Raw genomic sequence first — 56325 nt, 5'->3', positions numbered from 1 at the left:
GGTCCGGGCGAAGTTGCCCGAGGCGGAGGAGGAGCGCGCGGCCGAGGTGCGGGAGCTGCACCTGCGGGCCGTCGCGCTCGCCCGGTGGCCGGAGTCCCTGCGGCCCGAGCCCTGTGACGTCGTCGACCATGTACGGGCCTTCGGGCTCGAAGACGTACCGGCCGCTTTCGGCGAGGTGGCCGAGCTCGTCCCCGGTGGTGCCGTGAGCGGGGAACTGGTCGCGGCCGCCGGGCCTGATCTCCATCTGGCGGTGCCGGGGCGCGGGGTCGTCGTGCTCGACACCCGGCTGATGCGGGGGTGGGGGATCGTGCCCTCGGCGGGGGAGGGCGGCGGACTCGCCCTGCCAGTGCGGGAGTTCCCCCGGGAGCAGGAGGGCCTGTTCTGAGGGGCCGCCCAGGCGTTGCCTGAGTGGGAGCTGTGCGTTTCTCAGGAAAAACCAAGACTGGTGAAACACTCTTCTCAGAGGGCCCCGACAGTGTGGCCGCCATGACCACGACCTCGCCCCAGGGGCGCACCGAACTGCTGAGGCCGGACGGGAGCCCCGTTCGCGTGCTGGTGGTCGACGACGAGACGTCGATCACCGAACTGCTGAGCATGGCCCTGCGCTACGAGGGCTGGCAGATCAGAAGCGCGACGGACGGGCAGGGGGCCCTCCAGGCGGCCCGCGAGTTCCGGCCCGACGCCGTCGTCCTCGACATGATGCTGCCGGACATGGACGGGCTGGCCGTCCTCGGGCGGCTGCGCCGCGAACTGCCGGACGTGCCCGTCCTGTTCCTGACCGCCAAGGACGCGGTGGAGGACCGGATCGCCGGACTCACCGCCGGTGGCGACGACTACGTGACCAAGCCGTTCAGCCTGGAGGAGGTCGTCGCCCGGCTGCGCGGGCTGATCCGCAGGTCCGGGGCGACCGACCGGCGGTCCGAGTCCGTGCTGGTCGTGGGCGACCTCACCCTGGACGAGGACAGCCACGAGGTGACGCGGGGCGGCGACTCCATCCACCTCACCGCCACCGAGTTCGAGCTGCTGCGCTTCCTCATGCGCAACCCGCGGCGCGTGCTCAGCAAGGCGCAGATCCTGGACCGCGTCTGGTCGTACGACTTCGGCGGGCAGGCCAACGTGGTCGAGCTGTACATCTCCTACCTGCGCCGGAAGATCGACGCCGGGCGCGACCCCATGATCCACACGCGCCGCGGCGCCGGGTACCTGATCAAGCCCGCCGTGTGATGAACGGACCCCTCCGGCCTCGACCGGCCCCCCGGTCGAGCCCGGTACGCGGGCCCCTCCTCTCCCTCCGGTCCCTCCTCTCCCCCCGCTCTCCCCGCACCCTGCGCACCCGCCTCGTGGTCGTCTCCGTCGTGCTGATCGCCGTCGTCTGCGCGGTGATCGGCACCGTGACCACCCTGGCCCTGCGCTCGCACCTGTACGCGCAGCTCGACGGCCGGCTGGACGAGGTCGGCAAGCGCGCCTCCGGCGCCTTCGCCCCGCCGGGGCCGGGCAAGGGGCCCGGCATGCCCGGCGGCGGACAGGCGCCCCCGGGCATCGAACTGGACCAGTTCGTCGCCCTGGGTCCGCAGCCGCAGTACACGGTCGTGGCCGAGGCGAGCGACGGCACCGCCACCGAGGGCAAGGTGGGCCGCAAGGCGAAGTCCACGCCGTACACCAGCGCCCAGGACCTCGACGGGGCCCAGCTCGCGGCCCTCGGCACCGTGCCCGAGGACGGCCGCGCGCACACCCTCGGCCTCCCCGGCCTCGGCAGCTACCGGGCCCAGTACGTCACCGGGCCCAACGGCTCCTTCTACGTGGGCATTCCGACCGAGGACACCGACGGCATCATCAACACCCTGATCCTGGTCGAGGTCTGCGTCACCGCCGCCGGGCTGCTCGCCGCCTGCCTCGCCGGAACCGTCATCGTCGGCGTCGCCACCCGGCCGCTGCGCCGGGTCGCCGCCACCGCCACCCGCGTCTCCGAGCTGCCGCTGCACACCGGCGAGGTGAACCTCAGCGAGCGTGTCCCGGACGCCGAGTGCGATCCGCACACCGAGGTCGGGCAGGTCGGCGCCGCGCTGAACCGGATGCTCGACCACGTGCACGGCGCCCTGGAGGCCCGGCAGCAGAGCGAGACGCGGGTACGGCAGTTCGTCGCCGACGCCAGCCATGAACTGCGCACCCCCCTCGCCTCCATCCGCGGCTACGCCGAACTGACCCGGCGCGGCCGCGAACAGGTCGGGCCCGACACCCGGCACGCCCTCGGACGGATCGAGTCCGAGGCCGGGCGGATGACCCTGCTGGTGGAGGACCTGCTGCTGCTCGCCCGCCTGGACGCGGGCCGGCCGCTGGAGTTCGGGCGGACCGACCTGGTGCCGCTCGTCGTGGACACCGTCAGCGATGTCCGCGCGGCCGGCCGGGACCACGACTGGCGGCTCGCCCTGCCCGAGGAACCCGCGCTGGTCCGCGCGGACTCCGCCCGGCTCCAGCAGGTCCTGGTCAACCTGCTGGCCAACGCCCAGCGTCACACCCCGCCCGGTACGACCGTCACCGCGCGGGTGCGTCGGGAGGGGCCGTGGCTGTGCGCGGACGTCGAGGACGACGGGCCCGGCATCCCGGCCGAGTTGCTGCCGCATGTCTTCGAGCGGTTCGCCCGGGGGGACTCGGCCCGGTCGCGGGCCACCGGATCCACCGGGCTCGGACTCGCCATCGTGCAGGCCGTCGTCGCGGCGCACGGCGGCGAGGTGAGCGTGGAAAGCGCCCCCGGCCGGACGGTGTTCACCGTGCGCCTGCCCGCACTCGGCATCAGCCTCGTCAGCCCCACCGGGCCCGACACCCCCACCGGTTCCGGCATCCCCACCGGTTCCGGCATCCCCACCGGTTCCAACGCCCCTGCGCGCGCCGCCGATCCGCACTCACAGCCGCACCACAGCACCACCACATCGGTGCGACAGGCCCCTTGACAAGAGTCGGTTCCATGCGAACCGACTCTTCTCCCGACTGGCCCACCGGCGCCCTGCCGGCCCGGGAGCACCTGCCGGTCCCGGTCGCCGGTACGGCGGCCGTCCTGGACGTGGTGATCCCCGTGTACAACGAGGAGCAGGACCTCCAGCCGTGTGTCCGCCGGCTGCACGAGCATCTGACGCGCACCTTCCCGTACGCCTTCCGCGTCACGATCGCGGACAACGCCTCCACGGACACCACCCCGCTGGTCGCCGCCCGGCTGGCGGCCGAGCTGCCCGGGGTGAGCGTCGTACGACTGGAGCAGAAGGGCCGCGGCCGCGCGCTGAAGGCCGTGTGGTCCGCGTCCGGCGCACCGGTCCTCGCCTACATGGACGTCGATCTGTCCACCGACCTCAACGCCCTGCTGCCGCTGGTCGCGCCGCTGATCTCCGGACACTCGGACCTCGCGATCGGCTCCCGGCTGGCCCGCTCCTCGCGGGTCGTGCGCGGCCCCAAGCGCGAGCTGATCAGCCGGGCGTACAACCTGATCCTGCGCGGCTCGCTCAAGGCCCGCTTCTCCGACGCGCAGTGCGGGTTCAAGGCCATCAGGGGGGATGTGGCGCGGGTGCTGCTGCCGCTGGTGGAGGACACCGGCTGGTTCTTCGACACCGAGATGCTGGTGCTCGCCGAGCGGGCCGGGCTCCGGATCCACGAGGTGCCGGTCGACTGGGTGGACGACCCCGACTCCACCGTGCACATCGTGCGCACCGCGACCGACGACCTCAAGGGCGTGTGGCGGATCGGCCGGGCGCTCGCCACCGGTTCGCTGCCGCTGGACCGGCTCGCCCGGCCCTTCGGCGACGACCCGCGCGACCGCGAACTGACCGGCGTGCCCAGGGGACTGGCCCGCCAACTGGTCGGCTTCTGCGTGGTCGGCGTCCTGTCGACCCTCTTCTACCTGCTGCTCTACAGCGGCTTCCGGCAGTTCTGCGGGCCACAGGTCGCCAACGGCCTCGCGCTGCTGGTCTCGGCCGTCGCCAACACGGCCGCCAACCGGCGGCTCACCTTCAAGGTGCGCGGCCGCGGCGGCGCGGTCCGCCACCAGGCGCAGGGCCTGGTGGTCTTCGCCATCGGACTCGCCCTGACCAGCGGTTCCCTGGCCGCCCTGGACGCGGCCGGCGGCCACCCCGCGCACTCCACCGAACTGGCGGTCCTCGTCACCGCCAACCTCGCCGCGACCGTACTGCGGTTCCTGCTCTTCCGCGCCTGGGTGTTCCCGGACCAGCGGCAGCCGTACGACACCGACACCCCGGAAGGGTCCCGATGAGCACCTCCCACGACCGCCCGCTCGACGCGTCCGAGAGGCCGCGCGGCACGACCGGCTGGGAGCCGCCCCCGGCCCCCGCGACCCGGCCGCCCCTTACGCGCCGGCTGTGGCGCGGCCGTCCCGAGGACCCCCGCTGGGTGCGCCCGGCCTTCCTCGGGCTGCTCGCCGCCACGCTGCTGCTCTACCTCTACGACCTCAGCGCCTCCGGCTACGCCAACTCCTTCTACTCGGCGGCCGTCCAGGCGGGCAGCACGTCCTGGAAGGCGTTCTTCTTCGGGTCCCTGGACGCGGGCAACGCCATCACCGTCGACAAGCCCCCGGCCGCGCTGTGGCCGATGGAGCTGTCGGTCAGGATCTTCGGCCTGGGCTCCTGGGCGATCCTGACGCCCGAGGTGCTGATGGGCGTGGCCACCGTGGCCGTCGTGTATGCCGCCGTACGCCGCCGGTCCGGCCCCGCGGCCGGTCTGATCGCGGGGGCGGTGCTCGCGCTCACCCCGGTCGCGGCGCTGATGTTCCGGTTCGACAACCCCGACGCGCTGCTCGCCCTGCTGATGGCCGTGGCCTGCTACCTCGTCGTACGGGCGCTGGAGGACGGCCGGACCAGGTGGCTGGTGTGGGCCGGGGCCGCGATCGGCCTCGCGTTCCTCGCCAAGACGCTCCAGGCGTTCCTGATCCTGCCGGTGCTCGCGCCGGTGTACGCGGTGTGCGCACCCGTGTCCCTGAAGAAGCGTCTCGGTCAACTGGCCGCCGCAACCGTCGCGTTGGTGGTCTCCGGCGGCTGGTGGGTCGCGATCGTCGAGCTGTGGCCGGCCTCGTCCCGCCCGTACATCGGCGGTTCGCAGCACAACAGCTTTCTGGAACTGACCTTCGGCTACAACGGGTTCGGTCGGCTCAACGGCGACGAGACCGGCAGCGTCGGCGGGGGCGGGGGTCCCGGCGGCGGCGCCGGCGGCGGGATGTGGGGGGCGACCGGCTGGAACCGGATGTTCGACTCCGAGATCGGCGGCCAGATCTCCTGGCTGCTGCCCACCGCGCTGATCCTGCTGGTCGCCGGCCTGGTGGCGACCCGGCGGCGCGGCCGTACGTCGGTCACCCGCTCCTCGTTCCTGGTCTGGGGCGGGTCCCTGGTGATGACCACGGCGGTGTTCAGCTACATGGCTGGCATCTTCCACCAGTACTACACCGTGGCCCTCGCTCCCTATCTGGCCGCGGTCGTCGGCATGGGTGCCGAACTACTGTGGGAGCGGCGCCGGCAGGTGTGGGCCTCGCTCACCCTCGCCGCCTCCGTGGTGGCGGCCGCGGCCTGGGGGTATGTGCTGCTCGACCGCACGCCGACCTATCTGCCCTGGCTGAGGTGGCTGGTGCTGGTGGGCGGGCTGGTGGCGGCCCTCGGCCTGATCTTCGCCGGGCGGGTCACGCGGCCCCTCGCCCTCGGGGCGGCGGCGCTGGCGCTGGTCGCCGCGCTGGCCGGCCCGACCGCGTACACCCTGAGCACGGTGAACTCCGCGCACCAGGGCTCCATCCCGACGGCGGGCCCGGCGGGCGCGGGCATGATGGGCTTCGGCGGCGGCCGGCCCGGCGGAGCGCCGGGCGGGTTCGGCGGCGGTGGCATGCCGGGGCAGCCGAACCAGCAGGGGCAGCAGCCGGGACAGCAGCAAGGACAGCAAGGTGTACCGGGCGGCGGGCAGGGCATGCCGGGCGGGCGGAACGGGAACGGGTTCCCGGGCGCCGGCGGCGAATTCGGCGGTGGTTTCCCGGGCGGCGCCCCGACCGGCGAGGGCGGCGGCGGTCCCACCGGCGGCCTCGGCGGTCTGCTGGACGGCGCGGACGTCGGCTCGGCGGCCAAGGCGCTGCTGGAGAAGGACGCGTCCCGGTACACCTGGGTCGCCGCGTCCATCGGCTCGCAGAACGCGGCGAGCTACCAACTCGCCACCGGTGACCCGGTGATGGCGATCGGCGGCTTCAACGGCACCGACCCGTCGCCGACGCCGGCCCAGTTCGAGAAGTACGTGGCCGAGGGCCGGATCCACTACTTCATCGCCGGCGGCGGCATGGGCGGCGGCATGGGCCGGGGCACGGAGGGCGCCGGGGGCGGGACCGGGACCGGGACGCAGATCAGCTCCTGGGTCCAGAGCACCTTCAAGAAGGTGACCGTCGGCTCCGCCACCTTCTACGACCTCACCCAGCGCACGGACGGCTGAGGAGGACACCGACGCCCGAGCAGAAACGGAGGTCCAGGCCCGCGTCCCCCGCCCCCGCTCCCCCCTAGCATTGGGCAGCGGCCCGAGCGGCCGGAAACGGAGGAGGTGCGCCGGTGGTGAAGACGGCGGGGCGGGCGGCGCGGGACAGCGTGTGGCTCCGGGAGGAGCACCGGCGCCGCGGGCGCGGCGGGCAGCCCTCCGGTCTCGACCGGGAGCGGATCACCGCCGCGTCCGTGCGCCTCCTGGACGCCGAGGGGCTCGCGAACTTCTCCATGCGACGCCTCGCCGCCGAGCTGAACGTCACCGCGATGTCCCTGTACTGGTACGTCGACACCAAGGACGACCTGCTCGAACTCGCCCTGGACGCGGCCTACGGCGAACTGCGCCTGCCCGGCGAGGACGACGCCACCGACTGGCGGGAGCGGCTGCGGGCCCTGGCCGCCGAGTACCGGGGCCTGCTGGTGCGCCACCCCTGGCTGTCCCGGCTGGCCGGCCAGTACCTGAACATCGGCCCCCGCTCGCTGGAGTTCTCCCGCAGCGTGCAGCGCACCCTCGGCCGCTCCGGGCTGCCCGCGCACCGGGTGGTGGGCGCGATCGCCGCCGTCTTCCAGTTCGTGTACGGCTTCGGCACGACAGAGGCCCGGTTCATGAGCCGGATCGCGGCCTCCGGGCTGACCCCGGAGGACTACTACCAGCAGGCCGTGGACCTGGTCCGCGAGGACCCCGGCACCGCGGCCTTCGTCCAGGAGTCCCAGCCGATCATGGACGCCCGCGGCCGGGGCACCGTCGCCGAGCTGATGGACAGTGACTTCACCTTCGCCCTGGACCTGCTGATCGCGGGCATCGAGGCGATGGTCGAACGGGGATGAACCCCCCGCTCTACTCCCCGGCGACCAGCCGCGCCGGGAAGCCCCCGGTCGCCACCGGCCCCCATCGCTCGGGCGTCACCCGGATGATCGACTTGCCCTGCTTGAGCATGGCCGCCCGGTACTCGTCCCAGTCGGGGTGCTCACCGGCGATGTTGCGGTAGTACTCGACCAGTGGTTCCACCGAGTCGGGCGTGTCGACGACCTCGGCGGTGCCGTCGACCTGCACCCAGGGGCCGTTCCAGTCGTCGCTGAGCACGAGCAGGCTCACCCGCGGATCCCGCTTGGCGTTCCGGGTCTTGGCCCGCTCCGGGTAGGTCGAGACCACGATCCGGCCCGAGTCGTCCACCCCGCAGGTCAGCGGGGAGGCCTGCGGGGAGCCGTCGGCGCGGCGGGTGATCAGCAGCGCGCGGTGGCGGGGCCGTACGAAGTCCAGCAGTTCGTCCAGGGAGACGCGGGTGTTCGTCGCGATGTTCGGTGCCATGTCCGCAGCCTAGGGCGCGGACCCCCGATCCAGCCTGACCCTGCTGGAGACAGGCACGGCGCGCCGGGGACGGGGGGCTCCGGTGGGGGCCGGTGGGAGGTCACTTCACCGCAATGGAGCAGCTAGAGTTCTGATGTCCTGTGCTCGCAGTCGGGAATGTGCTGCGGAGCTCTCCAGCGCATGGCCGTACGGTCATGTCATCCGAGAGGTTCGTGGTGGCCGCGTCCGACTTTTCCGTGCCCGACTCTTCCGCGTACGACTTTTCCGCGTACGACGTCTCCGAGGTGACCCGTTCCCCCGGCGGTCTCGACCTGGCCGAGGCCATGACGGTGGCGGCCCGTGAGCTGCACGGGAGCACCACCCCCGGCGCCACCCTCGACACGGCGGTCCGGCTCGCGGTGCGGCTGCTGCCCGGTGCCGAGCACGCGGGAGTCTGCGAGCTCGAGCGCGGGGAGGAGCTGCGCACGGTCGCCTGGAGCGACGACCTCGTGCGCGAGGCCGGCACCCCCGACCTGCCGCACTGGGAGCGGCTGTGGACCTCGCCGGTGGTGCGGGTGGCGGACAGCGTCGGCGCGGAGGGCGAACGGCAGGAGCTGCGCTCGGTGTTGTCGATGCGGCTGCGCGCCGACAAGCGCCGGCTGACGGTGCTCACCGCCTACTCCCGCAAGCCCGGCGCCTTCGACGAGACGGCCGCGCGGCTCGGCCGGCTGTTCACCGCGCACGTGAGCCTCGCCCTGAACTCCGTGACCGTGCGCGAGCAGTTGACCGAGGCCATGCACACCCGGGATCTGATCGGACAGGCCACCGGCGTCCTGATGGAGCGCCTGGACATCGACGCCCAGGCCGCCTTCGAGAGCCTCGTGCGCGCCTCCCAGCGGGAGAACATCAAGCTCCGCGACCTGGCCCGCCGCATCGTGGGCGCCACGGACGACTGAGAACCGAAAGGAGCCCGCCGACCGGCATCCGGTCGGCGGGCTCCTCTCGGCGCGGGATCAGGCGGCCGGCAGGCTGTCCCCCTGCACTGCCTGGATGTCCAGCTGCACCTTCAGCGTGGTGCCGATGGCGGCGATGCCGGCCTGGAGCACCTGGTTGTAGTTCATCGCGAAGTCCTCGCGGTGCAGTTCCGCCGTGGCGCGGAAGGCGGCGCGGGTGCCGCCCCACGGGTCGGCGCCGGTGCCGAGGTAGGCGAGGTCGAGGTCGACCTGGCGGACCACGCCGTGCAGGGACAGCTCGCCGTGCACGGTCCAGCGGTCCGAGCCCGCCTGGGTCAGCCCGGTGGAGCGGTAGGTGATCTCCGGGTGGTTCTCGATGTCGAGGAAGTCACCGGAGCGCAGGTGCGTGTCGCGCATGCCGTTGCCGGTGTCGATGGACCCGGCCTTGATCACCGCCTCCACCCGGGACTTGGCGACGTCGTCCGGCGCGATCTCGATGGTGCCGCCGAACTCCGTGAACCGGCCGTGCACGCTGGAGATCCCCAGGTGCTGGGCGACCGCCGCGACCGAGGAATGCGCCGGGTCGATCGTCCAGGGGCCGGGCGGCGGCAGCTCGGTGCCGCCCTGCCGGGCCAGGGTCACGGTGCCGATCTCGGCCCGGCCGCTCGCGGTGACGATCGCGCTGGACGCGGCCGGCGCGTACCCCACGGCCGTCACGATCACGGTGTACGCCCCCGGCGCCAGCTCGGTGGTGTCCCGTACGGCCCCCTCGGGGTCCGCCTCGGCCCGCAGCACCTGCGTGCCGGTCATGTCGGTCACCGTCACGACCGCGTGCGACACGGCCCACCCGTCCCGCGTACGGATCTTCGCGGTCAGTCCCATCCCGTTTTCTCCCTGCAAGGCCTTACAAATCGGTCGTAAGAAACCGGCCCGTGGCACCGGGCAGCTCCGCTCGGAGCGTGCCCTGCCACGGGCCGGGTCGAACTACTCGCCGGGGTGGGCGAGTTCGATGTCGTGACCGTCGGCACCGGTGCCGGTGACGGTCAGCGCGGTCGCCACCGGCGGGTAGCCGGTCGCGATGACGGTGTACTCACCGCTGTCCAGGTCGGTGAAGGCGTACGCGCCGTCCTCACCGGTGGTGGCGCTGCCGACCACGTTGCCCGCCTGGTCGACCAGGGTCACCCGGGCGTCGGCCAGCGGGCCGTGCGGGGCCTTGACGACACCCTGGAGGCGGGCGCCGGCGTCCAGGTCGACGGCGACCCGGGTGATGCCGGCGGCGGCGACCTCGACGGGCAGGGCGCGCGGCCGGAAACCGCCCGCGTTGACGGCGACGGTCACCGGGCCGGGCACCAGGTCGGTGAAGGCGAACTCGCCCTGCTCCCCGGTGGCGGCGGTGGCCAGCAGGTCACCGCGCACATCGGTGACGATCACCATGGCGTCCTTGACCGGCAGCGCGCTCCCGGCGGCCCGCACCACACCGGTCAGCCCGCTGGTGCCGCTGAGCAGGATGTCGTACGACAGCGGCTCCTCGCCCACCACGATGGTGGAGGCCTGCGGCTGGTAGCCGTCGGCGGAGGCGATCAGGACGTACGAGCCGGTGCCGGGGGCGGCCAGCCGGTAGGAGCCGTCGGCCTGGGCGACCGAGCGGCCGAGCTGGCGGCCGGCCAGCGAGATCAGGGTGACCGCGGCCTGCGGGACCGGGGCGCTCTCGGCGCCGCGGACGAAGCCGTGCACCGGGGTGCCCTCGCCGCCCGAGCCGGGCTCGGCGATGGTCGCCACGGCCGTCATCGGCGCGGCGGAAGCGGTCGCGGTGGCCAGCGCCTCGGTGGCACCCACCACCGGAGCGGGCGCGGTCAGGCTGGGCACCTTCTCCTGGACGGGCTCGCCCGCCTCGTTCTGCATGATGTTCTCCAGCGTGGTCTCGACGGGCGCGGCGGCCTCGGCCGGCGTCCCGTTCTTCTCCTGCGCGGCCTGGGCCAGGGCGCCGGTCGTCCGCAGCGGGACCTCCTTGATGAACATCACCAGGATGAAGGCGACCAGGGCGCAGGGCGCCGCGTAGAGGAAGACGTCGGCGATGCCGTGACCGTAGGCGCCTTCCAGCCAACGACGGATCGCCGTGGGCAGGCTGTTCATGTCGGGCAGCTCGCCGCCGCCCATGGCCTGGGCCGCGGCCACCCGGGCCTTCGGGCTCAGCTCGCCGATGGTGCTCGTGGCGTAGTGGGTGATCCGGCCCGACATGACCGAGCCGAGCACACCGACGCCGACCGCGCCACCGAGGGAGCGGAAGAAGCTCACCGTGGAGGAGGCGGAGCCCAGGTCCTTGGGCGCGACCTGGTTCTGCGTGGAGAGCACCAGGTTCTGCATCATCATGCCGACACCGATACCCAGCAGCGCCATGTAGATGGCCAGCTGCCAGTAGGGGGTGTCGTAGCGCATCAGGCCGAGCAGGGCCAGGCCGGCCGTGAGCAGCAGACCGCCGGTGACCAGCCAGTTCTTCCAGCGTCCGGTGTTGGAGATGATCCGGCCGGAGACCATGGAGGAGACGAACAGACCACCGATCATCGGGATGGTCATCACGCCCGACATGGTCGGGGACTTGTCCCGCGCGAGCTGGAAGTACTGCGAGAAGAAGACGGTGCCCGAGTACATGCCGACGCCGACGAACAGCGAGGCCATCGAGGCCAGCGAGATCGTGGGGTTGCGGAACAGGCGCAGCGGGATGATCGGCTCGGAGGCCTTGGACTCGGTGAGGACGAACAGCAGGCCGAGCACGATGGTGCCGCCCACCATCACGTACGTCTGCCAGGACACCCACTCGTACTTGTCGTTGGCGAAGGTCACCCAGAGCAGCAGCAGCGAGGCGCCCGCGGTGATGAAGAAGGCACCGAGCCAGTCGACCTTGACCTTGCGCTTGACGACCGGCAGGTGCAGCGTCTTCTGGAGGACGACCAGCGCGATCAGCGCGAAGGGGATGCCGACGAACAGGCAGTAGCGCCAGCCGAGCCAGCTCGTGTCGGTGATGACACCGCCGAGCAGCGGGCCGCCGACGGTGGCGACGGCGAAGGTGGCGCCGGTGTAGCCGGAGTACCGGCCACGCTCACGCGGGGAGATCATCGCGGCCAGGATGACCTGCACCAGGGCGGACAGACCGCCGGCGCCGAGGCCCTGGACCGCACGGGCGGTGATCAGCATCGCCGGGTTCTGCGCGAGACCGGCGATGACCGAACCGGCCACGTAGATGATCAGGGCTATCTGGACGAGCGCCTTCTTGCTGAACAGGTCGGACAGCTTGCCCCACAGGGGCACCGAGGCGGTCATCGTCAGCAGGGCCGCGGTGACGACCCAGGTGTAGGCGGACTGGCCGCCGCCGAGGTCCTTGATGATCGTCGGCAGTGCGTTGGTGACGATCGTCGAGGACAGGATGGCGGCGAACAGGCCGATCAGGAGGCCGGAGAGCGCCTCCATGATCTGCCGGTGGGTCATCGGGGCGTCGCCCGCCGAGGAGCCTCCCCCGTGCTTGGCGTGAGCCCGCACACCGGCTGGTGTGGTCGTTGCCATGGGCTTCCTTTTCTTACGTGCTTGCGGGTGTACGGGTGGTCTCTTCGACTACGGGAGAGGGCGGCCGGGCCGAGGGGGACCGGCAGTCGCCGAAGGACGAGCGCAGCCGGGTCATCAGCCGTATGAGCTGGGCTATCTCGTCGTCGGTCCAGTCGCCGAGCCGCTCGGCGAGCAGTTGCGAGGTCCGTTCGGACAGCTCGTCGAGCTGCTCCTGTCCGGCGGGCGTCAGGCGCAGGATGCGCGAGCGCTTGTCCGCCGGGTCCGGGTGCCGCTCGATCCAGCCGCGTGCGGCGACATGCGCGACGTGCCGGCTCGTCACCGACAGATCGACAGCGAGCAGCTCCGCGAGCTTGCTCATGCGCATGTCGCCATGTCGGCCGAGCAACGTCAGCACGGCGGCCGAGCCGCCAGGACACTCGGGCGGGAGTACCCGTACGAGGTCCCGTTTCACGGCGCCGACAGCACTGAGCTGGCGCGCAAGCTCGTCAAACTGCGCATGCTCGGCCATCACACCTCCCGTATTCGTTGCTTAGGGCAACCATAAGACCCATTGGTTGCTACAGGCAAATAAGTAGGGGGGTCCACGCGTAAAACCTTGGCAAAGGCAAGCGTTGCGGATGTGAATATGCAGGTCGATGCGGGAGGGGTGTCCCCGTCTGTCCCGGTGGCCCCCCACTTGGGGGCCCGGGCCCGTCTTCGCTAAGGTCTCGGGCCATGGCTAACACCCAGGGCCCCCAGGGCAATTACGACCCTGCCGGCAACACTCAGATGTTCCGCGCGTTCGTCGACGAGGCTCCGCAGGGGCGTCAGCAGCAGGCGCCCGCCGCCTCCTCCTCCGGCCCCCGCGTCGGCGTGATCATCGGCGTCATCGTGGCCCTCGTGGTCGTGGCCGGCGTCGCCTGGCTCGCGCTGAAGTAACCCGCGCGCCAGGACCGCGCGCCAGGACCGCGCGCCAGGACCGCGCTCCGGACACACGACGGCCGCCGAGGCTCCCGCGAGGGTGCGTCGGCGGCCGGGTGAGCATGCCGTCGTACGGAGGTTGCCGTACGGGGTGTCCCGTGAGCGTCCCGTGCGGAGCCCTGGGCCGTGGTGGCCGGCCCTCCGCCGGGCGGAGACGTCAGTCCGAGATCAGGCCCTCGCGGAGCTGGGCCAGGGTCCGGGTGAGCAGGCGGGAGACGTGCATCTGCGAGATGCCGACCTCCTCGCCGATCTGCGACTGGGTCATGTTGGCGAAGAAGCGCAGCATGATGATCCGCCGCTCCCGGGGCGGGAGTTTGGCCAGCAGCGGCTTGAGGGACTCGCGGTACTCCACGCCCTCGAGCGCCGAGTCCTCGTAGCCGAGCCGGTCGGCCAGGGAGCCCTCGCCGCCGTCGTCCTCGGGGGCCGGGGAGTCCAGCGAGGAGGCGGTGTACGCGTTGCCGACCGCGAGGCCGTCGACCACGTCCTCCTCGGAGACGCCCAGCACGGCGGCCAGTTCGGTCACCGTCGGGGAGCGGTCCAGCTTCTGCGACAGCTCGTCGCTGGCCTTGGTGAGGGCGAGGCGCAGTTCCTGGAGGCGGCGCGGGACGCGCACCGACCAGGAGGTGTCGCGGAAGAAGCGCTTGATCTCGCCGACCACCGTGGGCATCGCGAACGTCGGGAACTCCACGCCCCGTTCGCAGTCGAAGCGGTCGATCGCCTTGATCAGGCCGATGGTGCCGACCTGGACGATGTCCTCCATCGGCTCGTTGCGCGAGCGGAAGCGCGCCGCCGCGTAGCGGACCAGCGGCAGGTTCAGCTCGATCAGGGTGTCCCGGACGTAGGCGCGCTCGGGGCTGTTCTCGTCCAGCGCGGCGAGGCGCAGGAACAGGGAGCGGGACAGGGTGCGGGTGTCGATGGCCTCGCCCGTGGCGGGGATGGCCGGGGCAGGCACGGCGTCGAGGGACGCGACGCCTTCGATGCCGTCGATGACGTCGAGTGCGTCGAGCTCCTTGGGCGCCGCCTCGCTCTTCGCGGGCGTCAGCACTTTCGAGCTGCCCTGTTCTGCGGACATGCCACCCCCTTCGGGTCGCGGGACGGTCGCGGCCACGCCGTCGGTCGACAACGCAGCCCTCACCTGAATACCGGTGCCAGGGCCCCGGCAAACGCGTCTCCCGCAGAATGTCACATGTCGGCAACGCGCTGTAGTGACATGTCGACACGAGAGATGCGAATCACCGCTGGAGAAAAGGGGTCTGACGGACTTTCGGCTCCTGTCCGTCGGCAACAGCCCTGGTGAGCGAATCGCCCGTGGCGGTGAGCGCTCGATCGGTTTTGCGATGCAGGGCTGTTCGGGTGTGTGCTTCGGTGCGCCCACCGTGCGACCGCAGTGCTGCCCGGTATGCGCCCGGGGCTCTGTTATACGTCGGCCTTCTTGTGAGCCGGCCGTTGTAAGGGTTACGCGTCGATACGGTTCGCCGAGCGCAGCCGCTGGAAGCTGCGCGCGAGCAGCCGCGAGACGTGCATCTGGGAGACGCCGAGTTCGGCGCTGATCTGTGACTGGGTGAGATTGCTGTAGTAGCGCAGCAGCAGGATTCGCTGTTCGCGCTCGGGGAGTTGGACGAGGAGGTGGCGGACCAGGTCGCGGTGTTCCACGCCGTCCAGGGCCGGGTCCTCGTAGCCGATGCGGTCCAGCAGCCCGGGCATCCCGTCGCCCTCCTGCGCGGCCTCCAGGGAGGTGGCGTGGTAGGAGCGGCCCGCCTCGATGCAGCTGAGCACCTCCTCCTCGCTGATCCTGAGCCGCTCGGCGATCTCGGCGGTGGAGGGGGAGCGGCCGTGCAGCGTGGTCAGGTCCTCGGTGGCGCTGTTGACCTGCACCCACAGCTCGTGCAGCCGGCGCGGCACGTGCACGGTGCGGACGTTGTCCCGGAAGTACCGCTTGATCTCGCCGACGACGGTCGGCATGGCGAAGGTCGGGAACTGCACGCCCCGGTCCGGGTCGAAGCGGTCGATGGCGTTGATCAGGCCGATGGTGCCGACCTGGATCACGTCCTCCATGGGCTCGTTGCGGGAGCGGAAACGGGCGGCGGCATAGCGCACGAGCGGGAGGTTCGCCTCGATCAGCGCGCCCCGCACCCGGTTGTGCTCCGGAGTGCCGGGGGCGAGCTGCTTCAGCTCGCCGAAGAGCACCTGGGTCAGGGCCCGGGTGTCCGCGCCACGGCGTTTCCCGGGTTCCGGAGAGGCGGGGACGGGGGCCTCCTCCTGGGGCGGCGCTGTACTGGCCGGCACGGTCAACGCCACCTCTTCGGTCAATCATCCGTCAAAAGCGGTCATAGCATCACAAGACATGTGCACTGTGTGCAAGCACCGTATAACGCCGTGTTGTGTTCAAACATTGACAAGTTGGGGCGCAAAACGCACGAAAGCCCCCCGCCTGCGTGGCGGGAGGCTTCAGCGGAGCTCGGGGGGTCCCTAGAACTCGTAGTCCGCGATCACCCACGTGGCGAACTCACGCCACAGGGCGACACCCGCCTGGTGGGCCGGGTGGTCCAGGTAGCGCTGGAGGGCGCCGGTGTCCTCGACCGCGGAGTTGATCGCGAAGTCGTAGGCGATCGGCCGGTCGGTGATGTTCCAGGCGCATTCCCAGGAGCGCAGCTCCTCGATCCGGCCGGGCAGTGCCTGGAAGGCCGCCACGCCCGCCGTGACCCGCGGATCGTCGCGCTCGACACCCTCGTTGAGCTTGAACAGGACCAGGTGGCGGATCATGCGGAGTACCTCAGTTCTTTCCTCCGTTGGCCGCCCAGGTCATGAAGTCCCCGATGGCCCCGGCCGCGTCGGATATGCCCTCGAAGCCTATCTGGACGTAGCCGGCCGCCCTGGCCGGGTCCGTGATGATCACGTACAGGACGAAGACCACGAGCGCGTACAGAACGATCTTCTTGGCGTTCACCGCCACCGCGGCCCTCCCGTGTGTCCATGACCCCCTGGGGGCCCTGCTGCCGGCGGCGAGTGTAACGGCCATGCCTTTATCGCGGACCAACGGCCCGCCGCACAAGGCGATTTGAGCGCATACGGAAAGGGCCCCGTCGTAAGACGAGGCCCTTCCGGAAGCGGTAGCGGAGGGATTTGAACCCTCGGTGACTTGCGCCACACTCGCTTTCGAGGCGAGCTCCTTCGGCCGCTCGGACACGCTACCGAGGGAGACCTTACAGCACGGTGGGGCGTGGTTCGAAATCGGTATTCAGCGATCCCGGAAAAACTCCGTGAGCAGCGCGGCGCACTCCTCACGGAGGACGCCTTCGACGACCTCCGGGCGGTGGTTGAGCCGCCGGTCGCGCACCACGTCCCACAGCGAGCCGGCGGCGCCCGCCTTGTCGTCCCGGGCGCCGTAGACCACCCGGTCCAGCCGGGACTGCACCAGCGCGCCCGCGCACATGGTGCAGGGCTCCAGGGTGACGACGAGGGTGCAGCCGGTCAGCCGCCACTCGCCGAGGCGTGCGGCGGCCCGCCGGATCGCGAGGACCTCCGCGTGGGCCGTGGGGTCGCCGGTGGCCTCGCGCTCGTTGTGCCCGGTGGCGAGCACCGTCGTACCGTCCGGGGACAGGACGACGGCGCCGACGGGGACGTCTCCGCCCCGGACGGCGGCCTCGGCCTCGTCCAGGGCGAGCCGCATCGCGTCCCGCCAGGGGTCACGCACCGGGTCGGGCACCGGTCGAGTACTGGGCACCGGGTGTCCCGCGGTCAGCGGACGGTCTCCAGCACCTCCGAGGCGCCCAGGGCCTCGGCGATCGAACCGAGCGCGTCATCGGCGTCCAGGGAGCGCAGTTCCTTCTCGCTGATGCCCAGGTCGTCGAGGATTCCGCTGTCGCCGACCGGGCTGTGCGGCACCGCGTCGCCCGTGCCGCCCTCCTCGTCCTCGTCGGGGGCGTCGGACTCGCCGTCCTCCGTGCCGTCGAGGTCGAGTTCGTCCAGGTCGGGGCCATCGGCGGCACCGGGTTCCCGGCCCAGCAGCTCGTCGGTGAGCAGCAGCTCGCCGTAGGCGCTGCGGGCGGCGGCGGCCGCGTCCGAGACATAGATCCGGGGGTCTTCCTCCCCGTCCACGCGGACGACGCCGAACCAGGCGTCCTCCTGCTCGATCAGGACGAGCACCGTGTCCTCCTCGGGAGAGGACTCACGGGCCAGGTCGGCCAGATCCGACAGGGTCTCCACATCGTCGAGCTCTGTGTCGCTCGCTTCCCACCCGTCTTCGGTGCGCGCGAGCAGTGCGGCGAAGTACACCGTGACTCTCCCACTGGTCATAGGCGTGCCGGTTGGGGGTCCCCCCGGCGGAGGTTCTTGGGCGGAGAGAGCTGGGCTCCGAGCCCCACCCACTCGGAATCGTGGCAGAAACAAGGCGTTCAGGGGACGTCTTCGGCTCCCTGTGTCTGGCGGTTTCGAGCGTGAATCGTCACAGAGTCACCAGCGCTCTCATTGCGGCCACTTGCGGATCGTACGCGGCTTTGCGACACGTACACGCACGCCCACCTCGGAAACGTCGGCGCGCCCGGCGATCTTCCTCACCCGCTTCTTGCCCAGGGGCCCCAGCTCATCGCGGCCGCCCTACCAGCGGAAGGTCCGCATCCGCATCGCGTGGCGCAGCCGGGCCGCCTTGGCGCGTCGCGGCTGGACCCGGGCGCGCAGGGCGCGGGCCTCGGCCAGCTCGCGCAGGAACCGGGCCCGGCGACGGCGCCGCTCGGCCTCGGTCTCGGGCACCGCCGGTCCGGTCCCGTGCGCGTCGTCGGGCGTCTCAGGCAGGTCAGACACGTCACACCACCCCAGTCCGTCCCTCTCACTTTCCCCCGGACGGACGGTTTGACGCCAGCGTCCGCCGCTCCGGGGCGCGGGTACCGTTATGGGCATGCGTCTCCATGTCGTCGACCACCCCCTGGTCGCTCACAAGCTCACCACGCTGCGCGACCAGCGCACCGATTCCGCGACCTTCCGCCGGCTCGCCGACGAACTGGTCACCCTGCTCGCCTACGAGGCCACGCGGGACGTGCGCACCGAGGTCGTCGACATCGACACGCCGGTCGCCCGCACCACCGGCGTCAAGCTCGCCCGCCCCCGCCCGCTCGTCGTGCCGATCCTGCGCGCCGGTCTCGGCATGCTCGACGGCATGGTCCGGCTGCTGCCGACCGCCGAGGTGGGCTTCCTGGGCATGCTCCGCAACGAGGAGACGCTCCAGGCCTCCACGTACGCCACCCGGATGCCGGAGGACCTCTCGGGCCGCCAGGTCTACGTCCTCGACCCGATGCTGGCCACGGGCGGCACCCTGGTCGCCTCCATCCGCGAGCTGATCAAGCGCGGCGCGGACGACGTCACCGCGGTGGTCCTGCTGGCCGCCCCCGAGGGCGTCGAGCTGATGGAGCGCGAACTGGCGGGCACGCCGGTGACGGTGGTGACGGCCGCGGTCGACGACCACCTCAACGAGCAGGGCTACATCGTGCCGGGCCTGGGCGACGCGGGCGACCGGCTGTACGGCGCGGCGGAGTAGCCGAACCCTTCGGCGGCCCGGCAGCGGCGACCCGAAAGGGCCGGAGAAGGGGTTTCAGCACCCCTTCTTCGCGGAGCCGACCGGAGTCGTGGGCGCGGGCGCGGTCAGGGCCGTCAGAGTCCTGTTCGCGTCCGCCGCCTTCACCAGCCCCTTGAACCCGTCCCCGAGGACGAGGTCGAGCGTGGCCTCCTTGCGCCCGTCGGGGCGTTGCTCCGCCCCCGCGACCTGCGCGCCGAGCACCGGCAGGGACGTACCGACCGCGGACACCGGTCCGAGGACCACGCCCGCGCCCTTCACCTTCTTGTCGTAGTCCTTGCCGGCGTTGCCGACGTCGCCGATCTTGAACCCGCGCTTCTTCAGCTGGTCCGCGGTGTCCTTGGCGAGCCCGGTGCGCTCGGTGGCGTTGTAGACGTTCACGGTGATCCGGCCGGGCGCGGGCAGCGCCTTCGCCGGATGTCCGTTCGTGGCCCGAGCCGCGTCGGCCTTGGTCTTGGTGCGGCATTCCTTCGCGGCTTCGGCGGTCGAGCCGCCCCCGCTGAAGACGTCGATGAGCTGTAGCGTGCCCCAGCCCAGCAGGCCGAGCGCGCACGCGGAGGCCAGCACGGCCGCGATCAGCCGGCCTCGCCGCCGGGGCCGGCGCATCCGGGGGTACTTCGTCCCCGTGATCCGGTATTTGCCGCCCATGCCGGGGGGAGTCAGCATGCTCATGAACGGCAGCGTAGTGCGCCGGGGCGGTGCTGCCTATTAGATGATCAGTCGAGGGCGCTCAGTGGAACCCGAAAGGGTCAATGGTCCGGCGCCACAGGCCCGATGGAGACACCCGACCGGCCCTGGCCGGGGAGCCTGATCGGTCCGAGCGGTCCGATCGGTGCGGCGTCAGTCGAGTTCGAGCACCCGCGCGTGCAGCACCTGGCGCTGCTGGAGCGCCGCGCGCACCGCGCGGTGCAGGCCGTCCTCCAGGTAGAGATCGCCCTGCCACTTCACGACGTGCGCGAAGAGGTCGCCGTAGAACGTCGAGTCCTCCGCAAGGAGGGTCTCCAGGTCCAGTTGCTGCTTCGTGGTCACGAGCTGATCGAGGCGGACCGGGCGCGGCGCGACGTCCGCCCACTGCCGGGTGCTTTCCCGGCCGTGATCGGGGTACGGCCGGCCGTTTCCGATGCGCTTGAAGATCACACGGAAAGCCTACCGGCCCAGACGTTCCGGGCGCAGCCATGGCGCCGGAGTGCGGCGCTCGAAAAGGCTCCGCAAAGAGAACAAATGACCGTCTATCGGCAGCAGGGGCCGAGCTTTGTGCACAGCCTGTGGACTGTTGACCGGGGGCGCGCACGAGAGGCGTCACACGGTCTGCGGCACCTGCCGTGCCCGGTGGCGGACGCGGAACGCGGTGATGATCTCGGTGACGCCCACCACGATCAGCCAGATGCCGCCGACGAGGGTCAGCACGGCCACCGACCGGAAGGGCGAGTCGATCAGCACGATCCCGGCGACGAAGGTCAGGACGCCGAGCAGGATCTGCCAGCCCCGCGCGGGCATCCGGGGGTCGGAGATCGCGGCCATGGTCTGGGTCACCCCGCGGATCAGCCAGCCGATGCCGATCCACAGGGCGAGCAGCAGGATCGACTGCATGGGCCCGCGGAAGCAGAGCAGGCCGAGCAGGATCGACAGCGTGCCGCTGATGAACGCCAGCACCCGCAGCGAGGTCGTCTGGTGGGTGCCGAACGCGGCGATCAGCTGGAAGACGCCGCTGACCAGGAGGTAGAGCCCGAAGAGGACACCGGCCACGGCCAGGGAGTGACCCGGCCACACCAGGACCAGGATGCCGAGGACCAGCGAGGCGATCCCGGTGACCAGGACCACCTGCCAGGCGGCCCGCGCCAGCGCGTGCAGCGGCCCCTCGAACGGCGGCTCGGGCTCATGGCGCTCACGGCGTCCCTGCGGCTCGTGCGGCGCGCCCGGCGGGTGGCCGGCGTGGACGTGCTGGTCGTCGTACTCACGGCCCCACTCCGGGCCGTGACGCGATGCCTCGGTCATGCTCCATGCTCGGAACGGGTGGGCGCGGCCCGCCACCCGGGTGGGCCACAGGGCGTACCCGCGGGCCTACTTCCGGGCCGCCTTCGCCGCCTTGGCCGCGGCCTTCATCTCCTGCTTGTGCGCGCGCACCCTGGCGAGCGAGTCCGGTCCGGTGATGTCGGCGACGGACCGGTAGGACCCAGGCTCGCCGTAGGCACCGGCCGCCTCGCGCCAGCCCGTCGGCGCGACCCCGAGCCGCTTGCCCAGCAGCGCGAGGAAGATCTGCGCCTTCTGCCGGCCGAACCCCGGCAGGTCCTCGAGCCGCTTCAGCAGCTCGGCCCCGCTGCCGACGTCCTTCCAGACGGCCTCGGCGTCCCCGTCGTAGTGCTCCACCAGGTACTGGCACAGCTGCTGGATGCGCTTCGCCATGGAGCCCGGGTAGCGGTGGACGGCCGGCTTCTCCGAGAGCAGCGCGGCGAAGGCCTCCGGGTCCCGCGCGGCGATCTCGTGCGCGTCCAGGTCCTCGGCGCCGAGCCGGTCGGCGATGGTCCGGGGCCCCTTGAACGCCCACTCCATCGGGACCTGCTGGTCCAGCAGCATCCCGGTCAGCGCGGCGAGGGGCGAGCGCCCGAGCAGCGCGTCGGCCGCCGGGTCCTGGGCGAGGTGGAGGGTGACGTCCATGAGCCGATGATCCCGCGTCACGCACGATTCCTCCATCACGCAGGAAGCCCGTCACGCAGGAAGCCCGTCACGCAGGAAGCCCGTCACGCAGGAAGCCCGTCACGCAGGAAGCCCGTCACGCAGGAAGCCCGTCCCGCTGGAAGTCCGTTCCTTCGCGAGCAAAGGGACATAGCCTGCCGGGCGTGACGACTCCGCACGAGCTGATCGCGCACTACGGACTCGAACCGATCCCCCGCGAGGGCGGCCTGTTCCGGCGTACCTGGGCGGGGCCCGAGCGGGCGGACGGCCGCCCCGAGGGTTCCGCCATCGTGGCGCTGCTCACGGCGGACGACTACTCCGCCCTGCACCGCCTGCCCTACGCCGAGATCTGGCACTTCTACCTCGGCGACCCGCTGCACCTGCTGCTGCTCGCCCCCGACGGCACCACCCGCGCCGCGGTCCTCGGCCCCGGCCCGCACCTCGGGCAACAACTCCAGCTGACCGTGCCGGCCCGCACCTGGATGGGGGCGCGGGTGGCCCCGGGCGGCGCGTGGACGTTCTTCGGCTGCACGACGGCCCCCGGGTTCACCTACGAGGACTACGAACACGGGGACGCGGCGGACCTCACGGCGCGTTACCCGGCCGAGGCCGCCCGGATCAGGGAGCTGTGCCGGCCATGAGCCTCCTCGACGGACAGACCGCCCTGGTGACCGGCGCGGGCGGCGGCATCGGCCGCGCCATCGCCCTGCGCTTCGCCGAACAGGGCGCGGCGGTCGCCCTCCACTGCCGTACGGCGGTGACGGCGGCCGGGGAGACCGCCGGCCGGATCCGGGAGTCGGGCGGCGAGGCGGTCGTCCTGCGCGCGGACCTGACCGACGAGGACGCCTGCCACCGCCTGGTCCAGGAGACCCTCCGGTGGTCCGGCGGGCGGCTCACCGCGCTCGTCAACAACGCGGCCGTACAGCCGGTCCAGCCCCTGCCCGGCATGACGGCCGCCGAGTGGCGCGCGGTCGTCGACGCCGACCTCACCAGCGTCTTCGCCTGCACCCAGGCCGCCGCGGCCCACCTGCGCGCCCACGGCGGCGGCACCATCACCCACATCGCCTCCATCGAGGCCGGCCGGGCCGCCCCGGGCCACGCCCACTACGGCGCGGCCAAGGCCGCGGTCGTGGCGCACGCCCGCGCGGCCGCCCTGGAGTACGGCCCCGACGGCATCCGCGTCAACACGGTCTCCCCCGGCCTGATCGACCGCGCGGGCCTGTCCGCGGACTGGCCGGACGGCGTCCGGCGCTGGCTCGCCGCCACCCCCACCGGCCGCCTGGGCCGCCCCGAGGACGTCGCCGACGCCTGCGCCTTCCTGGCCTCGCCCCTCGCCTCCTGGATCACCGGCCACGACCTGGTGGTGGACGGAGGCGTCTCGGCGCGGCCCACGTGGTGATCGCGGGATCACGCCGGACAATGTCGAAGGGCCCCCTGTTTCCAGGGGGCCCTTCGACATCGTGCCCGGTGAGGCACTGGCGGAGGATACGAGATTCGAACTCGTGAGGGGTTGCCCCCAACACGCTTTCCAAGCGTGCGCCCTAGGCCTCTAGGCGAATCCTCCGCCGGAAACATTACATGACCGAGGAGGGTGCTAGCGAACTCGTTCCCGCAGGCCCGGATCGGGTACTCTCTGCGTAGCCCCTCACGCGGCGCTATCTGACTGAACTCCCCCAGGGCCGGAAGGCAGCAAGGGTAGGTCGGCTCTGGCGGGTGCGTGGGGGGCGTCTGCGTTCCCGGGGTCCGCGGCGGGGCCGGTTGTCGGTGGGCGCCTATAACCTCGTAAGCGTGTCGTCTCTCGCGCTGTACCGCCGCTACCGTCCCGAGACCTTTGCCGAGGTCATCGGGCAGGAGCATGTCACCGACCCCTTGCAGCAGGCGCTGCGGAACAACCGGGTCAATCACGCGTACCTGTTCAGCGGGCCGCGGGGCTGCGGGAAGACCACCAGCGCGCGCATCCTCGCCCGCTGCCTCAACTGTGAGCAGGGTCCCACCCCCACCCCGTGCGGCGAGTGCCAGTCCTGCCGCGACCTCGCGCGCAACGGACCGGGTTCGATCGACGTCATCGAGATCGACGCCGCTTCCCACGGTGGCGTGGACGACGCCCGTGAACTGCGCGAGAAGGCCTTCTTCGGCCCGGCGGGCAGCCGGTACAAGATCTACATCATCGACGAGGCCCACATGGTCACGTCGGCCGGCTTCAACGCCCTGCTGAAGGTGGTCGAGGAGCCCCCCGAGCACCTCAAGTTCATCTTCGCCACGACCGAGCCCGAGAAGGTCATCGGCACCATCCGCTCGCGGACCCACCACTACCCCTTCCGGCTCGTGCCGCCCGGCACCCTGCGGGACTACCTCGGCGAGGTGTGCGGGCAGGAGGGCATCCCGGTCGAGGACGGCGTGCTTCCCCTCGTCGTGCGGGCCGGCGCCGGATCCGTCCGTGACTCCATGTCCGTCATGGACCAGCTCCTCGCCGGCGCGGGCGCGGAGGGTGTGACGTACGCCATGGCCACCGCCCTCCTCGGCTACACCGACGGCTCCCTCCTCGACTCCGTCGTCGAGGCCTTCGCCACCGGTGACGGCGCGGCCGCCTTCGAGGTCGTGGACCGCGTCATCGAGGGTGGCAACGACCCCCGCCGCTTCGTCGCCGACCTGCTCGAACGCCTCCGTGACCTGGTGATCCTCGCCGCCGTCCCGGACGCCGTCGACAAGGGGCTCATCGACGCCCCCGCCGACGTGCTGGAACGCATGCAGGCCCAGGCCGCCACCTTCGGCGCCGCCGAGCTGAGCCGCGCCGCCGACCTCGTCAACGAGGGCCTCACCGAGATGCGCGGCGCCACCTCGCCCCGCCTCCAGCTCGAACTCATCTGCGCCCGCGTCCTGCTGCCCGCCGCCTACGGGGACGAGCGCTCCGTCATGGCCCGCCTCGACCGCATCGAGCGCGGCGTCAGCTTCAGCGCGGGCGCCGGCGCACCGGCCATGGGGTACGTCCCCGGGCCGGAGGCCCACGGCGGCGCCCCGGCCGCGATGATGCCGCCCGGCGGGGGGCCCGCAGCGGCGCGGGCGGCCGTGCGCGGTGGCCCCGGTGCCGGTCCTGTCCCGGGTGCCGGTGGTGCGCCGGACGCCGGTGGTGCGGCGCCGGTCGCGCCCGCGCCCGCTCCCGCGCCTGCCGTTCCGGTGGCGCCCGCCGCCGCGTCCGCCCCCGCCCCCGCTGTTCGCGCGCCCGCCGAGCAGCCGGCCCCGGCCGCTCCGGCTCCCACTCCGTCCCCGGCCGCCGCCCCCGGCGCGTGGCCCACCGCGGCTCCGGCCGGCGGCGGGCGGCGTCCCGGTGGCTGGCCCACGGCCGCCGCGCCGGGCGGCCCGCAGCCGCAGGCACCCTCGGCCGCCGCCCAGCCGACGGCGCAGCCCACCCCCGCGCCCTCCGCGCCCGCGGCGGCCCCCGGCGGTCTCGACCCCCGCGTGCTCTGGCCGAACATCCTGGAGGCCGTCAAGAACCGCCGCCGCTTCACCTGGATCCTGCTCAGCCAGAACGCCCAGGTCACCGGCTTCGACGGCACCACCCTCCAGCTCGGCTTCGTCAACGCCGGAGCCCGTGACAACTTCGCGAGCAGCGGCAGCGAGGACGTGCTGCGGGCCGCGCTGGCCGAGCAGTTCAACGTGCAGTGGAAGATCGAGGCCCTGGTCGACCCGTCCGGCGGCGGCTCCGCGCCCCCGGCCCCGGGCGGCTCCACGGGCTTCGGCGGTGGCGGCGGCTACGGCGGCTCGGGTGCCCCCGGCGGCGGCGCCGGCGCGTCCGGCGGTGGTGGTCACGGCGCCTCCGCCGCGGCCCGCCCCAGCGCGCCGCCCGCCCAGCCCGCCCCGCGGGCGTCCGCCCCCGCGCCCGGCGGCCCCGCCCCGTCGGCGGCCGCCCCCGCCGCGTCCCGGCCCGCCACCGCTCCCGAGCCGCCCCCCGTCTCCATCGAGGACGACATCCCCGAGGACGACGACCCCGACCTGGACGAGTCGGCCCTCTCCGGCCACGAACTGATCGTGCGGGAGCTGGGCGCCACCGTGGTGGAGGAGTTCACCAACGAGTGAGGGGCAACGAGTGAGGCCCGCGGCTCGCGCGCAAGCGCGTTCCCGGTAGGGGGACACGGCCCTCGCGGGCGGCCTTTGTAGGAACGTACGGCTTGCCCGGCCCCCGGACTTCGGCGACCTTGCCATTAGGCTGACCCCCGTGAACGTCCTCGTCATCGGCAGCGGCGCCCGCGAACACGCCCTGTGCCGCTCCCTGTCCCTCGATCCCGACGTCACCGCGCTGCACTGCGCCCCCGGCAACGCCGGCATCGCCGAGGTCGCCGAGCTGCACCAGGTCGACGCGCTCGACGGTGCCGCGGTGACCGAGCTGGCGCGGCGTCTCGGCGCCGAGCTGGTCGTCGTCGGCCCGGAGGCCCCGCTGGTCGCCGGTGTGGCCGACGCCGTGCGCGCGGCGGGCATCGCGGTGTTCGGCCCGTCCGGCGAGGCCGCCCGGCTCGAGGGCTCCAAGGCCTTCGCCAAGGACGTCATGGCCTCGGCCGGGGTGCCGACCGCCCGCTCGTACGTCTGCACCACCGCCGAGGAGGTCGCCGAGGCCCTCGACGCCTTCGGCGCCCCCTATGTCGTCAAGGACGACGGACTCGCCGCCGGCAAGGGCGTCGTCGTCACCTCCGACCTGGACGCCGCCAGGGCGCACGCGGAGGCCTGCGAGCGCGTGGTGATCGAGGAGTTCCTCGACGGTCCCGAGGTGTCCCTGTTCGCGGTCACCGACGGCGAGACCGTCGTCCCGCTCCAGCCCGCCCAGGACTTCAAGCGCGCGCTGGACGGCGACGAGGGCCCCAACACCGGTGGCATGGGCGCCTACTCGCCGCTCCCGTGGGCCGACCCGAAGCTGGTCGACGACGTGCTGAGCACGGTGCTCCAGCCGACGGTGGACGAGCTGCGGCGGCGCGGTACCCCGTTCTCCGGTCTGCTCTACGCCGGTCTGGCGATCACCAGCCGCGGCGTGCGGGTCATCGAGTTCAACGCCCGCTTCGGCGACCCCGAGACCCAGGTCGTGCTGGCCCGCCTGCAGACCCCGCTGGCCGGGCTGCTGATGGCCGCCGCCACCGGCAACCTCGCCGACCTGCCGCCGCTGCGCTGGAGCGAAGACGCGGCCGTCACCGTCGTCGTCGCCTCGCACAACTACCCCGACACCCCGCGCACCGGCGACCCGATCACCGGGCTGGACGAGGTGGCCGCGAAGGACGCCCCGCATGCCTTCGTCCTGCACGCGGGCACCCGGCAGGACGGCGACGCGGTCGTCAGCGCGGGCGGGCGCGTGCTGTCCGTCACCGCTACCGGCAAGGACCTGACCGAGGCGCGGGAACGGGCGTACCGGGCGGTGAGCCGGATCGGGCTGGACGGCTCGCAGCACCGCACCGACATCGCGGCGAAGGCGGCGGCCGAGGCGCTCTGAGCGCCTCCTCGGACGCTTCCCGGCCCCTGTTCGCCCCCCCAGGCCCCGGATCCGGAATCCGGGGCCTGATCTTTGCCGTCTGTCACCCAGCTCTGACCAAAGCCATTCCATCGAGTGAGCAATCGCCCATCCGGCTGACGTGGGCCGGGGCCGCAACTAGGGTGCCGCGCAAGCGTTCCGGCACTTGGCCCACCGGCGTTGCGCACTTGGCCCACCGGCATTGCGTTGTCAGTGACGGATGCCACAGTGGGGGAGTGAGCAGCGCCAGGACAGCACGGCATCGGCAGGGGAGGGGGTGAGGTCGGCACGTGACCGGAATCGGTGTGGAAGCGGGCGCGCAGGCCGCGCGCTCCCGGGCCCTCGCGGTGTTGCGGGTCCGGGGCCGGGCCCTGGGCGTGGCCGTGCTGCCCGCGGCCGCCGAGGTGATCCTGCTGGCCGGCGGGGCCACGGGCCATCTGGTCGGTCCGGGCTGGGACGCCGCCCGCTGGGCCGTGGGCGCCCTCGCGGTCCTCGTCCTGCTGGCCACCGCCGGCGTCTCCCTGGTCGTCTCCCGCGCCCGCCCCGCCATGAGTCCCACGGTGCCGGTCGTGGAGGAGTCCGCCCCGGACCTGTACCGGATGGTGCGCGACCTCGCCGACCGGCTGGAGGTCCCGGCGCCCTCCGCCATAGCCCTCACCCCGGACTGCGACAGCTGGCTGGAGGACCGGCCCCACGCGGTCCAGGGCCCGCCCGGCCTGCCGGGTCCCGGCCAGGCGGACATACCGGGTGACGGGCGCCGCTCGCTGCGCCGGGCCCCCGTCGCGCCGGTCCTCGTCATCGGCTCCCCGTTCCTGTGGTGGATGCGGGTCGGTGAGCTGCGCGCGGTCATCGCCCCGGTCGTCGCCGGTACGGGCCCCTCGGCGCACCCCGACATAGCCGCCGCCCGGCGTTTCGTGCGCGGGCTCGACGCCACGGTGGCCATAGCGGCCACGCCGAGACGGGGGCCGCTGGCCCGCGGGGCGGCAGCGGCCCTCGGCCTGGTGGCCCGGCTGCTGCTGGGTGCCTGCCGCGAGCACGCCGCGCAGATGGAGCGCGGGGTCGCCGCCGCGGCCGCCGAGCGGGCGCAGACGGTGGACTACGGACTGCGGATCGTCGCCCAGGAACAGGTGGGTCTCGCCTACGCGGGCTGGGACCGGCTGCTGACCCGGGTGGCGCTGCCCGCCTGGCGCATGGGCCGCTGGCCCTCCCGCCTGGACGCGGGCGTGGTGGCCGCGCTCACCGAGCTGTCCCGCCGCGACCGGCTCGCCGAGGGCTTCGCCTCCCGCCTCGGTGAGCGGCCCGCCTGCGACCTGCTGGAGGAGCCAGGCACCGTGGACGAGGCCACCTCGCTGCTTGCCGCGCGCCTCTTCCACGGCGGTCCCGCCGGGCCCGGGTCCGACTGGGCGCCGGTGGACTGGCAGTCGTACCCGGAGGAGGTCGTGGACCGCACCTGGCGCGCCGACGCGGCCCGGCTGCACCGCGTCCTGGACTCCCTCGCCACCCGCCCCGCGCGGCACGCCGAGGCCCCCACCCTGGCCCGGGTCCTGGACCACCTCACCGATCCCACGGGTCCCGCCCGCGCCCCGGCCGGCGCGGACCCGGACCCCGGCCCGGGTCCCACCCCGGACGACGTCCCGGGCGACGTCCCAGACGACTTCCCGGGCGACGACCCGGGGGCCGACCCGGACGAGGACGACCCCGGTACCGAGCGCAGCGCCCTCCTCGCCGCCGGCCTCAGCGCCGAGGTGGCCCGGGAGGAGAACGCCGTGCCCCACGGCGCCACCGCCGCCGGCCAGGGCCCGCCCAGCACCCTCTGGGACGGCGGCGCGCTGCCCCTCGTCCCCCTCCAGCCCCCGCGTACCGCCCGCGAACTCCTGACCGACCACGTCACGGCGATGGTGTGCTGCGCCGCCGTCGACACCGCGGGCGCGGTCCCGGCCCTGGACTGGCTGGACGGCCCGTCCCTGCTGCTGCACGGCGAGCGGGCGGCCGACCTGGCCCCCAGGGTGCTGAGCCTGATCGAGACGGGGGAGCCGGGCCCGCTGCGCGACTGGCTGGCCGCCGCGGGGATACGCCCCGAGAAGCCGATACGCCTCGTCTAACAGGAGCCACGGCTTCCACTTAAGGTCAATTCACAACGAATAGTGACCGAGCCCGTGCGTTATGTGATGTGCTGGGAATCACCACGCACCTGGCAAAGGCATGCGACATACGACAGCAGGGCCGAGCACCGCGAGCACCGCCAAAAGAGGACACAGGGGGCTCGGGGAGGGGAGCGACCATGGCCTCGGACCATATCCGCCGCTGGGAGTCCGGAGCGCTCGCGCACGCCGTCACGGATCCCTTCGGCCTGGGCCCGGTGCCCTGGCTGCGCGGCAGCGAGACCTACTTCGACGACACGGGCCACGTCGTGCCCTGGTACGTCGAGGCCGTGCCCCAGCAGCACGCCCGGGGTGACGCGCGCATCCCGCCGCCGCGCATCTGCCCCGGCGGCGACCCCCGCTCGGCCGACGACGTGCACCGCCAGATCAAGGGCTTCACCGCCACCGGCGCGGTCGCGCCCGGCGAGGCGATCGACTTCCACATCACGGTCGACCCGCCGCAGGAGTTCTCCGTCGACATCTACCGGATCGGCCACTACGCGGGCGACGGCGCCGCCAAGATCACCACCAGTCCCCGGCTGTCCGGCATCGTGCAGCCCGCGCCGCTGGCCGCCGACCGCACGGTCTCCTGCCACCACTGGTGGCTGTCCTGGCGCCTCCAGGTGCCCGCGCACTGGAGCATCGGCGCCTACGTGGCCGTGCTGACCACCGTCGACGGCTACCGCTCCCACGTGCCGTTCACCGTCCGCGACGACTGCCCGGCCGACCTGCTCCTGCTGCTGCCCGACGTGACGTGGCAGGCGTACAACCTCTACCCGGAGGACGGGCGCACCGGCGCCAGCCTCTACCACGCCTGGGACGAACAGGGCGCGCTGCTCGGCGAGGCCGACGCGGCGACCACGGTCTCCTTCGACCGGCCGTACGCGGGCGCGGGCCTGCCGCTGCACGTCGGGCACGCCTACGACGTCATCCGCTGGGCCGAGCGCTACGGCTACGACCTCGCCTACGCCGACGCCCGCGACCTGCACGCCGGCCGGGTGGACCCGACCCGCTACCGGGGCCTGATCTTCCCCGGCCACGACGAGTACTGGACGCCGGCCATGCGCCGGGCGGCCGAGCGGGCCCGCGACCACGGCACCTCGCTGGTCTTCCTCTCCGCGAACACCATGTACTGGCAGGTCGAGTTGGGGCCCTCGCCGTCCGGGACGCCGGACCGGCTGCTGACCTGCCGCAAACGCAAGGGGCCGGGCAAACCGGTGCTGTGGCGGGAGATCGACCGGCCCGAACAGGAGCTGATCGGCATCCAGTACGCGGGCCGGGTGCCCGAACCGCGCCCGCTGATCGTGCGCAACGCGGGGCACTGGCTGTGGGAGGCCACCGGCGCGCAGGAGGGCGACGAGATCCCGGGCCTGGTCGCGGGCGAGGCGGACCGGTACTTCCCGCGCACCCCGCTGCCCGCGCACGACGAGCGCATCCTGCTCGCCCACTCCCCCTACACCGACACCACCGGAGCCCTGCGCCACCAGGAGACCTCCCTGTACCGCGCCCCGTCCGGCGCCTGGGTGTTCGCCTCCGGCACCTTCGCCTGGTCCCCGGCCCTGGACCGCCCCGGCCATGTGGACCCCCGTATCCAGCGCGCCACGGCCAACCTCCTGGACCGCATCTGCAAACGCGACTGAGCCGGTACCGGGGCCGGGGCGACCCCTGGCCGAAACCGGCCACCCGCATAAGGGAGAATCGAGGCACTTGGTCAGAACCACGGGGAGGAACCGTGTCCGGATTCGTAGAAAAGCCCGAGCCGATCCAGGTTCCGGGTCTGGTGCACCTGCACACCGGAAAGGTGCGCGACCTGTACCAGAACGAGGCGGGCGACCTCGTGATGGTCGCCAGCGACCGCTTGTCCGCCTACGACTGGGTGCTGCGCTCGGAGATCCCCGACAAGGGCCGCATCCTCACCCAGCTCTCCCTGTGGTGGTTCGACCAGTTGCGCGACCTGGCCCCGAACCACGTGATCTCCGACGAGCTGCCCGAGGGCGCGCCCGCCGACTGGGCGGGCCGGACCCTGATCTGCAAGTCGCTGAAGATGGTTCCGGTCGAGTGCGTGGCCCGCGGCTATCTGACCGGCTCGGGCCTGCTGGAGTACGACGAGTCCCGGACCGTGTGCGGACTCGCCCTCCCCGAGGGCCTCGTCGACGGCTCCGAACTGCCCGCCCCGATCTTCACCCCGGCCACCAAGGCCGAGGTCGGCGAGCACGACGAGAACGTGTCCTACGAGGAGGTCGCCCGCCAGGTCGGCGCCGAGACCGCCGCCCAACTGCGCCAGGCCACCCTCGCCGTGTACTCCCGGGCCCGGGACATCGCCCGCGACCGGGGGATCATCCTGGCCGACACGAAGTTCGAGTTCGGTTTCGAGGGTGACACCCTCGTCCTCGCCGACGAGGTCCTCACCCCGGACTCCTCCCGCTTCTGGCCGGCCGACCAGTGGCAGCCGGGGCGCGCGCAGCCGTCGTACGACAAGCAGTTCGTGCGCGACTGGCTGACCTCCGCGGAATCCGGCTGGGACCGCAAGAGCGAGCAGCCTCCGCCGCCGCTGCCGCAGCAGGTCGTGGACGCCACGCGCGCCAAGTACGTGGAGGCCTACGAGCGCCTGACCGGCACCAGCTGGTCCTAGGGGTGTCCGGCGGGTCTTGGCGCAGACGCGGGGTCTGGCACGCCGATCTGCGGCGTTGTCGTCGGTCGCCGACGCCCGCGTCGACTCCCTCCTCCGCCTTGCATTTCGACGCACCAGACCCCGCTCACCTGGGTCAAAACCGTGCCGTGACTTCCCTCCACCAAGATCCGCCGGACACCCCCTAGACACACGAAGAAGACCCCCGGTCCGATGGACCGGGGGTCTTTTCCTGGAGCGGACGACGAGGCTCGAACTCGCGACCTCAACCTTGGCAAGGTTGCGCTCTACCAACTGAGCTACGTCCGCAGTGCGCCGTGGCGCGACAGCTACTATACCCAACCTCGACGGCCTGGGAGCGCACTGCCGTATGCCGGTTTCTCGCGCCGGGCTCGGTGCCGGCCGAGCGGAGGTGGTTCCGCCCGGCCCCGAGGGCGGCGCGGCCCGCCCGGCGATCTCCGCGACCGGCGTCCGGCTTCCGCGTATTCGCCTCCCGCGCGCTCGGCGGAGGGCCCCGGCGGAGGGATCGCGCCGACCGTCAACTCCGGGTCCACGGAACGATTTCCGGCGCACTGTCCGGATGACCCCGGCGAGCCGCCGGGAACCGACCGCCTTCGGGACGAACCCGCGCAGTCGCCGCGAGGGCCCGCTTCAGACGTCCGTGACCGGCGGCGATCAGCACCGGGTGGCCGGGCAGTTCGGCGCGCGGGGATGTGGCGTCCTTCACACCGTCGTACCCGTCGTTCTCCACCGTCGGCCTCACAGGCCCCTTCTGCACCGACAGCCCCACCGATTCACCGCCGTTGCATTCCGGCGGTCTTGCGGCTGCTTCAACACGCCCCGCGCCCCCGCGGATTCGGCGCCGGGATCGGCCACGAGGAATGTCGGGGAACTCCCGGAGTACTTCGGGGCAGCACGAAAAAGCCCCGGTCATGAAGACCGGGGCTTTTCTTGGAGCGGACGACGAGGCTCGAACTCGCGACCTCAACCTTGGCAAGGTTGCGCTCTACCAACTGAGCTACGTCCGCACTGCTCCCGACCGGCTCCCACCGATCGGTGCGAGCACCAGCCTACCTGATCCACAGGAGTGGTCGGGACAACCGGTGCCAGAGCGGGTGACAGGAATCGCACACTGCGCCTTCCCCCTGGAAGGGGGATGTTCTACTACTGAACTACACCCGCACGATCCTCGGGGTTTCGGCCTTTCGGCCTCGCCCCTCGGCGTGTCTCAGACATTAGCTGATCAACAGGGGGGTAGCGCAAGTCGGTTCCCCCGAGGGCCGTCCACGCGCCCTCCCCGGCGACCCAAGTGCGCGGCCTCCAGAGCCCGCTGACGGGCCCGGGAGGCCGCCCCTTCGCGGGCCCTGCGCCTCACTGCGCGGCGCTGAACGCCTCGTAGACCTTCTTCGGAATGCGCCCGCGTGCGGGCACGTCCATCTTGTTGGCCTGGGCCCAGGCGCGCACGGCCGCCGGGTCGGGGGCCACCTCGGTCTGCTTGTACGCCTTGCCGGAGCGCGACCGCTTGCGGCCGGCCTCGACGTAGGGCGCGAGCGCCTTGCGCAGTTTCTTGGCGTTGGTTTCGTTCAGGTCGATCTCGTACGACTTGCCGTCGAGTCCGAAGGCGATCGTTTCCGCCGCTTCCGAGCCGTCGATGTCGTCAAAGAGAGTGACCACGACCTTTTGCGCCACGAATATCGGTCCCTTCGTGCGGCACGTCGATACAGCTCACCGGCGTTGACGTGCCGAGTATCGGCTATTGCCAATTCATTTGTACAGTGCCCGGCAATGCAAAGTGAAGCCCGACTAAAACCGTCCGCGTGTCCGAACGCAATAGGGGCTGCGGGCGGCCTGTCGAACTTTCCCAGAACTTTTCACGGCGGCAGGGCTCCGACACCCGATCGTGATGCGCCTCACGTAGTTTCCTCCAACTCTACTCGCGTAGAAATTTTGTGCGGGTAGTCTGAAGGAACCAGCTCAGCACCACACATCGGGAGTGCCAGTGGCACGCGTCGTAGTCGACGTCATGCTCAAGCCGGAGATCCTCGACCCCCAGGGCCAGGCGGTCCAGCGAGCGCTGCCGCGCCTGGGATTCGAAGGGATCTCGGACGTACGTCAGGGAAAGCGTTTCGAACTGGAAGTTGACGGGCCGGTCGACGAGGCCGCGCTCGCCCGGATCCGCGATCTCGCGGAATCCTTCCTTGCCAACACCGTGATCGAGGACTTCACCGTCAAGGTGGAAGAGGCCGCGGAAGTCGCGGAGGCGTCGAAGTGACCGCTCGTATTGGCGTCGTCACTTTCCCCGGCAGCCTGGACGACCGGGACACCCAGCGCGCGATCCGCCTCGCGGGCGCCGAGCCGGTCGCCCTCTGGCACAAGGACAAGGACCTCAAGCAGGTCGACGCCGTGGTCCTGCCCGGCGGTTTCTCCTACGGCGACTATCTGCGCGCCGGCGCCATCTCCCGTTTCTCCCCGGTCATGGACACGGTCATCGAGCAGGCGAAGGCCGGCCTCCCGGTCCTCGGTATCTGCAACGGTTTCCAGGTCCTCACCGAGGCCCACCTCCTGCCGGGCGGCATGCTCGGCAACGACCACCTCCACTTCATCTGCCGCGACCAGAAGCTGCGGGTGGAGAACGCGGAGACGGCGTGGACCGGCGACTACCGCCAGGGCCAGGAGATCCACATCCCGCTGAAGAACATGGACGGCCGGTACGTCGCCGACCCGTACACGCTCGACAAGCTGGAGGCGGAGGGCCGCGTCGTTTTCCGGTACCTCGACTTCAACCCGAACGGCTCGCTCAACGACATCGCCGGCATCACCAACGAGGCGGGCAACGTCGTCGGCCTGATGCCGCACCCCGAGCACGCCGTCGAGCCGCTGATCGGTACGGGCCGTACCGACGGCCTCCCCTTCTTCACCTCGATCCTCAAGAAGCTGGTCAACGCATGAGCCGGACGCCTCTGGATACGGTCGAGCACGCGGCCGCGACCCCCGACGTCGAGCTGCCCTGGGCCGAACTCGGCCTGAAGAAGGACGAGTACGAGCGGGTGGTGGACATTCTCGGCCGCCGCCCGACCGGCGCCGAACTCGCCATGTACTCGGTCATGTGGTCCGAGCACTGCTCGTACAAGTCCTCCAAGGTCCACCTGCGCCAGTTCGGCGAGAAGGCGCCCGAGTCCGACGCGCTGCTCGTCGGCATCGGCGAGAACGCCGGCGTGGTGGACGTCGGCCAGGGCTACGCGGTCACCTTCAAGGTCGAGTCGCACAACCACCCCTCCTACGTGGAGCCCTACCAGGGCGCGGCCACGGGCGTCGGTGGCATCGTCCGCGACATCATCGCGATGGGCGCCCGCCCGGTCGCGGTGGTCGACCCGCTGCGCTTCGGCGCGGCCGACCACCCCGACACCAAGCGCGTCCTGCCGGGCGTGGTCGCGGGCATCGGCGGCTACGGCAACTGCCTGGGCCTGCCCAACATCGGCGGCGAGGTCGTCTTCGACGCCTGCTACCAGGGCAACCCGCTGGTCAACGCCGGTGCCATCGGCGTGATGCGGCACGAGGACATCCACCTCGCCAAGGCCTCCGGCGCGGGCAACCAGGTCATCCTGTACGGCGCCCGGACCGGCGGCGACGGCATCGGCGGCGCCTCGATCCTCGCGTCCGAGACCTTCGACGACGCGAAGCCGTCGAAGCGTCCCGCGGTCCAGGTCGGCGACCCCTTCCAGGAGAAGCTCCTCATCGAGTGCACCCTGGAGGCCTTCCGGGAGAAGCTGGTCGTCGGCATCCAGGACCTGGGCGCGGCCGGACTCTCCTGCGCGACCAGCGAACTGGCGTCCAACGGTTCGGGCGGCATGCGCGTGACCCTGGACGACGTACCGCTGCGCGACTCGACGCTCTCTCCCGAGGAAATCCTCATGAGCGAGTCGCAGGAGCGCATGTGCGCGGTCGTGGAGCCGGACAAGGTCGAGCGCTTCCTCCAGATCTGCGAGAAGTGGGACGTCATCGCCACGGTCATCGGTGAGGTGACGGACGGCGACCGCCTGGAGATCTTCTGGCACGGCGGCAAGATCGTGGACGTCGACCCGCGCACGGTCGCGCACGACGGCCCGGTCTACGAGCGCCCCTACGCCCGCCCCTCCTGGCAGGACGAGCTCCAGGCCGACGACGCGAACAAGCTGCCGCGTCCGGCCACGCCGCAGGAGCTGCGCGAGCAGGTCCTGAAGCTGGTCGCGTCCCCGAACCAGGCCTCCAAGAAGTGGATCACGCAGCAGTACGACCACTTCGTGCAGGGCAACACGGTGCTGGCGCAGCCCGAGGACTCGGGCATGATCCGCGTGGACGACAAGACCGGCCTCGGCGTCGCCATCGCGACGGACGGCAACGGCCGTTACGCCAAGCTGGACCCGTACACGGGCGCGCAGCTCGCGCTGGCGGAGGCCTACCGCAACGTGGCGACGACGGGCGCGAAGCCGCTGGCCGTCTCGGACTGCTTGAACTTCGGCTCGCCCGAGGACCCGGCGGTGATGTGGCAGTTCGCGGAGGCGGTACGCGGCCTCGCGGACGGCTGCCTCCAGCTGGGCACGCCGGTGACCGGCGGCAATGTCTCCCTCTACAACCAGACGGGCGAGGCGGCGATCCACCCGACCCCGGTCGTGGCGGTCCTGGGCGTGATCGACGACGTCGCCCGCCGCACCCCGGTCGCCTTCCAGGAGGAGGGCCAGCTCCTCTACCTCCTCGGCGACACCCGCGAGGAGTTCGGCGGTTCGGCCTGGTCCCAGGTGATCCACGACCACCTGGGCGGCATGCCCCCGGCGGTCGACCTGGAGCGTGAGCGCCTGCTCGCCGAGATCCTGATCTCCGCGTCCCGCGACGGCATGATCGACTCCGCGCACGACCTCTCCGACGGCGGTCTCATCCAGGCCGTGGTCGAGTCGGCCCTGCTGGGCGGCAAGGGCGCGCGCCTCATCGTCCCCGACGGTCTGGACGCCTTCACCTTCCTCCTCTCCGAATCGGCCGGCCGCGCTCTGGTGGCCGTTCCCCGCTCCGAAGAGGTCCGCTTCAACGACATGTGCGGCGCGCGGGGCCTGCCGGCCACCCGCATCGGTGTCGTGGACGGCGACTCGGTGGAGATCCAGGGCGAGTTCGACCTGCCCCTGACCGACCTGCGCGAAGCGCACGAGGGCACGATCCCGTCGCTGCTGGCCTAGGACGGCGGCCCAGGAGAGCCCCCGCCCGGTTCCGTGTTTCCGGGCGGGGGCTCTCCTGAGGTCGCTCCGGGGTGACCTCCGGGCTGTCTTCGGGCGCATAGGCTCGCCCCATGCCTCCGGCCAAGAAGCGTGCCCGCACCTACGATCCCGCCCGTACCCGTGCCGCCGTCCTCGCCCAGTTCGGGGCCGTGCGGGAAGCCGTACGCGGCCTCACCGACGAGCAGTTGGCGGGGCCCACCCGGCTCGGGGGGTGGACCGTGCGGGAGTTGGTCGTGCACATCGGCACGGCGGTCACGGCCGTGCGCCGGGCGCTCGCCCAACCCGCGCCGGGGAAGGCGGACGCCGTGCTGCTCGACTGGCCCTTCGCCACCGCGGCCCACTCCGCCGCCATCGACGCGGTCGCCCGGGACCTCGCCGCGGAGCATCCCGACCTCGACGCCTATCTCGCGGACATCGACGCGTCCCTGCGAGCCCTGCTCGCCGAGCACCCCGGCACCCGGTTGCTGCGGATCGGCGCCGGTGCCCTCGCGCTGGACGACTACCTGGTCACCCGTGCCGTGGAACTCGTCGTGCACACCGACGACCTGAACGCCGCCGTGCCGGGGCTCGGGGTGCCGTACGACCGGCAGGCGCTGGCCGCCACGACCCGGCTGCTCGCCGACGCGCTCGCGGTGAAGGCGCCCGGGGGGTCCACGGAGGTGCGCGTGCCGCCGTACGCCGTGGTGCAGTGCGTCGAGGGGCCCCGGCACACCCGGGGGACCCCGCCCAACGTGGTGGAGACCGACCCGCTGACCTGGATCCGGCTGGCCACCGGGCGGCTGGACTGGCGGGACGCCGTGGCCGAGGCCAAGGTCAGCGCGAGTGGGGAGCGGGCCGACATCGGGGGCCTGCTGCCGGTCATGTCCTGAGGGGACACCCCGGAACGCCCCTGGGGGAACCGGTGGGGCCGCCGTACCGTCGTACCGCCATGAAACGACGTAAAACACCCGCGGCCCTCGTCCTGCTCCTTCCCCTGGCGGTGGCCTGTGGCGCCGCGCCCGCGCACAGTGGAGCGGTGAGCGCGCAGGAACCCCTGACCGGTGTCGAGTGGCGGGTGGTGAGCGTGACCGCGCAGGGCGCGACGCACGCCGCGCCGGCCGCCGCCCGCCTGCTCGTCGGCGAGCACGGGACCGCCGTCGGCAACCTCGGCTGCAACACCTTCAGCGCCCCGGTGACCCTCCAGGACGACCGCGTCACCTTCGGGGAACTGCGCACCACCAAGATGGCCTGCGGCGAGGCCCGGATGGCATTCGAGCGGCTGCTCGGCGGGCTGCTCGGCGGCCGGACCCTCACCGGGTCGGTCGACCACGGCAAGCTCACGCTCACCACGAGTCACGGAGACCACGTCAACCTCACCCGTGGCGCACCAGAATGATGTGCGACACCTCACTCACGCATACGGCCAAACCGCCCCGCGGGCGTCCGCAGCCGCCCGGCCGGACCCCCGAAAGCAATCAGACACGCCGTGCTGACCTGCGGAAACGCGGAAACCGCCAAGGTGATCCGTAAACCCCCCGCCCGTTACGACCGCGTATCCCCAATTCGGACCAGTGGTCGACCTCGCCTACACTCGGTGCTGTGCCACGTGGTGACGGTCGACTCAATCACGATCTGCTCCCCGGTGAGAAAGGCCCCCAGGACGCGTGTGGCGTCTTCGGTGTCTGGGCTCCGGGCGAAGAGGTCGCAAAGCTCACGTACTTCGGGCTCTACGCCCTCCAGCACCGGGGTCAGGAATCCGCGGGAATCGCGGTCAGTAATGGCTCCCAGATCCTCGTCTTCAAGGACATGGGACTGGTCTCCCAGGTCTTCGACGAAACCTCTCTCGGTTCGCTCCAGGGTCATATCGCGGTCGGACACGCCCGCTACTCGACCACCGGCGCCTCCGTGTGGGAGAACGCCCAGCCGACGTTCCGCGCCACCGCGCACGGCTCGATCGCGCTCGGCCACAACGGCAACCTGGTCAACACGGCGCAGCTCGCCGAGATGGTCGCCGAACTGCCGAACGAGAACAACAGCCGCTCCACCCGGGTCGCGGCCACCAACGACACCGACCTGCTGACGGCGCTGCTCGCCGCCCAGGTCGACGAGGACGGCAAGCCGCTCACCATCGAGGAGGCCGCGCAGAAGGTCCTCCCGAAGGTCCGGGGCGCCTTCTCGCTCGTCTTCATGGACGAGCACACCCTCTACGCCGGCCGTGACCCCCAGGGCATCCGCCCGCTGGTCCTCGGCCGTCTGGAGCGCGGCTGGGTCATCGCCTCCGAGACCGCGGCCCTGGACATCACCGGCGCCAGTTTCGTCCGCGAGATCGAGCCGGGCGAGTTCGTCGCCATCGACGAGAACGGCCTGCGCAGCTCCCGGTTCGCGGAAGCAAAGCCCAAGGGCTGTGTCTTCGAGTACGTGTACCTGGCCCGCCCGGACACCGACATCGCCGGCCGGAACGTGTACCTCTCCCGCGTGGAGATGGGCCGCCGCCTCGCCAAGGAGGCGCCGGCCGAGGCCGACCTGGTGATAGCGACCCCGGAATCGGGCACCCCGGCCGCCATCGGCTACGCCGAGGCCTCGGGCATCCCGTTCGGTGCCGGCCTGGTGAAGAACGCCTATGTGGGCCGTACGTTCATCCAGCCCTCGCAGACCATCCGCCAGCTGGGCATCCGGCTGAAGCTGAACCCGCTCAAGGAAGTCATCAAGGGCAAGCGCCTGGTGGTCGTGGACGACTCGATCGTGCGCGGCAACACCCAGCGGGCCCTGGTGCGCATGCTCCGCGAGGCGGGCGCCGCCGAGGTGCACATCCGCATCTCCTCGCCGCCGGTGAAGTGGCCCTGCTTCTTCGGCATCGACTTCGCCACCCGCGCGGAGCTGATCGCCAACGGCATGACGGTCGACGAGATCGGCACCAGCCTCGGCGCCGACTCCCTCGCCTACATCTCCATCGACGGCATGATCGACGCGACCACCATCGCGAAGCCGAACCTGTGCCGTGCCTGCTTCGACGGCGAGTACCCGATGGAACTGCCGGACCCGGAGCTGCTCGGCAAGCAGCTGCTGGAGACCGAGCTGGCGGCCGGGCCCGCCGAAACGGCCGCGTCCGACGCGATCCGCCGCCCGTAACACCCCGCAGTACGACACGAAAGCTCTCACAGTCATGTCTGAGACAACTGGTGCCAGCTACGCAGCGGCGGGCGTCGACATCGAGGCGGGCGACCGCGCCGTCGAGCTGATGAAGGAGTGGGTGAAGAAGACCCAGCGCCCCGAGGTCCTCGGCGGCCTCGGCGGCTTCGCCGGGCTCTTCGACGCCTCCGCCCTCAAGCGCTACGAGCGCCCCCTGCTGGCCTCCGCCACGGACGGCGTCGGCACCAAGGTGGACATCGCCCGCCGCCTCGGCGTCTACGACACCATCGGCCACGACCTGGTCGCCATGGTCATGGACGACATCGTGGTGTGCGGCGCCGAGCCGCTGTTCATGACCGACTACATCTGTGTCGGCAAGGTCCACCCCGAGCGGGTCGCCGCCATCGTCAAGGGCATCGCGGAGGGCTGTGTGCTGGCCGGCTGCGCCCTGGTCGGCGGCGAGACGGCCGAACACCCGGGTCTGCTCGGCGAGGACGACTTCGACGTCGCGGGCGCCGGTACGGGCGTTGTGGAGGCCGACCGGCTGCTCGGCGCGGAACGCATCCGCAAGGGTGACACCGTGATCGCCATGGCGGCCTCCGGGCTTCACTCGAACGGGTACTCGCTGGTCCGCCACGTCCTGCTGCACACGGCGGGACTGGCCCTGGAGTCGGAGGTGGCCGAGCTGGGCCGCACCCTCGGCGAGGAGCTGCTGGAGCCCACCAAGATCTACTCGCTGGACTGCCTGGCCCTGACCCGCACGGCCGAGGTGCACGCCTTCAGCCACATCACCGGCGGCGGGCTCGCGGCCAACCTGGCCCGGGTGATCCCGGACGACCTGCACGCCGTGGTCGACCGCGCGACCTGGACCCCGGGTGCGATCTTCGACCTGGTCGGCAGGACCGGGAACGTGGAGCGCCTGGAGCTGGAGAAGACGCTGAACATGGGCGTCGGCATGATGGCGATCGTCCCGGCGGAGTCCACCGAGGTGGCCCTCGCGACCCTGGCCGACCGAGGCGTCGACGCCTGGGTGGCCGGCGAGATCACCGAGCGTGGCGACAAGGAGAGCGGCGCGGAGCTGGTAGGGGACTACGCGAACTGACGCCTACCGGGTGGTGCCCGCGGGACTTCCTCGCGGGTAGCACAGAAGCCGGTCGGTGGCTGTGCCACCGACCGGGCTCGTGCTCAGTGCTAGGTCAAGCGCCGCGACGATGTTGTGAGGGACCGTCGTCCTCGTCGTCGTCGTCCTCATAGAGGTCGGCGTAACGAGAGTAAAGGTCGTCCTCGTCATCGTCATCGTCCTCGAACGGCTCGCCGTTCGGCGGCTGGCTCGAAGTTGATGCGCCCAGTTCACTGGCCAGACGTGAAAGGTCAGTCCCACCGCTGTTGTACTTCAGCTGGCGGGCGACCTTTGTCTGCTTGGCCTTGGCCCGGCCGCGCCCCATGGCTCGACCCCCTCGGTGACGGGGCTCGACGGCCCCAGAGTCTGACACGCGTTCATGATCGGGATCGGACTCTCCGTGGAGAGGCCGGTCCGTAGGGCTTCCACGGTACCTGAGCCCGCGCCCATACGGTACGTCGCCCGCAGCACGCGCGTGTGCACAGAACCTTCGAGGCGCCCTGTCCTCGCTGGTCAGTGGCGATTTTAACCACTTATCGGGGTACGACCCGCCGATGGAAGTGAGAGTTCTCTCTAAGCCGCCATCGGCGGGTACCGCTCATGTGTGCGAAGACAGGGCCGACGTCATGGGTGACGTCAGGGGCGACGCCCTGTCCGGGATCAGGTCAGCGGGCGGTGCGGACCGCGCGCGCGTCGGCCATCCGCTGCTCGGCGATCCGGTCGGCCGCCGCGGCCGGCGGAATGCCGTCGTCCTTCGCACGTGCGAATATGGCCAGCGTGGTGTCGAAGATCTTCGCGGCCTTCGCCTTGCACCGCTCGAAGTCGAACCCGTGCAGCTCGTCGGCCACCTGGATGACCCCGCCCGCGTTCACCACGTAGTCCGGCGCGTAGAGGATCCCGCGGTCGGCGAGGTCCTTCTCCACGCCCGGGTGGGCGAGCTGGTTGTTGGCCGCGCCGCACACCACCTTGGCGGTGAGCACCGGCACGGTGCTGTCGTTCAGGGCGCCGCCGAGCGCGCAGGGCGCGTAGATGTCCAGGCCCTCGACGCGGATCAGCGCGTCGGTGTCGGCGACCGCCGTCACGCCCTCGTACTGGTCGAGGATCCGCTGGACGGCGTCCTGGCGGACGTCCGTGACGACGACCTTGGCGCCCTCGTCCAGCAGGTGGCGCACCAGGTGGTGGCCGACCTTGCCGACCCCGGCGACACCGACCGTGCGGTCGCGCAGCGAGGGGTCGCCCCACAGGTGCTGGGCGCAGGCGCGCATGCTCTGGTAGACGCCGAAGGAGGTGAGCACCGAGGAGTCGCCGGCGCCGCCGTTCTCCGGGGAGCGGCCGGTGGTCCAGCGGCACTCGCGGGCCACCACGTCCATGTCGACCACGTAGGTGCCGACGTCGCAGGCGGTGACGTAGCGCCCGCCGAGGGAGGCGACCATCCGGCCGTAGGCGAGGAGGAGCTCCTCGGTCTTGTCGCGCTCCGGGTCGCCGATGATCACGGCCTTGCCGCCACCGTGGTCCAGGCCGGCCATGGCGTTCTTGTACGACATCCCGCGCGCGAGGTTCAGGGCGTCGGTGACGGCCTCGGCCTCGGTCGCGTACGGGTAGAAGCGGGTACCGCCGAGGGCGGGGCCCAGAGCGGTGGAGTGGAGCGCGATCACGGCCTTGAGGCCACTGGCGCGATCCTGGCAGAGCACGACCTGCTCATGACCGCCCTGCTCCGACTGGAACAGGGTGTGCAGGACATCAGCAGGCGCGCCGGTTACGTCGGTCACTGTGGTGACTCCTGTGGACTAGCGGCGGGTGGGGATCAGCTCCCGTACGGGTGGCGGGTGCTGGTGGCATGAGCGTAGAGCCTTCGCCCGACCACCGTCCGCGCAGTGTCCAGGATCACTCGCACGGGCTCACCGCGCCCACCCGGCCGTGGCACGATCGGCAGTGTTTCGAGCCGGGTCCGATGGGGAGGGAGCAGGCGTGCCGAAGGTGTCCTCCGTGGTGATCCCCTATGCCGCCTACCTGCGCGTGTACGAGCCGCTGGGCGCCTTCCCGGAGCCGGAGCGCGGCCACTGGGAGCGCTACGCCCGCCGCCCGGACCGGCCCACGTACCAGGACGAACTGCGCCGCTCCCTCGCCGACTTGGTGCCGACCCCGCCGGTGGCGGTGCCGGTGCACGAGAGCGGCGACGCGTTCGTGCTGGAGGTCGACGGGGTGGTCTGTGTGTGCCCCTGGCGGACCCGGCTGCGCGGCTGGCAGGCGCTGGACGGGCTCGGCGACGAACTGCCGCCGCCGGTGCTGGACGCGGTGCTGCCGCCGGTGGTGCGCCGGCAGGCGGCCCTGGACTACGAGCGCTGGCTCACCCGCAACCCCGACGCGCGCCCCTGGATCCGCACGGCGACCTGGCAGGTGCCGGTGAACTGGTTCGTGCTGGTCGCGGACGAGGAACGGCGGTACGACGAGGGGAGCGCCGAGGCGCCCCCGGTGCTGCGCTACCGCACGCCCATGGTGCAGGCCCGGCGCCGGGTGGCCAGGGCGCTGCGCACCCTGAGGGAGACCATGGACGGGGGCCCGCTGATCGACGGTCTGGTGGACGTCGGCCGCTGGCTGGAGGAGTTCCATCCGCGGTCGCTGGTGGAGCTGGACTACGGCGGTCTGGTGCATGTGCTGCCGGCCGGGGAGTTGGCCGACGACCACTCGGCGGCGGACGTGGCCGAGGGCATCGAGGCGCTGCGCCAGGGGGACGGGACGGCGGCCGGGGAGGCGTACGCGCGGCTCGTGGAGCGGTGGCGGGCGGTACGGGATCGGCGTTCGGCGAACTGACGTTCAAACAGAATCCGCCAGAACGTGACCCGCGCCACAGCTCAGACGGCATCGAACAGCGTACGGTCAAGCGGTTTCACCCACCTGACGGGGCGTCGGCTCCGATCCGGGCGTTTGCGTCAAGGGCGCCCGAAAGGTGATGGACTGCACGTACGGGGCCCTTGCGTCTCTTCCCCCTCCTCGTGCCAAAATAGGACAAGGAGTCCGGGGAGGGTTCCTTCCGTCCAAGTGTGGTGCACTATGGGCGGAATCTCTGCATTGCAAGCTTTGGGGGGTCTGGTGCCTCCTGATCGCCCCTGTGACTGATCGTCACGGTGGCGTGACTGTCCGCTATGGCATGGTCCATCGGCTTCCGTCGCTGATGAACACCTGGGAGGGCAATTCCATCGGTTTGGCCGACCGGGCTGGACAGATGGTGTAGTTGTAGTGCCGAGGACAAGCCGTTCGTCCTATAACCGACTCGACTCGCGTCCGCCATTTCGGGCAACGCGGGTCAAGGTGCAGAATTTAGAGGAAAGAACCGAGAAGGTTCGGTTCTCCCGAGGAGGCCGCTCATGACCGCTCGCACCCCTGATGCCGAGCCGCTGCTGACCCCGGCTGAGGTCGCCACCATGTTCCGCGTCGACCCCAAGACGGTCACGCGGTGGGCGAAGGCCGGCAAGCTCACGTCGATCCGCACGCTCGGCGGGCACCGCCGCTACCGCGAGGCCGAGGTCCGCGCTCTGCTCGCGGGCATCCCGCAGCAGCGCAGCGAGGCCTGACCGAGCAGGCGGAACAACTGAAAACCGGGCGAAACGGCAGGCCCCCCAACCTGCCGAGGTGCCCGAAACCCTAGCTTCAAGCGACGCGGGACCTGCCCCAACAGGCCCCACGCCCAGGCCGAAAAGAACGTTGTAGGCAAGCGACACAGGGTGCGTCGTCGATCGCGCTGGACTCCGCCGAGTCCAGCGCGATCTGTTTTGTGCGCTGGTCGGGGGCGGGGTGCGAGGCCGGTGGGGGTGCGGCGGGTGTGCTCCGGAATGGAGTGCAATTGCACATATTAAATTGACCTGTTGTAGGACGGGTGTAAGTACCGTAGTTTTCAAAACTCATGCGGTGACACCCGTCACACGCCGGGCCACTTGTTGCCTCGGGCATCCGTGCGCTAGTGGAGGGACTGGTTCCAGTGTCCCCTACCTGAACGGGAGTTGGGGCCTCCGTTCGGTCACGTCGTGCGGGGCCGCCGGTCCCCGGCGCGCTCCCCGGGGCCCGCGTCCATCGCCAGCCGCAGCAGGTGATGGCACACGGGACAGTGACGGGTGAGATGCCGGTACGACGACGCGGCCGCGAGGTGCGCTCTGAGCAGTGCCCGCGTCTCGTGCCTGACCGATGTCCCCATGTCCACCTCCCCGGGCCCTCACCCTGAACCGGGCCCTGCCCTTGTGGGTACCGAGCGAGGCCGGCGCCGTCAAGGCCGCGCGCGGGCGCGGAGGCGCTGAGGGGGCTTCCAGGAGGCGCCGAGCAGGACAGGGTGGGGTGCGGTGCGGTGGGCATGAGTAAGGCCCGCGATCCTCAGGGGATGCGGGCCTTGCCTCGACTGCGGTCCTGACGGGATTTGAACCCGCGGCCTCCACCTTGACAGGGTGGCGAGCACTCCAAACTGCTCCACAGGACCAGGTTTCGCGGCGCTTGGCTTTCCGCGTTGCGCTGCGAGATGAGACTGTACAGGAGGTGAGGCCGCCTGGTCGAACTCACCCCCTGTGAGCGGACGGTTACGGCACGGCCGCGTCGATCGCCTTCACGATCCGCTTGTCGGAGATCGGGTACGCGGTGCCCAGCGCGTGGGCGAAGTAGCTGACCCGCAGCTCCTCCAGCATCCAGCGGATGTCCAGGACCTGCTGCGGAACCGGCCGCCCCTGCGGGAGCTGCTCCAGCAGCCAGGCGTACTCGTCCCGCATCTCGTGGACCTTCTCCATGCGCGTGGTGTCCCGCTGGACGTTCGCCGGCATCTGCTGGAGCCGCCGGTCCGCCGCCACCAGGTACCGCATCAGGTCGGGCAGGCGCCGTATCCCCGCCCACGTGACGAATCCCGGCTTCACCAGCGCGTCCAGCTGCTTGCGGACGTCCGTGAGGTTCGCGAGCAGCGCGGGGCTCCTGGTGCCCTTCAGGCGCCGCTCACAGGCCTGCCAGGCGGCCAGCACCTGCTGCACCTGGTCGACCGTGCGCACCGTGGTGTCCACGATCTCGGCCCGCACCTTGTCGTACAGCTTGCGGTACGACTCCTCGTCCCACGCCGGCCCCCCGAAGTCCGCGATCAGCTTGTCCGCGGCGGCCATCGCGCAGTCGTCGAACAGGGCCTGGATGGATCCGTGCGGATTGGCGGACAGCCCCAGCTTCTGCTGGTTGCTGAGCTTCTCGGACGCGAACTTGGCGGGGTTCACCGGGATGTTGCGCAGGATCAGCCGCCGGGTGCCCCGCCACATGGCCTCCGCCTGCTCGGCCTCCGTGTCGAAGAGCCGCACGGAGACCGTGTCGCCGTCGTCCACCAGCGCCGGGTACGCCTTCACCGGCTGGCCGGCCCGGCGCGTCTCGAAGACCCGGTTCAGGGTGCCGATCGTCCAGTCGGTCAGCCCCGCCCGCTCCAGCGCGGGGCCGCCCTCGCGGGACGCGGTCGCCGCCGCGGCCTGGGAGAGGGCCTTGCGTGCCTTCGGCTTCAGGCTGAGCTTGAGCGCCTCCAGGTCCTTGTCCTCGGCCAGCTTCCGGCGCCGCTCGTCGACGATCCGGAAGGTGATCCTGAGGTGGTCGGGGACCTTGGACCAGTCGAAGTCCTCCGCCTCGAACGGCACCCCGACCATGCGCTTGAGCTCGCGGGCCATGGTCACGGTCAGCGGCTCCTGGAGCGGAACCGCCCGCTCCAGGAAGGCCTTGGCGTAGTTCGGCGCGGGCACGTAGTTGCGCCGGATCGGCTTGGGCAGGGACCGGATCAGCTCCGTGACGACCTCTTCCCGCAGGCCCGGGATCTGCCAGTCGAAGCCCTCGTCGGTGACCTGGTTCAGCACCTGGAGCGGGATGTGCACGGTCACACCGTCCGCGTCCGCGCCCGGCTCGAACTGGTAGGTGACCCGGAACTTCAGGGCACCCTGGCGCCAGCTGTCCGGATAGTCGGCCTTGGTGACCGCCTCCGCGGACTCCCGGATCAGCATCTCCCGCTCGAAGTCCAGGAAGTCCGGCTGCTCGTGCCGCTTCCGCTTCCACCAGGAGTCGAAGTGCGCGCCGGACACGACGTGTTCGGGCACCCGCTGGTCGTAGAAGTCGTACAGCGTCTCGTCGTCCACCACGATGTCCCGGCGCCGCGCCCGGTGCTCCAGCTCCTCGACCTCGCTGAGGAGTTTCCGGTTGTCGGCGTAGAACTTGTGGTGGGTGCGCCAGTCGCCCTCCACCAGCGCGTTGCGGATGAACAGCTCGCGGGAGACCTCGGGGTCGATGCGGCCGTAGTTCACCTTGCGCTGGGCGACGATCGGCACGCCGTACAGCGTGACCTTCTCGTACGCCATCACGGCCGCCTGGTCCTTCTCCCAGTGCGGTTCGCTGTACGTCCGCTTCAGCAGGTGCCCGGCGAGCGGTTCGACCCACTCGGGCTCGATCTTCGCGTTGACCCTGGCCCACAGCCGGCTGGTCTCCACCAGCTCGGCCGACATCACGAACTTGGGCTGCTTACGGAAGAGCGCCGAGCCCGGGAAGATCGCGAACTTGGCGTTGCGGGCGCCCAGGTACTCGTTCTTGTTGCCCTCGCGTACGTCCTTCATCCCGACGTGGGAGAGCAGGCCGGCGAGCAGGGAGACGTGCACGCGGTCGGCGGGGGCGTCCTCGTCGGCGAGGTGGATGCCCATCTGCTTGGCCACGGTCCGCAGCTGCGTGTAGATGTCCTGCCACTCGCGGATGCGCAGGAAGTTCAGGTACTCCTGCTTGCACATCCGCCGGAACGAGCTGGAGCCGCGCTCCTTCTGCTGCTCGCGGACGTACCGCCAGAGGTTGAGGTAGGCGAGGAAGTCGCTGGTCTCGTCCTTGAAGCGGGCGTGCTGCTGGTCGGCCTGCGCCTGCTTGTCGGCAGGGCGTTCGCGCGGGTCCTGGATGGACAGCGCGGCCGCGATGACCATGACCTCGCGGACACAGCCGTTCTTGTCGGCCTCCAGCACCATCCGGGCGAGCCGCGGGTCCACGGGCAGCTGGGCCAGCTTGCGGCCGGTGTCGGTGAGCCGCTTGCGGGGGTCCTTCTCCGCGGGGTCGATCGCGCCCAGCTCCTGGAGGAGCTGCACGCCGTCGCGGATGTTGCGGTGGTCCGGCGGGTCGATGAAGGGGAACTTCTCGATGTCGCCGAGGCCGGCCGCGGTCATCTGGAGGATGACGGAGGCCAGGTTGGTGCGCAGGATCTCCGCGTCCGTGAACTCCGGCCGGGCGAGGAAGTCGTCCTCGCTGTACAGCCGGATGCAGATGCCGTCGGAGGTACGGCCGCAACGGCCCTTGCGCTGGTTGGCGCTGGCCTGGGAGACCGGCTCGATGGGCAGCCGCTGGACCTTGGTGCGATGGCTGTAGCGGCTGATCCGGGCGAAGCCGGGGTCGATGACGTACTTGATGCCCGGGACGGTGAGGGAGGTCTCGGCGACGTTCGTGGCCAGCACGATCCGGCGCCCGGTGTGCTGCTGGAACACCCGGTGCTGCTCGGCGTGCGACAGCCGGGCGTAGAGGGGCAGTACTTCGGTGAATCTGTACTTCTTCTTCTCCAGCGCGTCCGCCGTGTCGCGGATCTCCCGCTCGCCGGAGAGGAAGACGAGGATGTCGCCCTTGCCCTCGGCCTGGAGTTCCTCGACCGCGTCGCAGATCGCGGTGATCTGGTCGCGGTCGGCGTCCTCGGACTCCGCTTCGAGGAGCGGCCGGTAGCGCACCTCCACGGGGTACGTCCGCCCGCTGACCTCGATGATCGGGGCGTCGCCGAAGTGCCGGGAGAAGCGCTCGGGGTCGATGGTCGCCGAGGTGATGACGACCTTGAGGTCCGGCCGCTTGGGCAGCAGCTGGGCGAGGTAGCCCAGCAGGAAGTCGATGTTGAGGGACCGCTCGTGGGCCTCGTCGATGATGATCGTGTCGTAGGCGCGCAGTTCGCGGTCGGTCTGGATCTCGGCGAGCAGGATGCCGTCCGTCATCAGCTTGACGAAGGTGGCGTCCGGGCTCACCTGGTCGGTGAAGCGCACCTTCCAGCCGACCGACTCGCCGAGCGGCGTGCGCAGCTCCTCGGCGACGCGCTCGGCGACGGTACGGGCGGCGATCCGGCGGGGCTGGGTGTGCCCGATCATGCCGTGGACGCCACGGCCCAGTTCCAGACAGATCTTGGGGATCTGCGTCGTCTTTCCGGAGCCGGTCTCACCGGCGACGATGACGACCTGGTGATCGCGGATGGCCGCCGCGATCTCGTCCTTCTTCTGGCTGACGGGCAGTTGCTCGGGATAGGTGACGGCCGGCACGCGGGCGCGTCGCTCGGCCATCCGGCCCGACGCCTTGTCGATCTCGCCCTCGATCTCGGCGAGGACGGCGTCGCGGGCCTCAGGCTTACGGATCTTGCGCGCGCCCTCGAGCCGCCGTCCGAGCCGGTGCGCGTCACGCAGCGACAACTCGGTCAGACGGGCGGCGAGGGTGCCGAGGGCGGGGGCTGGATGCGTAGACATACGCGATCCAGGATCTCACCTCGGCCGAAACACGGTCGACCGATTTGACGCCGGGCGGGGGAGCGGACGCCCGGCGACGAACAGGCACCCGCCACGGCGGGATGCCAGAGTTCCCCTATGCCCGATTCGCGCTGGACGGCATTCAAGCGGTCTCCGTTCCTCCCCGCCACGGTCCTGCTCCTCCTCATCGCGGCCGCGGCCGGGCTCTTCGCCGGTTCCTACACCTACGCGATGGCGAACCCGACCCCGCACGGCATCCCCACCGCGGTCACCGGCGCCTACACCCGGCCACCGGCCCGCGCGTTCCTCACGGGCATGGAACACGCCCTGTCGGCCTCCCTCGAACTGCACCCGTACGACGACCGCGCGGCAGCGGTGCGCGCCGTGGAACAGCAGCGTGTCTTCGCGGTGGTCGACGCGCCCGCGCACGGCGGTCCGATCAGGCTGGACGTGTCCTCGGCCTCCGGGGCGACCGTCGCGCAGATCCTCGGGCAGGCCGCGGCGAGCGTGAGCAGGGCCACCGGGACCCCTGTCGTGCTGCACGACCTCAAGCCCTTGCAGCGGGGGGACCCGCGGGGCCTGGCGATCTTCTATATCTCGCTCGCGGCCGTGGTGATCGGCTTCATCGGCGCGATCCAGCTCAGCGTGCACGCGAAGGCGCTGAACCCGCTGGAGCGCATCGCCTTCACCGCCGCCTACGCCCTGCTCGGCGGGTTCACGATCGGCGCGGTGGTGGACTGGTGGCTGGGCGCGCTGCGGCTGCCGTTCCTGGAGTCCTGGCTGATCCTCGCGCTGACGATGTTCACGTCCGGCATGGTCTTCACGATGTTCAACACCCTGTTCGGCCGCTGGGCCATGCTGCCGACCTGGGGCCTGATGGTGCTGCTCGGAAATCCCTCGTCCGGCGGCGCGGTCTCCTGGCCCCTGCTGCCGTCCCCGCTCGGCACGATCGGCCGCTGGCTGCCGCCCGGCGCCTCGGTGAACGCCCAGCACACCGCCGTCTACTTCCGGGGCGACCAGCACGCCTTCCCGTTCCTGGTGCTGGCCGGCTGGTCCGTTCTGGCCTGCGCGATCTTCCTGACCTGGCGCCACCGCCACCCGGGCGGCCGCCCGACGGCCCCCGCCTAGGACGTGCGCTGGGCCGGAGGTGCCGGGGTCTGCTGCTGCTGGGCGGGTCCGCTGACCAGGGTCATGGACCGCGCGGTGTTGGACACGGCCTTGATGCCCAGATAGGCGGTGGTCATGCTGCTGACCGCGGTGAAGGCGGCGGTGAGGATGCCGACGATCACCGAGGTGTCGCCATTCAGCTGCCAGACCCCGACGACCGCCACGGCGACGATCGCCACATTGCCGGCCATCACCGCCAGCAAGCCGTACTTCGCCTTGTCCTTCTCGAGCTCGATCTCGGTACCGCTCATGGTCCCCCCGACCCGGCTGTGGTGTGACGCTGCCATACGAAGAAGGCCCCGTTCGTCGAACGGGGCCTTCCGGTTGTGGCTGGGGCCGGGGTCGAACCGGCGACCTATCGCTTTTCAGGCGATCGCTCGTACCAACTGAGCTACCCAGCCACGAGGTTTCACCTGAAACCTCAGCGGTCCTGACGGGATTTGAACCCGCGGCCTCCACCTTGACAGGGTGGCGAGCACTCCAAACTGCTCCACAGGACCAAGCTCTCTGTGTGCAACAGTGTCGCACACGATCTTGCGTGCCCCCAACGGGATTCGAACCCGTGCTACCGCCTTGAAAGGGCGGCGTCCTAGGCCGCTAGACGATGAGGGCTATCGGCCCGCCTGGGCGCTTCTCAGCGCGTCGGGGACGTGAGAAGCATATGGGATGGCGAGGGGGATCGCCAAAACGGTTTACGGGTGGCGCGAGGCGGTCGCTTTTCCGGAGGGCGTGGAGGCGGTCGGCCGGGGCGTCGCGCCGGGCCGGTTGTCGTCCGCCAGATGGCGGCTGACCTCGGCCGTCGTCAGTCCCAGACCGCCCAGCTTGATCGCGTCCCAGGCCTGGAGCCGATGGCTGTCGCGGTCGAAGTAGAGCACCGAGGCCTCGATCGGGGCCGGGTACTTCCCCTCCACCGCGCGCAGCCCGCTGCCCCCGGTCGAGCCCTCCATCCGCAGCCGCGTCCCGTGCGGCAGCTTCTCGTCCCCCTCGTGGTGCAGATGCCCGCACAGCACCAGCGGTACCTCCCCGTCCGTCTCCCGCGCCGCCACCGGCTCGTGGGCGATCGCCACGTCCACCGGCGTCCCCGCCGCCCGCTGGGAGCGCAGCGCGCTGTCCAGCCGGGCGCCGGCCAGTTCCTCCGCCGCGTCACCGCCGGGCGCCACCGCGCGGTCGGGGGTGAACTGGGGATCGCCGATCCCCGCGAAGCGCAGCCCGCCCACCGTCCGCGCGTGTCCGTCGTCCAGCACATGGACGTTCTTCATGTGCTCCAGATAACGCTGGGTGGTCCGGGAGTCGTGGTTGCCCCGCACCCAGACGTACGGCACGCCCAGCTGGGCGACGGGGTCCAGGAAGCCGTTCTCCGCCGCCGTGCCGTGGTCCATGGTGTCGCCGGAGTCCACGATCACGTTCACCTTGTACTGCTCCACCAGCGAGGCGATGATCTTCCAGCTCGCCGGGTTCAGATGGATGTCCGACACGTGCAGGACCCGGATGGTGGAGGGGTCCGGCTGGTAGGCGGGGAGCGTGGAGGTGACGTCGTAGAGCTTGGTCACGTTCGTCACCAGGCGCGCCAACTCCTGCTGGTAGACGTCGAAGTCGGTGACGATGCCGCGCGCGTTGCCGATCACCGACGGCGCGGAGGACAGCAGCCCGGAGAACCTCGGCTCCAGCACCGACTTCGGGTTCCAGGTGGCGTACACCGACGCGCCCGAGGCGGCCAGCAGCACGAGGGCCAGTCCGCCCGCTGTGAGCGCGTGACGCGGGCGCCGGTAGACGGCGAACCCGAGGGCGCCCGCGCCGGCCACCACGGCGACGCAGGAGCGCACGGCGAGGTCGAAGGTGCCGTGCTCCACGTCGTGGACCACCTCGTCCTGGAGGCCGGAGATCCGCTCCGGGTGGTCGACCAGTTCCTGGGAGCGCAGCGGGTCCAGCTGGTCGACGTTGACGTCCAGGCGGACCGGCGCGACATGGCTGTCCAGGGTGAGCGCGCCCAGCGGGGACACGTTGATCTTCGTGCCGCCGGAGAGGGAGGGACGCAGCGCCATCGTGGTGTTCATCGGGCCGACCGGCGTCCGCACGTTGCCGACCACCAGCAGCCCCAGCCAGGCGCCGACCAGGACGACCCCGGTGAGGCCCAGCGCGCTGAGCCACGGCCGGGGGCGGGCGGCGAGTTCCAGGTCGGGGAGCCGGCGGGGGCGGCGGCGGAAGAGGGCGGCGATTCGGTTCGGCATACGGCTCAGGACGGCGACGGGGACGCGGACCATTGGTCCCGTATGCCCATATGCGGGCGTGGATATGCGGCGGTTCGCCGCTCACGTTCGCGCCGGTTCACCGCTCCCGTACGGCCCCCGCGTGCCGGACAATGATCCTGTGCTGGAGATGACGCGCGAGGAGTTCGAGGAACTGGTCGCCGAGGCGCTCGACCGGATCCCGCCGGAGCTGACGCGGCTCATGGACAACGTGGCGGTGTTCGTGGAGGACGAGCCGCCCGCCGGTGATCCCGGCCTGCTCGGCCTGTACGAGGGCACCCCGCTGACCGAGCGGGGCGAGTGGTACGCCGGGGTGCTGCCGGACCGGATCACCGTCTACCGGGGGCCGACGCTGCGGATGTGCGACACGCGCGAGGACGTCGTGGCGGAGACGGAGGTGACCGTGGTGCACGAGATCGCCCACCACTTCGGCATCGACGACGCCCGGCTGCACGCGCTCGGCTACGGGTGACGGGTCGTCAGGGTGGCCCTGCCGGTCGCGGGGGCCGTGCGGCGCCCGTGACTTGATGCGTACGCGGCGCGTGTCCTCCTGCGGGCGACGGGAGTTGGGCAGGTTGACTCCGTCCCTCGCCCCCGGAGGTGGCCGCCGTGCGCCCCTTGCCCGTACCCGTACGTCTGGTCGTCACGGCACTGGCCGTCTCCGTCGCCGCCGGGTGTGTGGACGTGGGTGACGCCGCGAGCCGGGCCACGCCCTCGCACCCGGCGGGGCGGCACGGCGGCGCCGGCGCGGCGGCGGGCGCGGGGCCCGCGACGGACGGCCTGGGCGGGCCCGGCCGGGTCGCGCCCGGGGGTGACGGCGGGCACGGGCACGGCGGCAGGCGGAAGCCGGGGGAGTCGGCCCCGGCGTCGTCGGCCGGCGCGTCCGGCGCGGACAGCGCCTCCGCGGACCCCGCGAAGCCCCGCAAGAACCCCGGGGCCCCCTCGGCGCCGCCCGAGGAGCAGCCGACCCCCGGGCCCACCTCCGGCCCGCCCCCGCCCCCGGCGACCACCTCGCCCCCGCCCGACCCGGAGCCTCCGTCGGCCGAACCCTCCTCCTCGGCGCACGAGGACCCGGGCCCCCAGCTCGTCCAACGGGAACCCGCACCGGCGGCGGGCGTCCCGATGTGACCGGACGCACAGGGGTTCGGGCCTCCGGAGGGGGCGATCGGTTTGCCTTCAGGGGTGGAGGGTGCGTATGGTGGTAGATCGTTTGATCCCATTTGCCCGGCGCCACCACAGAGCGCGCCGTGTGGCGCGTACTCTCCCTTGCCGTGGCGGACCGCATTGAGGCGGTCGTGTGCGAATCACGGAGTTGACGGGCGCGTGCCGACGAGACTCCGGAAGGTTTCGCATTCGCATGTCCGTGTCCAGTTCTGACCAGATCGTCCTGTCCGAAAACGAGAACGAGAACAACCTCGTGGACGAGACGACCGAGGCCACTGAGACCCAGGCCCCTGAGGCCCCCCAGACCACCTTTTCCGACCTCGGCCTGCCCGAGGGCGTCGTGCGCAAGCTCGCGCAGAACGGCGTAACCAGCCCCTTCCCGATCCAGGCCGCGACCATCCCGGACGCCCTGGACGGCAAGGACATCCTCGGCCGTGGCCGCACCGGCTCCGGCAAGACCCTCTCCTTCGGTCTGCCGACGCTGACCCGGCTGGCCGGCGGCCGCACCGAGAAGAAGCGCCCCCGCGCGGTCATCCTCACCCCGACCCGTGAGCTGGCCATGCAGGTCGCGGACGCCCTTCAGCCGTACGGCGACGTCGTCGGCCTGAAGATGAAGGTCGTCTGCGGCGGCACGTCGATGGGCAACCAGATCTACGCCCTGGAGCGCGGCGTCGACATCCTCGTCGCCACCCCGGGCCGCCTGCGCGACATCATCAACCGCGGCGCCTGCTCGCTCGACGACGTGCAGATCACCGTCCTGGACGAGGCCGACCAGATGTCCGACCTGGGCTTCCTGCCCGAGGTCACCGAGCTGCTCGACCAGGTCCCGGCGGGCGGCCAGCGCATGCTCTTCTCCGCCACGATGGAGAACGAGATCCAGACCCTCGTCGACCGCTACCTGAACGAGCCCGTCTCCCACGAGGTGGACGCGGCCCAGGGCGCGGTGACGACCATGTCCCACCACATCCTCATCGTGAAGCCCAAGGACAAGGCGCCGGTCACCGCCGCGATCGCCTCCCGCAAGGGCCGCACGATCATCTTCGTCCGCACCCAGCTGGGCGCCGACCGCGTCGCCGAGCAGCTGCGCGACGCGGGCGTGAAGGCCGACGCGCTGCACGGCGGCATGACCCAGGGCGCGCGCACCCGCACCCTGGCCGACTTCAAGGACGGTTACGTCAACGTCCTGGTCGCCACCGACGTCGCCGCCCGCGGCATCCACGTCGACGGCATCGACCTGGTGCTCAACGTGGACCCGGCCGGCGACCACAAGGACTACCTGCACCGTGCGGGCCGTACCGCGCGTGCGGGCCGTACCGGCACCGTCGTCTCCCTGTCGCTGCCGCACCAGCGGCGCCAGATCTTCCGCCTGATGGAGGATGCCGGCGTCGACGCGGGCCGGCACATCATCCAGGGCGGCGCCGCCTTCGACCCGGAGGTCGCCGAGATCACCGGCGCCCGGTCCATGACCGAGGTGCAGGCCGAGTCCGCGGGCAACGCCGCGCAGCAGGCCGAGCGCGAGGTCGGCCAGCTCGCCAAGCAGCTTGAGCGCGCCCAGCGCCGCGCGACCGAGCTGCGCGAGGAGGCCGACCGCCTGGTGGCCCGGGTCGCCCGTGAGCGCGGCGAGGACCCGGAGACCGCGGTGGCCGAGGCGCAGGCTTCGGCGGCCGAGGAGCTGGCCGTGGCCGACGAGCCGGCGGAGCGGGAGACCGAGCGCGAGGAGCGTCCGGCGGCTTCGGCGCCGTACGAGCGCCGGGAGCGGCGCGGCTACGACCGTGACCGTGGCGAGCGGGGCTTCGAGCGCCGTGACGACCGCGGTGGCCGTTCCTTCGAGCGTCGCGATGACCGTCGTCCGTTCGACCGTGACCGTCGTGACGACCGCCGTGACGACCGCGGTGGCCGTTCCTTCGAGCGTCGTGACGACCGTCGTCCGTTCGACCGTGACCGTCGTGACGACCGCCGTGACGACCGCGGCGGCCGTTCCTTCGAGCGCCGTGACGACCGTCGTCCGTTCGACCGT

51 protein-coding genes, 9 tRNA genes and 1 other RNA gene (1 of these 61 only partly in view) are annotated in these 56325 nt (G+C 71.5%); 30 read left to right on the top strand and 31 right to left on the bottom strand.

What is annotated here, in order from left to right; all coding sequences use genetic code 11:
• From AB0927_RS08150 to AB0927_RS08125, 6 genes are all read left to right on the top strand, one after another.
• Positions 1 to 385, top strand: the 3' end of a protein-coding gene (locus AB0927_RS08150; RefSeq protein WP_366666696.1) for a DUF2797 domain-containing protein. The gene continues 488 nt to the left of window position 1, outside the view; 385 of the gene's 873 nt are visible here — the last part of the coding sequence; its start codon lies beyond the left edge, outside the window; its stop codon occupies positions 383 to 385.
• A gap of 101 nt (positions 386 to 486) precedes the next feature.
• Entirely contained in the window at positions 487 to 1224 is a 738-nt protein-coding gene (locus AB0927_RS08145) for a response regulator transcription factor (protein WP_366666695.1), read from the top strand.
• Positions 1224 to 2948 carry a HAMP domain-containing sensor histidine kinase gene (locus AB0927_RS08140; protein ID WP_366666694.1) on the top strand — a complete coding sequence of 575 codons (1725 nt, stop codon included), beginning with the start codon at positions 1224 to 1226 and terminating at the stop codon, positions 2946 to 2948. The genes AB0927_RS08145 and AB0927_RS08140 overlap by 1 nt, the downstream gene beginning before the upstream one ends.
• A gap of 14 nt (positions 2949 to 2962) precedes the next feature.
• Positions 2963 to 4255: a bifunctional glycosyltransferase family 2/GtrA family protein gene (locus tag AB0927_RS08135; RefSeq protein ID WP_366666693.1), complete on the top strand. Its 1293-nt coding sequence runs from the start codon at positions 2963 to 2965 to the stop codon at positions 4253 to 4255.
• Positions 4252 to 6456 carry a glycosyltransferase family 39 protein gene (locus AB0927_RS08130; protein ID WP_366666692.1) on the top strand — a complete coding sequence of 735 codons (2205 nt, stop codon included), beginning with the start codon at positions 4252 to 4254 and terminating at the stop codon, positions 6454 to 6456. The genes AB0927_RS08135 and AB0927_RS08130 overlap by 4 nt, the downstream gene beginning before the upstream one ends.
• 113 nt (positions 6457 to 6569) lie before the next feature.
• Positions 6570 to 7325 (top strand): TetR/AcrR family transcriptional regulator, encoded by a 756-nt coding sequence (locus AB0927_RS08125; RefSeq protein ID WP_366666691.1) that lies wholly within the window; start codon positions 6570 to 6572, stop codon positions 7323 to 7325.
• 10 nt (positions 7326 to 7335) lie between these two features.
• Here the strand turns inward: AB0927_RS08125 and AB0927_RS08120 are convergent, their stop codons facing one another.
• The gene (locus tag AB0927_RS08120; protein WP_366666690.1) at positions 7336 to 7806 is read right to left on the bottom strand and encodes a PPOX class F420-dependent oxidoreductase; all 471 of its coding nucleotides are present in this window, start codon (positions 7804 to 7806) and stop codon (positions 7336 to 7338) included.
• Between the two features lie 284 nt (positions 7807 to 8090).
• On the opposite strand from AB0927_RS08120, the gene AB0927_RS08115 reads away from it, so the two are divergent.
• Positions 8091 to 8741, top strand: a complete 651-nt coding sequence (locus AB0927_RS08115) for an ANTAR domain-containing protein (RefSeq protein ID WP_366666891.1) — start codon at positions 8091 to 8093, stop codon at positions 8739 to 8741.
• Positions 8742 to 8798: 57 nt separating this feature from the next.
• Here AB0927_RS08115 and AB0927_RS08110 read toward each other — a convergent pair whose 3' ends face one another.
• The 3 genes from AB0927_RS08110 to AB0927_RS08100 form a co-directional block, all read right to left on the bottom strand.
• Complete coding sequence (locus AB0927_RS08110) at positions 8799 to 9620, bottom strand: YceI family protein (RefSeq protein ID WP_366666689.1); 822 nt, start codon at positions 9618 to 9620, stop codon at positions 8799 to 8801.
• Positions 9621 to 9722: 102 nt separating this feature from the next.
• Positions 9723 to 12296: an MFS transporter gene (locus AB0927_RS08105; RefSeq protein WP_366666688.1), complete on the bottom strand. Its 2574-nt coding sequence runs from the start codon at positions 12294 to 12296 to the stop codon at positions 9723 to 9725.
• A gap of 13 nt (positions 12297 to 12309) precedes the next feature.
• Positions 12310 to 12804, bottom strand: coding sequence for a MarR family transcriptional regulator (locus AB0927_RS08100; RefSeq protein WP_366666687.1), 495 nt, complete (start codon positions 12802 to 12804; stop codon positions 12310 to 12312).
• Positions 12805 to 13010: 206 nt separating this feature from the next.
• Here AB0927_RS08100 and AB0927_RS08095 point away from each other — a divergent pair, with 206 nt between their 5' ends.
• Entirely contained in the window at positions 13011 to 13214 is a 204-nt protein-coding gene (locus AB0927_RS08095) for a hypothetical protein (RefSeq protein WP_366666686.1), read from the top strand.
• Positions 13215 to 13413: 199 nt separating this feature from the next.
• Here the strand turns inward: AB0927_RS08095 and AB0927_RS08090 are convergent, their stop codons facing one another.
• The 8 genes from AB0927_RS08090 to AB0927_RS08055 form a co-directional block, all read right to left on the bottom strand.
• The gene (locus AB0927_RS08090) at positions 13414 to 14328 is read right to left on the bottom strand and encodes an RNA polymerase sigma factor SigF (protein WP_366666685.1); all 915 of its coding nucleotides are present in this window, start codon (positions 14326 to 14328) and stop codon (positions 13414 to 13416) included.
• Between the two features lie 383 nt (positions 14329 to 14711).
• On the bottom strand, positions 14712 to 15548 hold the full coding sequence (locus tag AB0927_RS08085; protein ID WP_366666890.1) for an RNA polymerase sigma factor SigF: 837 nt from the start codon (positions 15546 to 15548) through the stop codon (positions 14712 to 14714).
• Between the two features lie 177 nt (positions 15549 to 15725).
• Positions 15726 to 16019 carry a Dabb family protein gene (locus tag AB0927_RS08080; RefSeq protein ID WP_366666684.1) on the bottom strand — a complete coding sequence of 98 codons (294 nt, stop codon included), beginning with the start codon at positions 16017 to 16019 and terminating at the stop codon, positions 15726 to 15728.
• Positions 16020 to 16029: 10 nt separating this feature from the next.
• Positions 16030 to 16209, bottom strand: coding sequence for a hypothetical protein (locus AB0927_RS08075; RefSeq protein ID WP_366666683.1), 180 nt, complete (start codon positions 16207 to 16209; stop codon positions 16030 to 16032).
• 155 nt (positions 16210 to 16364) lie between these two features.
• A tRNA-Ser gene (locus tag AB0927_RS08070) sits at positions 16365 to 16449 on the bottom strand.
• A 45-nt stretch (positions 16450 to 16494) separates the two neighbouring features.
• On the bottom strand, positions 16495 to 16926 hold the full coding sequence (tadA, locus tag AB0927_RS08065) for a tRNA adenosine(34) deaminase TadA (protein WP_366666889.1): 432 nt from the start codon (positions 16924 to 16926) through the stop codon (positions 16495 to 16497).
• A gap of 68 nt (positions 16927 to 16994) precedes the next feature.
• Complete coding sequence (locus tag AB0927_RS08060) at positions 16995 to 17531, bottom strand: hypothetical protein (RefSeq protein WP_366666888.1); 537 nt, start codon at positions 17529 to 17531, stop codon at positions 16995 to 16997.
• A gap of 321 nt (positions 17532 to 17852) precedes the next feature.
• Positions 17853 to 18047 (bottom strand): hypothetical protein, encoded by a 195-nt coding sequence (locus AB0927_RS08055; protein WP_366666886.1) that lies wholly within the window; start codon positions 18045 to 18047, stop codon positions 17853 to 17855.
• A gap of 103 nt (positions 18048 to 18150) precedes the next feature.
• On the opposite strand from AB0927_RS08055, the gene upp reads away from it, so the two are divergent.
• Complete coding sequence (gene upp / locus AB0927_RS08050) at positions 18151 to 18786, top strand: uracil phosphoribosyltransferase (protein ID WP_366666682.1); 636 nt, start codon at positions 18151 to 18153, stop codon at positions 18784 to 18786.
• A 54-nt stretch (positions 18787 to 18840) separates the two neighbouring features.
• Here upp and AB0927_RS08045 read toward each other — a convergent pair whose 3' ends face one another.
• From AB0927_RS08045 to AB0927_RS08030, 4 genes are all read right to left on the bottom strand, one after another.
• Entirely contained in the window at positions 18841 to 19494 is a 654-nt protein-coding gene (locus AB0927_RS08045) for a LytR C-terminal domain-containing protein (RefSeq protein WP_366666680.1), read from the bottom strand.
• Between the two features lie 168 nt (positions 19495 to 19662).
• On the bottom strand, positions 19663 to 19959 hold the full coding sequence (locus AB0927_RS08040; protein WP_004943146.1) for a type II toxin-antitoxin system VapB family antitoxin: 297 nt from the start codon (positions 19957 to 19959) through the stop codon (positions 19663 to 19665).
• A 162-nt stretch (positions 19960 to 20121) separates the two neighbouring features.
• On the bottom strand, positions 20122 to 20817 hold the full coding sequence (locus tag AB0927_RS08035) for an HdeD family acid-resistance protein (protein ID WP_366666679.1): 696 nt from the start codon (positions 20815 to 20817) through the stop codon (positions 20122 to 20124).
• A gap of 66 nt (positions 20818 to 20883) precedes the next feature.
• Positions 20884 to 21477 (bottom strand): HhH-GPD-type base excision DNA repair protein, encoded by a 594-nt coding sequence (locus AB0927_RS08030; RefSeq protein ID WP_366666678.1) that lies wholly within the window; start codon positions 21475 to 21477, stop codon positions 20884 to 20886.
• A 173-nt stretch (positions 21478 to 21650) separates the two neighbouring features.
• Between AB0927_RS08030 and AB0927_RS08025 the strand changes: the two genes are divergently transcribed.
• Together AB0927_RS08025 and AB0927_RS08020 are read left to right on the top strand one after the other, a co-directional pair.
• A complete protein-coding gene (locus AB0927_RS08025) occupies positions 21651 to 22136 on the top strand; it encodes a cupin domain-containing protein (protein ID WP_366666885.1) in 486 nt (161 codons plus the stop codon).
• Positions 22133 to 22894: an SDR family NAD(P)-dependent oxidoreductase gene (locus AB0927_RS08020; RefSeq protein WP_366666677.1), complete on the top strand. Its 762-nt coding sequence runs from the start codon at positions 22133 to 22135 to the stop codon at positions 22892 to 22894. Before AB0927_RS08025 ends, AB0927_RS08020 begins: the two co-directional genes overlap by 4 nt.
• A 77-nt stretch (positions 22895 to 22971) precedes the next feature.
• Here AB0927_RS08020 and AB0927_RS08015 read toward each other — a convergent pair.
• A tRNA-Ser gene (locus AB0927_RS08015) sits at positions 22972 to 23059 on the bottom strand.
• Positions 23060 to 23131: 72 nt separating this feature from the next.
• Here AB0927_RS08015 and ffs point away from each other — a divergent pair.
• From ffs to AB0927_RS07985, 6 genes are all read left to right on the top strand, one after another.
• Positions 23132 to 23228: signal recognition particle sRNA small type (ffs, locus tag AB0927_RS08010), an RNA gene on the top strand.
• Positions 23229 to 23283: 55 nt separating this feature from the next.
• Positions 23284 to 25569, top strand: a complete 2286-nt coding sequence (locus AB0927_RS08005; RefSeq protein ID WP_366666676.1) for a DNA polymerase III subunit gamma and tau — start codon at positions 23284 to 23286, stop codon at positions 25567 to 25569.
• A gap of 139 nt (positions 25570 to 25708) precedes the next feature.
• A complete protein-coding gene (purD, locus tag AB0927_RS08000; RefSeq protein WP_366666675.1) occupies positions 25709 to 26965 on the top strand; it encodes a phosphoribosylamine--glycine ligase in 1257 nt (418 codons plus the stop codon).
• A 308-nt stretch (positions 26966 to 27273) separates the two neighbouring features.
• The gene (locus tag AB0927_RS07995) at positions 27274 to 29085 is read left to right on the top strand and encodes a hypothetical protein (protein WP_366666674.1); all 1812 of its coding nucleotides are present in this window, start codon (positions 27274 to 27276) and stop codon (positions 29083 to 29085) included.
• A gap of 179 nt (positions 29086 to 29264) precedes the next feature.
• Positions 29265 to 30764: a N,N-dimethylformamidase beta subunit family domain-containing protein gene (locus tag AB0927_RS07990; RefSeq protein WP_366666673.1), complete on the top strand. Its 1500-nt coding sequence runs from the start codon at positions 29265 to 29267 to the stop codon at positions 30762 to 30764.
• A gap of 92 nt (positions 30765 to 30856) precedes the next feature.
• Positions 30857 to 31756, top strand: a complete 900-nt coding sequence (locus AB0927_RS07985; RefSeq protein WP_366666672.1) for a phosphoribosylaminoimidazolesuccinocarboxamide synthase — start codon at positions 30857 to 30859, stop codon at positions 31754 to 31756.
• A gap of 230 nt (positions 31757 to 31986) precedes the next feature.
• Here AB0927_RS07985 and AB0927_RS07980 read toward each other — a convergent pair.
• The 4 genes from AB0927_RS07980 to AB0927_RS07965 all read right to left on the bottom strand — a co-directional run bounded on the left by AB0927_RS07980 (position 31987) and on the right by AB0927_RS07965 (position 33442).
• Positions 31987 to 32062 (bottom strand) — tRNA-Gly (locus AB0927_RS07980).
• Between the two features lie 643 nt (positions 32063 to 32705).
• Positions 32706 to 32781 (bottom strand) — tRNA-Gly (locus tag AB0927_RS07975).
• 82 nt (positions 32782 to 32863) lie between these two features.
• A tRNA-Gly gene (locus AB0927_RS07970) sits at positions 32864 to 32935 on the bottom strand.
• 189 nt (positions 32936 to 33124) lie between these two features.
• Complete coding sequence (locus AB0927_RS07965; RefSeq protein ID WP_031164632.1) at positions 33125 to 33442, bottom strand: Lsr2 family protein; 318 nt, start codon at positions 33440 to 33442, stop codon at positions 33125 to 33127.
• Between the two features lie 310 nt (positions 33443 to 33752).
• Here AB0927_RS07965 and purS point away from each other — a divergent pair, with 310 nt between their 5' ends.
• The 7 genes from purS to purM all read left to right on the top strand — a co-directional run bounded on the left by purS (position 33753) and on the right by purM (position 41206).
• Positions 33753 to 34025, top strand: coding sequence for a phosphoribosylformylglycinamidine synthase subunit PurS (gene purS / locus AB0927_RS07960; protein WP_366666884.1), 273 nt, complete (start codon positions 33753 to 33755; stop codon positions 34023 to 34025).
• Complete coding sequence (gene purQ / locus AB0927_RS07955) at positions 34022 to 34702, top strand: phosphoribosylformylglycinamidine synthase subunit PurQ (RefSeq protein WP_366666671.1); 681 nt, start codon at positions 34022 to 34024, stop codon at positions 34700 to 34702. Before purS ends, purQ begins: the two co-directional genes overlap by 4 nt.
• Entirely contained in the window at positions 34699 to 36957 is a 2259-nt protein-coding gene (purL, locus tag AB0927_RS07950) for a phosphoribosylformylglycinamidine synthase subunit PurL (protein WP_366666670.1), read from the top strand. The genes purQ and purL overlap by 4 nt, the downstream gene beginning before the upstream one ends.
• Positions 36958 to 37067: 110 nt before the next feature.
• The gene (locus AB0927_RS07945; protein ID WP_366666669.1) at positions 37068 to 37865 is read left to right on the top strand and encodes a sterol carrier family protein; all 798 of its coding nucleotides are present in this window, start codon (positions 37068 to 37070) and stop codon (positions 37863 to 37865) included.
• 59 nt (positions 37866 to 37924) lie between these two features.
• Complete coding sequence (locus AB0927_RS07940) at positions 37925 to 38371, top strand: META domain-containing protein (RefSeq protein WP_366666668.1); 447 nt, start codon at positions 37925 to 37927, stop codon at positions 38369 to 38371.
• A gap of 203 nt (positions 38372 to 38574) precedes the next feature.
• Entirely contained in the window at positions 38575 to 40104 is a 1530-nt protein-coding gene (gene purF, locus AB0927_RS07935; protein WP_366666667.1) for an amidophosphoribosyltransferase, read from the top strand.
• A 34-nt stretch (positions 40105 to 40138) separates the two neighbouring features.
• A complete protein-coding gene (gene purM / locus AB0927_RS07930; RefSeq protein ID WP_366666665.1) occupies positions 40139 to 41206 on the top strand; it encodes a phosphoribosylformylglycinamidine cyclo-ligase in 1068 nt (355 codons plus the stop codon).
• Between the two features lie 94 nt (positions 41207 to 41300).
• Here purM and AB0927_RS07925 read toward each other — a convergent pair whose 3' ends face one another.
• Both AB0927_RS07925 and AB0927_RS07920 read right to left on the bottom strand, forming a co-directional pair.
• A complete protein-coding gene (locus AB0927_RS07925; RefSeq protein WP_366666664.1) occupies positions 41301 to 41549 on the bottom strand; it encodes a DUF3073 domain-containing protein in 249 nt (82 codons plus the stop codon).
• Positions 41550 to 41889: 340 nt separating this feature from the next.
• Positions 41890 to 42993, bottom strand: a complete 1104-nt coding sequence (locus tag AB0927_RS07920; RefSeq protein WP_366666663.1) for a Glu/Leu/Phe/Val dehydrogenase dimerization domain-containing protein — start codon at positions 42991 to 42993, stop codon at positions 41890 to 41892.
• A 199-nt stretch (positions 42994 to 43192) separates the two neighbouring features.
• Here AB0927_RS07920 and AB0927_RS07915 point away from each other — a divergent pair, with 199 nt between their 5' ends.
• Positions 43193 to 44035 (top strand): hypothetical protein, encoded by an 843-nt coding sequence (locus AB0927_RS07915; RefSeq protein ID WP_366666662.1) that lies wholly within the window; start codon positions 43193 to 43195, stop codon positions 44033 to 44035.
• 554 nt (positions 44036 to 44589) lie between these two features.
• Positions 44590 to 44796: a developmental transcriptional regulator BldC gene (bldC, locus tag AB0927_RS07910; RefSeq protein ID WP_003949541.1), complete on the top strand. Its 207-nt coding sequence runs from the start codon at positions 44590 to 44592 to the stop codon at positions 44794 to 44796.
• A gap of 443 nt (positions 44797 to 45239) precedes the next feature.
• Here the strand turns inward: bldC and AB0927_RS07905 are convergent, their stop codons facing one another.
• From AB0927_RS07905 to hrpA, 3 genes are all read right to left on the bottom strand, one after another.
• Positions 45240 to 45413: a DUF6274 family protein gene (locus AB0927_RS07905; RefSeq protein ID WP_366666661.1), complete on the bottom strand. Its 174-nt coding sequence runs from the start codon at positions 45411 to 45413 to the stop codon at positions 45240 to 45242.
• 201 nt (positions 45414 to 45614) lie between these two features.
• A tRNA-Asp gene (locus AB0927_RS07900) sits at positions 45615 to 45689 on the bottom strand.
• Between the two features lie 97 nt (positions 45690 to 45786).
• A complete protein-coding gene (gene hrpA / locus AB0927_RS07895; protein ID WP_366666660.1) occupies positions 45787 to 49731 on the bottom strand; it encodes an ATP-dependent RNA helicase HrpA in 3945 nt (1314 codons plus the stop codon).
• Between the two features lie 117 nt (positions 49732 to 49848).
• On the opposite strand from hrpA, the gene AB0927_RS07890 reads away from it, so the two are divergent.
• Positions 49849 to 50859, top strand: a complete 1011-nt coding sequence (locus AB0927_RS07890; protein WP_366666659.1) for an ABC transporter permease — start codon at positions 49849 to 49851, stop codon at positions 50857 to 50859.
• On the opposite strand, the gene AB0927_RS07885 is transcribed toward AB0927_RS07890, so the two are convergent.
• The 5 genes from AB0927_RS07885 to AB0927_RS07865 all read right to left on the bottom strand — a co-directional run bounded on the left by AB0927_RS07885 (position 50856) and on the right by AB0927_RS07865 (position 53126).
• On the bottom strand, positions 50856 to 51149 hold the full coding sequence (locus tag AB0927_RS07885) for a hypothetical protein (RefSeq protein ID WP_366666658.1): 294 nt from the start codon (positions 51147 to 51149) through the stop codon (positions 50856 to 50858). The genes AB0927_RS07890 and AB0927_RS07885 overlap by 4 nt on opposite strands.
• A gap of 76 nt (positions 51150 to 51225) precedes the next feature.
• Positions 51226 to 51299, bottom strand: a tRNA-Phe gene (locus AB0927_RS07880).
• Positions 51300 to 51323: 24 nt separating this feature from the next.
• Positions 51324 to 51398, bottom strand: a tRNA-Asp gene (locus tag AB0927_RS07875).
• 39 nt (positions 51399 to 51437) lie between these two features.
• Positions 51438 to 51510, bottom strand: a tRNA-Glu gene (locus AB0927_RS07870).
• Positions 51511 to 51590: 80 nt separating this feature from the next.
• Complete coding sequence (locus AB0927_RS07865; RefSeq protein WP_366666657.1) at positions 51591 to 53126, bottom strand: metallophosphoesterase; 1536 nt, start codon at positions 53124 to 53126, stop codon at positions 51591 to 51593.
• Between the two features lie 139 nt (positions 53127 to 53265).
• Here AB0927_RS07865 and AB0927_RS07860 point away from each other — a divergent pair, with 139 nt between their 5' ends.
• From AB0927_RS07860 to AB0927_RS07850, 3 genes are all read left to right on the top strand, one after another.
• Positions 53266 to 53616, top strand: coding sequence for a metallopeptidase family protein (locus AB0927_RS07860; RefSeq protein ID WP_248014746.1), 351 nt, complete (start codon positions 53266 to 53268; stop codon positions 53614 to 53616).
• Positions 53617 to 53753: 137 nt separating this feature from the next.
• Positions 53754 to 54272, top strand: coding sequence for a hypothetical protein (locus AB0927_RS07855; protein ID WP_366666656.1), 519 nt, complete (start codon positions 53754 to 53756; stop codon positions 54270 to 54272).
• A gap of 229 nt (positions 54273 to 54501) precedes the next feature.
• The coding region (locus tag AB0927_RS07850; protein ID WP_366666655.1) for a DEAD/DEAH box helicase at positions 54502 to 56325 on the top strand (1824 nt) is incomplete at its 3' end.

Source organism: Streptomyces sp. NPDC048106 (assembly GCF_040706415.1).
Lineage (GTDB): Bacteria > Actinomycetota > Actinomycetes > Streptomycetales > Streptomycetaceae > Streptomyces.
Note: the sequence above shows the minus strand (reverse complement) of the source record. Positions and strands in the feature narration are given on the sequence as shown.

Bases quoted from the DNA above. Each gene is read 5' to 3' on its own strand.
- AB0927_RS08145 (WP_366666695.1), top strand. From the start codon at position 487: ATGACCACGACCTCGCCCCAGGGGCGCACCGAACTGCTGAGGCCGGAC.
- AB0927_RS08140 (WP_366666694.1), top strand. From the start codon at position 1,224: ATGAACGGACCCCTCCGGCCTCGACCGGCCCCCCGGTCGAGCCCGGTA.
- AB0927_RS08135 (WP_366666693.1), top strand. From the start codon at position 2,963: ATGCGAACCGACTCTTCTCCCGACTGGCCCACCGGCGCCCTGCCGGCC.
- AB0927_RS08130 (WP_366666692.1), top strand. From the start codon at position 4,252: ATGAGCACCTCCCACGACCGCCCGCTCGACGCGTCCGAGAGGCCGCGC.
- AB0927_RS08120 (WP_366666690.1), bottom strand. From the start codon at position 7,806: ATGGCACCGAACATCGCGACGAACACCCGCGTCTCCCTGGACGAACTG.
- AB0927_RS08110 (WP_366666689.1), bottom strand. From the start codon at position 9,620: ATGGGACTGACCGCGAAGATCCGTACGCGGGACGGGTGGGCCGTGTCG.
- AB0927_RS08105 (WP_366666688.1), bottom strand. From the start codon at position 12,296: ATGGCAACGACCACACCAGCCGGTGTGCGGGCTCACGCCAAGCACGGG.
- AB0927_RS08100 (WP_366666687.1), bottom strand. From the start codon at position 12,804: ATGGCCGAGCATGCGCAGTTTGACGAGCTTGCGCGCCAGCTCAGTGCT.
- AB0927_RS08095 (WP_366666686.1), top strand. From the start codon at position 13,011: ATGGCTAACACCCAGGGCCCCCAGGGCAATTACGACCCTGCCGGCAAC.
- AB0927_RS08090 (WP_366666685.1), bottom strand. From the start codon at position 14,328: ATGTCCGCAGAACAGGGCAGCTCGAAAGTGCTGACGCCCGCGAAGAGC.
- AB0927_RS08080 (WP_366666684.1), bottom strand. From the start codon at position 16,019: ATGATCCGCCACCTGGTCCTGTTCAAGCTCAACGAGGGTGTCGAGCGC.
- tadA (WP_366666889.1), bottom strand. From the start codon at position 16,926: ATGCGGCTCGCCCTGGACGAGGCCGAGGCCGCCGTCCGGGGCGGAGAC.
- upp (WP_366666682.1), top strand. From the start codon at position 18,151: ATGCGTCTCCATGTCGTCGACCACCCCCTGGTCGCTCACAAGCTCACC.
- AB0927_RS08045 (WP_366666680.1), bottom strand. From the start codon at position 19,494: ATGAGCATGCTGACTCCCCCCGGCATGGGCGGCAAATACCGGATCACG.
- AB0927_RS08035 (WP_366666679.1), bottom strand. From the start codon at position 20,817: ATGACCGAGGCATCGCGTCACGGCCCGGAGTGGGGCCGTGAGTACGAC.
- AB0927_RS08030 (WP_366666678.1), bottom strand. From the start codon at position 21,477: ATGGACGTCACCCTCCACCTCGCCCAGGACCCGGCGGCCGACGCGCTG.
- AB0927_RS08020 (WP_366666677.1), top strand. From the start codon at position 22,133: ATGAGCCTCCTCGACGGACAGACCGCCCTGGTGACCGGCGCGGGCGGC.
- AB0927_RS07990 (WP_366666673.1), top strand. From the start codon at position 29,265: ATGGCCTCGGACCATATCCGCCGCTGGGAGTCCGGAGCGCTCGCGCAC.
- purL (WP_366666670.1), top strand. From the start codon at position 34,699: ATGAGCCGGACGCCTCTGGATACGGTCGAGCACGCGGCCGCGACCCCC.
- AB0927_RS07945 (WP_366666669.1), top strand. From the start codon at position 37,068: ATGCCTCCGGCCAAGAAGCGTGCCCGCACCTACGATCCCGCCCGTACC.
- AB0927_RS07940 (WP_366666668.1), top strand. From the start codon at position 37,925: ATGAAACGACGTAAAACACCCGCGGCCCTCGTCCTGCTCCTTCCCCTG.
- purM (WP_366666665.1), top strand. From the start codon at position 40,139: ATGTCTGAGACAACTGGTGCCAGCTACGCAGCGGCGGGCGTCGACATC.
- AB0927_RS07925 (WP_366666664.1), bottom strand. From the start codon at position 41,549: ATGGGGCGCGGCCGGGCCAAGGCCAAGCAGACAAAGGTCGCCCGCCAG.
- bldC (WP_003949541.1), top strand. From the start codon at position 44,590: ATGACCGCTCGCACCCCTGATGCCGAGCCGCTGCTGACCCCGGCTGAG.
- AB0927_RS07905 (WP_366666661.1), bottom strand. From the start codon at position 45,413: ATGGGGACATCGGTCAGGCACGAGACGCGGGCACTGCTCAGAGCGCAC.
- hrpA (WP_366666660.1), bottom strand. From the start codon at position 49,731: ATGTCTACGCATCCAGCCCCCGCCCTCGGCACCCTCGCCGCCCGTCTG.
- AB0927_RS07890 (WP_366666659.1), top strand. From the start codon at position 49,849: ATGCCCGATTCGCGCTGGACGGCATTCAAGCGGTCTCCGTTCCTCCCC.
- AB0927_RS07885 (WP_366666658.1), bottom strand. From the start codon at position 51,149: ATGAGCGGTACCGAGATCGAGCTCGAGAAGGACAAGGCGAAGTACGGC.
- AB0927_RS07865 (WP_366666657.1), bottom strand. From the start codon at position 53,126: ATGCCGAACCGAATCGCCGCCCTCTTCCGCCGCCGCCCCCGCCGGCTC.